Raw genomic sequence first — 54,931 nt, forward strand, 5'->3', positions numbered from 1 at the left:
CCTTGGCCTGATACCGGTAATGAAGGCTGCCGGGCAGCAAATTACACGCTTTTGCGATTTCTTTCACCGTGGTCCGGTCATAGCCCTGCTCACGAAACAGTCGAGCGGCGGATGTCAATACAAACTGACGATCAGACCGGGCCGGACCGGCCGGGCGCTTTTTTCTCATGGTTTTTCTCCTCCGGCCTCGGGGTACGGCGCGAATCCGAATTGCGAGAGTCCATTGCCTGCGTCAGACCGACGACTTCCCCGTAATGGCTCGTCACGCCGAAGATCCGCGCGGCCCGCTGATTTTCTCACAAGTCATCGGCTAAGCACCACCGGCCTTGGTCAGCTGGCCAGGGAGGAGGTCCGGGCCGTGTACGGTCTGCGTCGCACCGAATGCCGATGCTGCTTCGGTATCATGCCTTATACCAACGATTTCAATTCGGTGCTCGGATCTTTCAATGCTTCAACATCGACGTCCTTGCCTTGATATACAAGCTTCTTCCCGACCATGAAGGCCATGGGCAGATTTACCGCGTCAACGGCCACCAGCCGGCTTCCGCGTAAATAGAATACCACAAACGCTTCATCCGAGGGATCACCGCGAACCACCCGCTGATCGTGGTTTTGAGATAACCCCACCATTTGTAAGCGTACGTTAAACTGGTTCGACCAGAACCACGGCACGCTTGTGTAGGGCACGCGCTCACCCATAAGCGTCGCCGCCGCAGTACGAGCCTGATCGACGGCATTCGCCACGGACTCAAGTCGTTGCATCTTTTCAAATAACAGATTCCGGTGGCGGGTACAGTCGCCGATCGCCAGGACAGCGGGATCCGCGGTACGAGTAAACTCGTCAACGACAATACCGTCATCACAGGGCAAGCCCGCGGCCTCGGCTAGAGCGGTTTCCGGAAGAACACCGATGGAAACAAGCACGATATCGGCCGGCACGATACCGCCGTTCGCCAATCTCACGCCCGTCACACAACCTTGCTCTCCCGCTTCGAAGCCGGTAACCGCGGTGTTCAAACGTACGTCCACGCCGGCGTCAGTATGCTTGGCGTAAAAGAATGCGGACATTTCCGGCCCAGTAACCCGTTGCATAAGCCGATCAGCGGCTTCCAGTACGGTGACATCGACGCCGCTCTTGTTTGCGCTGGCGGCGACCTCGAGACCGATATAGCCGCCACCCACGATGACCAAACGTTTCCCTGCAACTAATTGTTGGCGCAAGTTATCCGCATCGGCTATATCATGCAAATAGTGAATGCCTTTCAAGTCCGCTCCCGGCGCATTCAAACGCCGAACACGCGATCCCGTGGCCAGGACAAGTTGATCGTATTTCAAGGTGCTCTGGTCCGACAACCGGATGATTTTGTTGTTTCGATCGATTTGCACGACTCGCACACCGAGCCGCAACTGATGACCCGCCTTTTCATATATTGAACTTGGCTTCAAATACAGTGAACCCTGATCAACTTCGCCTGTCAGGTAATTCTTGGACAGAGGCGGGCGCTGATAGGGTGGGTGGGGCTCTTCGCCCACCAGAATCACTTTATGCTGATATTTCTTTTGCAACAGTGTTGTCAAAAGCGCTCCCGCCGCGTGCCCGCCGCCAACGATGACCGTCGTTTGTTTCTGATTGTTCGTCATAGCCTATCTCTTTTCTACTGTGCCTTGGGGTCCGATTTCACGATTACAAACGCCATGGGGACGAGCACGCCGCACTCAATACCGCGATCGGCCGCGGGAAACCTTGAAATCCTCGAGAATCATCTCGGCCCCCTTCTCGCCAATCATGGTCGCCGGCTGATGAGTATTTCCGCCCACCAGGGTCGGCATAACGGAAGCATCAACCACCCGCAGGGACCGGAGGCCATGCACGCGCAGTCGGGGATCGACCACCGCCATTGGATCCAACCCCATCTTACAGGTACCTACAGGGTGGTAGGCCGACTCGCCGCTACGCCTCACCCATCTGGCGAGGTCTTCGTCACTGCGCAGCGTCGGTCCCGGCGATATCTCGACCTCGTGGTGAGACGCGAAAGCCGGCTGCTCCAGAATCCTGCGGACTAAACGCACCCCCCGAACGAGTCTCTCGACATCGGCGGGCTCAGCCATATAATTGGGGTCTATCAGCGGTGCCGCGAAGGGATCGGCACTGTGCAAACCGACGTGGCCGCGCGACAAAGGCCGGAGCCCATAAATCATCACGATGTAACCATAACCGCTCATCGCGGTCTTCATATCCCGCCCGTGATCAGCGTACAGCATCGGCCCGAAATGCAGTTGCAAGTCGGGGATCGGCTCTTCCGCACGGGAACGAATAAACCCACCGGCCTCGGCGCCGTTACTCGACAGTAAACCGCGACGACCGCTCAGATACTGCAGCAGGGCCCGAAGGCCCTTGAACCAGTAGCTCGGATGCATGGAAATGCTCTGGCGGTCGCGCGCTCTAACACGCACGAACACGTCGATGTGATCCTGCAGATTCCGTCCCACGCCCTCCAGCTCATGACGCAATTCAATCCCGTGCCGGGACAGTTCACCGCGCGGCCCGATTCCAGAAAGCATCAGCAGCTGCGGAGAATTAAACGCGCCGCCGCAGAGAACTACTTCGCGCCGGGCACGGACCTGAGCCAGCCCCTTCCCGCTCCGATATTCGACACCGGTGGCATGGCCGCCCTGGAGCAACACACGCGTGACGTGCGCTCCGCTGCGGACAGTCAGGTTGGACCGAAACGCCGCGGGTTCGAGATAGGCACGCGCATTGCTACAGCGCGCGCCGTCCTTCTGATAAACATAGTAGTAGCCCACGCCTTCCTGCTCACGTCCGTTGAAATCCGGGTTGCGCCGGTGGCCCGCCTGCATCGCCGCCTTGACGAACGCCGTGCTTAGCGGATTGGTATAGCGGCGCTCGGCAACATTAAGCGGGCCACCCCGACCATGAAACGCCGTTTCAAGAGCCGCCAACTCCGGCTCGAAATGTTCGGATCTTCGGAAGTAAGGCAACACATCGGCATACGACCACCCCTCGCAACCGAGCCGTGCCCACTCGTCGTAGTCCCGGGCATGTCCGCGAATGTAGACCTGCGCGTTCATGCCGCTGGACCCGCCGACCATCTTGCCTCGTGGCTGATATAAGGCACGGCCATACATGTGCCGTTGCGGCTCGGTATTGAACTGCCAGTTAACGCGACGACTGAAGATCAGCTGCAGAAAGCCCAGCGGCATATTCACGAACGGATTGCGGCGACTCTCCGGACCGGCCTCAAGCAACAGCACCGAATGGCGGCCGCATTCGGATAGACGGTTGGCGACGACGCATCCGGCCGAGCCCGCCCCAACCACGACATAATCGAACTGTTCGGATGACATCGGCTCCGGACGTGAATTCAATTTTTTGCGGTCAACTTGACCATTAGCTTGGAATAGCCCCGCACAAAGTTGGACTGCACACGCTCGGGCTCACCCACGACCTCTATGTTATCAAAGCGCTTGAGTAACTCTTCCCACAAAATCCGCAATTGCAACTCAGCCAGACGGTTGCCCATGCAACGGTGAATGCCGTAGCCAAAGGAAATATGATTCCGCGCGTCCTTTCGATCAATAATAAGCTGGTCGGGATTTTCGAACTTTCGTTCGTCTCTATTACCGGAGGCATACCACATCAACACGCGGTCCCCTTTCTTAATGGTCTGACCACGCAGCTCCACGTCCTGCGTGGCAACCCGGCGCATGTGCGCGAGTGGAGTTTGCCAGCGGATAATTTCCGAAACCATGTTCGGAATCAATTCCGGGTTTTTCTTCAGCTTGATGAATTCCTCGGGGAACTGATTCAGGGCCAGCACACCGCCGCTCATGGAGTTGCGGGTGGTGTCATTGCCGCCAACAATCAGCAGCGCCAGGTTGCCGATAAACTCCATCGGACGGTTAATCAAATCCCGGGTATCCTCGTTACTCTGTAGCATGCTGATCAAGTCGAAACCCGGAGGCTCGCCAGCCTTGCGTCGTGCCTCCTTGTCTCGCCAAAGCCTCGAGAATGACCAGGCCATGTCCGCGGCATCGTCAAACATGATGTCTTCGTCGGTAAACTCGCCACCAGTCGCCGAAGATGCTCCGGACAGTCGGTCCGACCAATCAACCAGCTTGTGACGCTGCTCGTAAGGGAAATCCAGCAACGTTGCCAACATACGCCCGGTCAACTCCTTGGACACTGCCGGCACCCAGTTGAAAGCCTTGTCCAGGGGCAGACTGTCGAGCACCTCGGCGGCGCGCTGCCGGATCAGCCCCTCCATTTCCTTGAGATTCTGGGGTGCCACCACACCTTGGACCGCCCGGCGTTGCACATCATGTTTTGGCGGATCCATGGCGATAAACATTTCCACCGACAACCCTTCCGGAGGATCACCCAGAATGATTTGTGGCTCGGAGGAAAAGAGCTCGTGATTCTTATCGACGAACAAAATGTCTTCATAGCGTGTCACCGACCAGAATGGCCCGAACTGGCTGCTTTTCTGGAAGTGCACCGGTGCCTCATCACGTAACCGCTTGAAATAGGCACCCCACTGATCTTGCCGATACAGAAAAGGGTTGCTGGTATCAATATCCTCAAGTGCCAGGGTATTAACGTCAGGAACGGGCTGTTCGAGAAACTTGACCTGTGGGCGTGTTGACCCCAGTGCCTTTTTCTTCGCTTTCATCAGAGATTTGAGTGCCTTGATCTGTAAGTGCATAGGCACCAATCTCGATGTGGCATTAATCATCTTTGTTTGCATGGCATCGTTCGTGCCTGACTTGGTTGACATGGGGACCTCCCGCTACATCTGAAATTCAGGCAACAGAACGGTCATACCGTCCATCGCCTCGGTGGTTCGGATCTGACAGCCCAGCCGAGAGGTTTCTGCCCGCTCCGGAGTCATGGACAACATCTGCTCTTCAGCATCATTTATTTCCCCGGTCTTGCCGAACCATTCATCGGTCACTATCACGTGGCAGGTGCCGCAGGCGCATTCCCCACCGCAATCTCCGTCGATGCCGGGCACAGCGTTATTAACAGCAACCTGCATCAGCGAGGAACCAGATTCAAACTCGGCAATGTGCTCGGTACTGTCATGCTCAATGAACGTAATCTTACCCAAGGCCTTTCTCCAGCAAGTAACTTAATGACTGCATCGTGGTTGTTGATTCGCTTGCCGGGGAGGTCATTTATTGACACACTGGGGTCATTTAAAGACAGGCATGCCTATCAACGGACCGTATCAATGACACAGCAGAAGGGTGAACCGAAAGCTTCGGAAGGCGGCATTCCGTCGAACTATTCACGACTTATTGCCCGCGAGCTGGACTTAACCGTCAGCCAGCTACCCTCGTTGCTGCAAGGTACCGGTCTCGGTATCGCGCAATTTCTGGGCGAGGACAGTCTGCTCACGCCAGCTCACCAGGTGCGGATTTTACGCAATGCACTGGCGTTGTCGGGCCAGTTTGAGTTCGGCTTACGGCTGGGTAAGCGTCTGACCCCGGCGACCCACGGCGCCATCGGTTTTGCCGCCTCGAGCAGTCCGGACCTGCTCACCGCGCTACAGGCGATTCAGACATTCCTACCTACTCGCGCAAGCATCGTCGAGCTACACCTGCAGGAAGCTGAAGAACACCTGGAATGCCGACTGGACTTCCAAGTGCCGCTGGACGCGGATATCGAGCGTTGCCTGGCGGATACCATGATCGTGGTGCTGCTTGAATTCGGCGAGTTCGTTGTCGGTCGCCCACTACATGAGGCTGAAATTTGTTTTACCCACCGGACACCTGAGTACCACGCGATGTACTCGGACTACTTGCCCGGTCGCATTCGTTTTGGCTCCGATAAGTTCACACTAAAACTGCCGATGGCACTGTGCCTGGAACCGAACGCCTCCGCCAATCATGAAAATTACCGCCTGGCTCTTGAGCAATGTGAATCAATGCTTGCCGAGCTTCAGAACCACAAGCCCAGCTACCAGACCCGGCTTAAGAAGATGATGCTATCGAGACCCCCCGGTTCGCTCAGCGAAGACGAAGCAGCGGCCTCCCTTTTCATGAGCAAACGCACTCTCGCTCGCAAGCTCAAGGAGGAAAACAGTAGTTTTAGGAAAATTCGTGACGAAATCCTATCCCGGCAAGCGATCAGCTACCTGTGTGACAGCAAGCTTTCGATCGAAGCCATCGCCGCGTTGATGAACTATCATGACGGAGCCAATTTCAGGCGTGCCTTCAAGCGCTGGTTCGGTCTTTCGCCCGATCAGTACCGGCAGCACGCCGGTTCCCGGCACACTCTACCCCCTGCCCCCTAGTGGTCCGGTACCACGCTCCGGCATTCCGTTTCCTTTCTTTTGTACCGTATCTCGACCGGCCTTTCCCGCCGGTCTGACGCGATCTGTTTCCCGGCGCGCGAAGATATCCACTGACTGCTTTTTTCGGGCCTTGACATTTGGTCAATCGCCCAAATAAAGTGACTCAACAGTCGAACTACTCAGGAGGTCGACATGGTGATCGCGAGCCGCAAGATTGGTTACGATGAAGTCGAACACAGGGATTTGAATTTCGGCATGAGCCCGGAGACGGTGCCGCGCCACTGGTTCAACAACGATCCGTGGATCACTCACTGGATGAACGCGATCCTGGCCGCGGTGCCGGACGGCGAGCGCTGGGTCATGCAGGCCACGAGTAAGCAACTCGAGAATCTTCACGATCCGTCAGTGCGCAAAGCCGCGATCAGCTTTATTCGACAGGAACGCTCCCATGCACGGGAGCATGACGCCATGAATGAAGCGATGGTCGCGCACGGCATTCCAATAGACCGGGCGGAGGCCGTGTTCAAGGCGATCAGAAAGCCCCTTCAACGCTACCTGGGCGGCGCCACCCAGTGCGCCATGGCCGCGAACTTCGAGCATTTCACGGCCGTGATTTCCCAGGTAATGCTCGATCATCCGGAACTGTGGGACGATACCAGGCAGGAAGTCGCCGCCATGCTGTTCTGGCACTTCGTGGAGGAGACGGAGCACAAGTCAGTCAGCTTCGACGTGTTCGGAGAGGTAAGCGGGGGCGGCGTCCGCGCTTACGCAATCCGCATGGCGACGCTCGCTCTGGGTACAGCCCTTTTCCTGCCTCTGGTGCACGGTAACTGGCTGTATTTCCTCTGGAAAGATCGGCAGCTCACGAACATCCCCTCGGCACTGCGCGCCATTAAGTGGTTGTACTTCGCACCTGGAATCTTCACCCGAGCTTTTGTGATCGATACGCTGCCTTTTCTCTCCCCCCGCTTCCATCCATGGGACGCCGATAACCGGGAAGTCATCCACGCCTGGAAGCGCGCCTACGAGGAAACCGGTGATGCCCAGCAGGCTTACCAAGCATTCCGGCAATGGCATGACGATAACAGGCGTGACACAACAGCGGAACGAGTGACGGCGGCGTGAGCGGTGCCAAGCGTAAAACACTGAAACCCTCCGAGGGGGCGGCGGCCCTGGTCACGGGGGCGGGCAGCGGCATCGGCCGCAGCTTCGCCTATGAGATCGTGCGCCGTGGCGGATCAGTGATCTGCGCGGATATAGACCGCCAGCGCGCCGAGCAAACCGCCAGCATACTCTCGGAATTGGGCGAAGGTCGGGCTGTCGCCTACCGCTGCGACGTAGGTAGTGAAAAGCAGATGGCCACGCTCGCCGACAAGGCCGAATCGCTGCTCGGACGGCCAATGACGTTGGTGGTCAATAACGCCGGGGTGGGCGTAGGCGGCCGCATCGGAGAAGTGCCGCTTGGCGATTGGCGCTGGTGCCTCAAAGTCAATCTTTGGGGCGTCATTCATGGTTGTCACTTCTTCGCACCCAAGCTGCGCGCACTGGGCTACGGCGGCATTGTCAACGTGGCTTCGGCCGCCGGTTTCGGCGCGGCGCCGGAGATGAGTGCGTATAACGTGACCAAGTCCGCGGTCCTTTCACTCTCCGAAACTCTGGCGGCCGAGCTGACCGGCACCGGCGTGCATGTTTCGGCCCTGTGTCCCACCGTGGTACCCACCAACATTCTGGACAAGGCGCGCCTGCCCGAGCACCGCGGCGATTTCGCCCATGCCGCCATGCGCAAGTGGACCTTCGCCACCAGCGACCAGGTGGCACGCCGGACCCTGGACGCCCTCGATCGAAAGCAACTTTATGTGGTGCCGCAGTTCGACGGGCGTTTCATGTGGCGGTTCAAGCGCTACGCGCCGCGGCTATACGCTCGCGCGCTGGGCGAGGCGTATCGCCTGGCCGGGGGCTGATATCCGGCAGGAGGCAAATCATGACATCATTCTCGGCAAGAGTTGCCGACCGTGGTTTTCGGCTACTGATGAAACGCGAGCCGGCTAGTCCCGACGAGTTGGTGATGCGGTTACGGCGCATCGCCGCGATGGCCCGCCTGCCGGGCGGGCTGCCGTCCGGAGTCACCGCGCGCAAGACCACCATTGGCAATGAACCGGCCGTACCACCCGGCGTGCCGGCGGTGCGTGTCAGTCCCAGTCAGCCCACGGCCACCGTGCTGTATCTCCACGGTGGCGCCTTTATCAGTGGCCGTTTCCCTACTTATGCTGAGCTTTGCGGGCAGCTGGCCAAGAGACTGAACGCACGCGTGTTCTGGATCGACTACCGCCTAGCGCCGGAGGCGGCCTACCCGGCCGCCCTCGACGATGCCCACCATGCCTACAGGGCGCTGGCCGAGGACTATCCTGACGAGCCGCTGGCCCTGATCGGAGATTCCGCGGGTGGCAACCTCACTCTGGCCACGCTGCTGAGGCTGCGCGATGCGCAGGCCGCCTCGCCCGATTCCTCCCCCCGCATGCCAGCCTGCGCCGTGTCGATCTCACCCGGCGCCGATGCGGTTGGCGATACACCGTCGCGCCAGGCCAACGCGGCCAGCGATGCCATGCTGACTCCACGCATGATCAAGATGGCCACCGATCTGTATCTGGCCGGCCATGATCCCCGGGATCCCTATGTCTCACCGATATACGGCGATTTCCGTGGCCTGCCGCCTCTTATGCTCACTGTGAGCGAATCCGAGGCCCTCCGTGATGATGCCTATCGGGTAGCGCACCGTGCGCGCCAGGCCGGCGTGGCCGTGACCCTGCGCGCCCGCTGGAATATGCCACATGTGTGGCCGGTGTTTCATTCCATGTTGCCGGAGGCGCGCCAGGACGTTACCGAAATAGTCGGCTTTATGCGCCGGCATTTGTCGGCGCCCGTAGCATGCACCCGGGCCGTGGCACGGACGAAACTGCGCCTCGCGCATAGCGGCTAAGCGGCCTGCTAAAAACTGGAAGGAGGACCACTATGAATGTCGCGGAGGACCGGATTCAACAAAGCCGTCGTGGCCAGCGGGCGCCGCGCCACGGGAGCGCTGAACCCGACCACGAGATTTTGATCATCGGCGCCGGCTTCGCCGGAATGGGCGCGGCCATCGAGCTTCTCAGCCGCGGCATGAAATCCTTATCGATCATCGAGCGTGCCGCCGATGTCGGCGGCACCTGGCGCGACAACCGCTACCCCGGCGTGGCGGTGGACATCACTTCTTTCGTCTACTCTTTTTCCTTCGAGCAGAATCCGAACTGGTCGCGGGTCTTCGCGCCGGGTGACGAGCTGCAGAACTACGCCCGCCGTGTGGCCAGCAAATACGGCCTCTATCCCTACATACGTTTCGGCGTCAGCGTGAAGCGTGCCGAGTTCGATGAAGGCGAGCACTTGTGGCGGGTGACAACCGACAAGGGATGTGTCACCGCACGCCACCTAGTGTCCGCCACCGGCGGGTTGATCTCGCCGAAGATGCCGGATATCGAAGGGGTCGAGGATTTTCAGGGCGAGCGCATGCACACCGCGCGCTGGGACCACGAAGTGGATCTCACCGGCAAGCGGGTGGCGGTGATCGGTACCGGCGCCACCGCGGTGCAGCTGATTCCCGAAATCGCCCCGCGGGTGGCGCATCTGGATGTCTATCAGCGCACGCCCATCTGGGTACTCAAGAAACCGGATGTCCGTATGCCCGGCTGGATGCGCACCGTCTTTCGTTGGTCGAGCCTGGCCCAGCAGGGAGTACGTACCACCACCGATGCGCTGACCGAATCGTTGATGATCATCGCGGCGGTTTACTATCGGCGCTTTCCTTGGCTGGTGCAATGGGCCCAGCGCGCCGGCGTCAACAACATGCGCGAGCAATTGCCCGATAACCCGGAGTTATGGGGCAAATTAACCCCGCGATATGGCTTCGGCTGTAAGCGGCCGACATTTTCCAACAACTACTTTTCCACCTTCAGCCGTAGCAACGTCGATCTGATCACCACCCCTATCCAACGCATCACTCCCAAGGGCATCGAGACCATCGACGGCATTGAGCACGAGATCGATGTGCTGATCCTGGCGACCGGCTACAAGGTTTTCGAAAAGGGCAATCTGCCCTCCTATGAAGTCGTGGGACGCGGCGGTGTGGATCTGGGCGAATTCTGGGAGCGGAACCGTTACCAGGCCTATGAGGGCCTGACAGTACCCGGCTACCCCAATCTCTACATCATGCTGGGTCCATACGCGCTGATTGGTTCATCCTATTTCAAAATGGTCGAGGGTAACGCCATTCACGTGGCGCGCTGCATCCAGGCCGCCCGAAAGCGGGACGCGACTTGCGTGGAGATTCGTCAAGACGTGCACGATCGCTACTTCCGGAATATCCAACGACGCCAACAAGGGACGGTGTTCCTTAACCACAATTGCGCGGCCTCTAACAGCTATTACTTCGATCATCATGGCGACGCGCCCATGCTTCGACCTTCTACCTCTTTCGAGATGCTTTGGCGAGCGAAACACCTGCCCATGGCTCATTACCATTTCAAAAAGGCCTATCCGGCAGGATGGCTATCAGATGACTCAAGGCTGACGTCCAACAGCAGGCCTTTTCCCGGAGATGATACCGTTGCGGAGGTTATTCGCCGATGACGACTCATGAGGAAACAACACCGGTGCTGGTCGGCGCCGGCCAGATCAGCGCGCGCGAACCGGATACCGAGCGCACCCCCATAGGCCTGGTCGCCGAGGCTGCCCGAGCCGCGGCGGCGGACTGCGGTGTGACCGGGGTTCTGGGTCAGATCCAGTCGTTAACGTGTCTCAACATATTGGCGCCGTCTTATTCCGATGCCCCGTCCACCCTGGCGCGGCATCTGGGCATCGACCCCGGCGAGCGCTTCTACACACCCATAGGCGGGAACATGGGTCAATGGCTGGTCGGTTACTATGCCGATCGCATCGCCGCCGGTGGTCTCGATTGTATCTTGATCGCGGGCGGCGAGGCGCTTGCCACACAGATGCGCGGCAAGGGCGCCGGCCTGTCCGGAGTGCTGGACACCGCCACCGGCGAGGGTCCGCGACTGCTCGGCGATGACCGCGAGCCGACCAATTCGGCGGAACAACGCCACGGGCTCAATCTGCCCATCCAGATCTATCCGTTGTTCGAGCAGGCGCTGCGGCGTCGCTACGGCCTTGACCCAGCCGAGCACCGACGAATGCTGGGCGAATTCTATGCCCGATTCAACGCCGTCGCGGTCGACAATCCGCGAGCCTGGCGCCGCGACCCTTTATCGGCGGCCGATATCGCCGAGCGCTCACCCAAAAATCGCATGGTCGGCGCGCCCTACACCAAGCACATGAACGCCCTCATCGCGGTGGATCAGGCCGCCGCGCTGGTAATGATGTCCGTGGCCAAGGCCCGGCGGCTGGGCATCGACCCTGAACGCTGGGTGTACCCCCTGGCCGCGGCAAACGGCCACGATCATTGGTTCGTCTCCCAGCGGGCGGATCTTTCCCGCTCGCCGGCGATCACCGCCTGCGGCGAGCGGCTGGCGGCGACCAGCGGACTCGGGATCGACGCGATCGATCACCTGGACCTGTACAGCTGTTTCCCCAGCGCTGTACAGATGGCGCGCGATGCGCTGGGTATCTCCGTGCATGATCCCCGGCCACTGACCGTCACGGGTGGCTTGGCTTACCATGGCGGGCCCGGCAACAACTATTGCACCCACGCCATCGCCGAGATCATGAACCGTATCCGCGCCGACCGAAGCACCACCGGATTGGTCAGCGGCGTGGGCTGGTACATGAGCAAGCATTCGCTGGGGCTCTACGGCGGAAGACCGCCCGTCGGCGGTTGGCGGCCGATCGATCCGGCCGGGCTGCAAGCCGAGATCGACGCCGGCCCCGTCGTGGAACTGGTGGAGCAGGCGCAGGGCAAGGCCCGCATCGAGACCTACACTGTCATGCACGACCGCGCCGACCGCCCGGTCCAGGGTATTGTGCTGGGCCGCCTGAGCGATGGCCGGCGGTTTGTTGCCAACACTCCCACCGACACGGACCTGCTCAATGCCATGACGAACGAGGAATTTCTCAATCGCACGGGCCGCGTGCACCACGATGGCAAACGCAACCTATTTACCCCGGAGGGGTGAGCGCAAGGGGGAGACGATAATGAGCATCGCGTCCGAAGCCCAGTTCGACCAAGCCCGCGTAGCCGAACGCATGCGTGACATTCGCGAGGCCACCCGCGTCGTGAGCGAAGGCTTTTCCCGGGAATACATGCGCGAATGCATCGATAATCACCGATTCCCTCAGGAGGCCTGGGAAGCGCTGGGCGAATATGGGCTGCTTGGCATCACCATTCCCGAGGACCTGGGGGGCTCGGGCGGCGGCCAGGTGGAACTGGTCGCGCTGATGGAAACGCTGGCCGAGGCCGGGCTGGTGCTGCCCATGCTGTTGCTCACTGGCTTTGCGCGAGTGCCGATCATCCGCAATGGCACACCCAGGCAAATAGAGCGGTTCGTCAAGCCGACAATCAGCGGGGCCGAGAAACTGTGCTTCGCCATCACCGAGCCGGATGCCGGGACCAACAGCTTCGCGATGTCCACGCTGGCGACACCGGATGGTGACGGCTATCGGCTGACCGGGCGCAAGGTTTTTATTTCCGGTGCGGCGGACGCCGATCGAATGCTGGTCGTGGCCCGCACCCAAAAGGCCGGCGAAGTCAAACGACGCACTGAGGGTATGTCCTTGTTCGTGGTGGATACCGACGCGCCCGGCGTGGAACTACAGCCCCTGAATATCGACGTCGGTTGGCCGGAGCGGCAATACCTGGTTTTTTTCGATGACGTCAAACTCGACGCGGGTCGCTTGATCGGCAACCCGGGACAGGGCCTGGCCGGAATGTTCGAGGCGCTGAATTCGGAGCGCCTGCTGGTCACCGCCATGTCCGTGGGCCTGGGCAATTACGCTCTCAAAAAGGCAGTGGCCTACGCCAACGAACGCAAACCTTTCGGCACCCCCATCGGGGGTTATCAGGCTATACAGCACCGGCTGGCCGAGGCCAAGGCCGAACTGGAGGCAGCACGGCTGATGATGATCCACGCGGCTGCGACGTTCGACGCCGGTAGCGATGCCGGTACTCATGCCAACATGGCGAAATTGCTGGGCTCTCGCGCGGCGGTCAAAGCCGTCGAGGCCGCCCTGCAGACCCACGGCGGCTACGGTTTCGACCGGGACTACGACATCATCACGCTATGGCCTTCGGCACGGTTAATGGAGGTTGCACCAATCAACAACGAAATGCTGCTCAACTACATCGGAGAACATGTCCTTGGCTTACCCAAATCCTACTGAGACGCGTGACGTGATCGAGCGTGACGGATTCACTGCCCCGGACGGGCGGCAAATCGCGCTGTGGCGCTGGCCCGGATCGCGCGAACGCCCCACCCTGCATTGGGCCCATGCGACGGGCTTCCATAGCCAGGTTTACCGCTCGCTGCTCGACGAATTGGCTGACGATTGCAACGTGCTGGCCTGGGATATGCGGGGCCACGGGGCCAGCGCCGAGGCGGCCGATATTAAAACATTCCGCGGTTGGGAAACGTACTACGAAGACCTTGTCGCTTGGCTGGAAAGTCTGGATGAGCCTGTCTGGCTTGCGGGTCATTCGATCGGTGCCACGACCAGTATCATGGCCGCGGCCCGACGACCGGACAAGGTGCGGGGCTTGATCCTGGCGGAACCGGTGATCATGGACCCCTGGCAGGGCTGGCGATTGTGGTCGGCCAAGCTGCTACGCCAGTCACAGCGGTTTTCACTGGCCGCCGGAGCCGCACGTCGCCGCAGGGTGTTTGACTCGCGCGCCGCCGCACTGGAGAACTTTCGTGGCCGTGGTGGCTTCAGAACCTGGCCGGAAGCATGGCTGGAAAACTATGTTGAGCACGGCCTCGTGGCCCATGATGATCGTTTTCGCTTGGCCTGTACGCCGGAATGGGAAAGCACCACCTTTGCCCATACCGAACACAACCCCTGGCCCGCCGTCCGACGATTGCGGTGTCCGATGGTCGTGCTGGCCGCGGAACGCGCCTCAACCTTCTCGCCAAGGGCGCGCCGGCGCCTACATGCCTTGCTACCCTCCGCCGAGTTGAACGTTCTGTCTGGAACAACCCATTTTTTGCCCATGGAGAGACCGGAAGTGGTGCGGGACGCAGTGCGACAAGCAATGCACGGTGATACTAGAGGGTAAGGAGAAAAGCATGAAACACACAGCGGTGATCAGCGGCGTCGGCATGGTGCCGTTCGCGAAACCCGGCGCCAGCGCGCCCTACTACCAGATGGGTGCCGAGGCGGCGCGTCAGGCCCTGGCCGATGCCGGGCTGGACTACGCCAAGGTGGAGCAAGCCTACGTGGGCTATGTCTACGGCGATTCCACCTGCGGCCAGCGAGCGCTCTACCCAATCGGCATGACCGGCATTCCCGTGGTCAACGTCAACAACAATTGTTCCACCGGCTCGACCGCCCTGTTCCTGGCACGCCAGGCGGTGGAGTCCGGCGCCGCCGACTGCGTGATCGCCCTGGGCTTCGAGCAAATGAAGCCGGGAGCGCTGGGCAGCTACTACAACGACCGGCCGACCCCCTTCGAACCCTTTGACCGGATCTGCGAGGAGCTGGTGGGACAGCCCGAGGTGCCGCTGGCGATCCGCTATTTTGGCGGCGCGGGCATGGCGCACATGGACAAGTACGGCACCAAGGCGGAGACCTTCGCCAAAATACGCGCCAAGGCGAGCCGGCATGCCGCGCGCAACCCGGTGGCGCTGTTCCGCAAGGAAGTGACAGTGGAGGAAGTGATGGACTCCCCGGTGTTGATCGGCCCAATGACCCGCCTGATGGCCTGCCCGCCGACCTGCGGCGCGGCGGCGGCCATCGTCTGCTCCGAAGCCTTCGCCAGGGCCAACGCTCTCGATCACCGAGTGCGCATCCTGGCGCAGGCGATGACCACCGACACACCGAGCACGTTCGAGGCGCGCAACATGATGCAACTGGTCGGCTATGACATGACGCGCGCCGCCGCCGATCAGGTTTACGAGGCCGCTGGCATCGGTCCGGAGGAGCTCGACGCCGTGGAACTGCACGACTGCTTCGCCACCAACGAGCTGCTGACTTATGAAGCACTGCGGCTGGCGCCGGAAGGTGGCGGCGAGCAGATGGTCGAGGACGGCGACAACACCCACGGTGGGCGCGTGGTTACCAACCCCTCGGGCGGGCTGCTTTCCAAGGGTCATCCATTGGGCGCCACCGGGTTGGCGCAATGCACCGAGCTGGTCCAACAGCTGCGAGGACAGGCCGCGGACCGCCAGGTCGAAGGCGCGCGCATTGCGCTCCAACACAATCTCGGCCTGGGCGGCGCCTGCGTGGTGTCGATGTACCAGGCCACCTGAAGAGGACGAACTATGATCGACACTAAACACATTGGGCTGCGCCTGCCGACCGTCAGCTTCGAGGTCGAGAAGGGGCGGTTACGTTTTTTCGCCAAAGCCACCGGCGAAACGCGGCCCGAGTACCTCGACGAGTCGGCGGCCCGGGCAGCCGGCTACCGCAGCCTGCCGGCACCACCAACCTTTCTGATGGGCGCCGACCTCGATGCCGGAACCATGACCACGTTGCTCGAAACGCTGAACGTGCCGATCGGACGCATCCTGCACGGCGAGCAAAGCTTCACCTATCACGCGCCGGTATGTGCCGGCGACGTGCTCAGCGTCGAGTCAAAGATTAGCGACATCTACGGCAAGAAGAGCGGTGCGCTCGAATTCATCGTCAAGGATTCGCTGATCAAGGACGCGACTGGCGAGACCGTGCTCGAGGCACGCAGCGTGATCGTCGTCCGCAACCCGCAGGAGAACGCAGCATGAACGCCCCCACTCGTGACCAGGTCAAGGTCGGCCAGGCGCTTCCGCCGCTCGAGCTTCCGCCCATCACGCGCGCAACGCTGGCACTGTTCGCCGGCGCCTCGGGTGACCACAACCCGATCCACATTGACATCGACTTTGCCAAGGCCTATGGCATGCCGGACGTGTTCGCGCACGGCATGCTGCCGATGGCCTATTTGGGCCGCTTTCTGACCCAGTGGGCACCGCAGACCCGGCTGCGCCGGTTCTCGGTCCGCTTCGCCGCCATCACGCCAGTCGGCGCACGGCTGAGTTGCACCGGCAAGATCGTTGAAATCACCGAGGACGGCCACGAAACACTGGCCCGGCTCGAGATCGGCGTGGTCGATAAACAGGGTGAAGTCAAGCTCGCCGGCGATGCCCTGGTGGCGCTGGCCTGAAACACGTCCTTTCCATCACCAACAAAGCAGGACTGCGTATGAAACTTCAAGATAAAGTGGCCATCGTCAGCGGCTCAGGGCGCGGGATAGGCCGGGAAATCGCCCTCAAACTCGCCGCCGAAGGCGCCAGCGTGGTAGTCAACGATCTTGATGCCGCCCCGGCGGAGGAAACGGTCGCGGCGATCAAGGACGCCGGCGGCAGGGCCGTGACCTGCATCGGCAGCGTGACACAGGAGGATTTTGCCGAACGCTTTGTGAACACGGCAATCGAACAGCTGGGCGGTCTGGACATCATCGTCAACAACGCCGGCTACACCTGGGACAACGTGATTCAGAAAATGAGCGATGAGCAGTGGCAGGCGATCATGGACGTGCACGCCACGGCGCCCTTTCGCATTCTGCGCGCGGCCTCCGAATACTTCCGCGTGCAGGCCAAGAAAGAAGCCGCCGAAGGGCGCGAGGTATTCCGAAAGGTGGTCAACATCGCCTCGATCGCCGGCACCGGCGGCAACGCTGGACAGGCCAACTATTCGGCCGCCAAGGCGGCGGTGATCGGCCTGACCAAGGCGATGTCCAAGGAATGGGGCAGGCTCAAGGTGAACGTCAACTGCGTGGCCTTCGGACTGATCAAAACGCGCCTCACAGAGGCGGAAGCAGGCTCTGATGCGAGCATCGATGTGGAGGGCCGCAAGATCAAGGTGGGCGTCAACCCCGATCTGCTCAAGACCATGGAGGCCATGGTGCCGCTCGGGCGCGCCGGCACGCCGGCCGAGGCCGCCGGGGCCGTCTATCTGTTTTGCACTCCGGAGTCGAACTACATCAGCGGTCAGACGCTGCTCTGTGGCGGCGGGTTCTCAATGTGAGGCCATGGACACCATGACGTTTAATCAATCACCCTGGATGGACGAAGAACTAACGCTGTTCCGCGACAACGTCCGGAAATTCATCGCCACCGAAATCACCCCCTTCGAAGAACATTGGGACGCCCAGCAGCACGTCGAGCGCACGCTGTGGACAAGGGCAGGCGCCGCCGGCCTCCTGTGCACCGACGTGCCGGAGAAATACGGCGGGGCGGGGGGAAGCTTCGCCCATGAGGCCGTGATCCTCCAGGAGCAGGCCCGTGCCGGCAATACCAGTTGGGCCAAGGGCGTTCATGAGATCGTCAGCCACTACATCGTCAGCTGCGGCACGCCGGAGCAGAAGCGTCGCTGGCTTCCCAAGCTCGCCTCCGGCGAGTGGGTGGGGGCCATTGCCATGACCGAGCCGGGCACCGGCTCGGATCTACAGGCCGTGCGCACGCGGGCCGAACGCCAAGGCGAGAACTATGTGGTCAACGGGTCGAAAACCTTCATCTCCAATGGCCATCACTGCGGCCTGCTGATCGTCGTCTGCAAGAGCAATCCGGCCGAGGCCGCCAGGGGCGTCTCGCTGCTGGTCGTCGAACAGCCGGGCGAGCAGCCCGGATTCCGCCGCGGCCGGCTTCTGCACAAGATCGGCCAGAAAGGCCAGGACACCGCTGAGTTGTTCTTCGATGATCTGCGGGTGCCGGCCGAGAACCTACTCGGCGGCGAAGAGGGCCAGGGTTTCTACCAACTTATGAACCAACTGCCACGAGAGCGCTTGATCATCGGTGTCGGCGCCATCGCTGCCGCCGAGGCGGCCCTGGAGCACACCTTGGCCTACGTGCGCGAGCGCAAGGCCTTCGGCAAGCGCCTACTCGACTTCCAGAACACGCGCTTCCGGCTCGCCGAGCGGCGCACCGAAGTGACTCTCGGCCAAGTGTTCATCGACCACTGCATCCAGCGCCTGATCGCCGGCGCACTCGACGCGGAGACGGCCTCAATGGCCAAATGGTGGTGCACACAAAAGCAGTGCGAGATCGTCGACGAGTGCCTTCAATTCTTCGGCGGCTACGGCTACATGCTCGAGTATCCCATCGCGCGCTTGTACGCCGACGCCCGGGTACAGAAGATCTACGGCGGCACCAACGAGATCATGAAGGAGCTGATTGCGCGGGGGCTCGATTGAATGCGATTCACGTCACCGGGCTTCCGTCAGCCGGATGGCGATATCGCCAGTCCCCGGGGCCGCCGCCGCTGGCGTTGACCCCACCTCGCGATAGATGCGCCCGTGGTTGACGTTCTCCATGATCAGCCGGTAACCGGCCGGATCCTATACAAGATTGACAGGTCGGTAACAGCCAGAGCGCGCAAGGCATTTCCAACAGCCCGCTAACCGTGCCGGGCGACACCTTTCCAGTATTTCTCCTCAAGCTGCTTTTTCGGCAGCTTGCCGGCCAAGTTGCGGGGCAGCTCGCCAAAGTCCACGATCTTCGGCAGCTTGAAACCGTACAACCCCTCCGTCTTGCAGTGCTCGATGATCTCCTTGCGAGTGGCCTGCTGGTGCTCTTTGAGCTCAATTACCGCCGCCGGCACCTCGCCCAGGTCCTTGTCCGGCGCCCGCACCACGGCAACGTCAAGAACCGCCGGATGCCGCTTGATAACCGTCTCGATCTCATTGGGGAAAAGATTCACCCCGCCGGAGATGATCATTTCCTTGATCCGTGAAGTCAGGTACAGAAAACCATCCTCGTCCACATAACCAATCAGACCATCGTCGTACCAGAGCTTGCCCTCGACCCCGATGTAATTCTCCTTCATCTTCTCTTCGCTGAGGCCGACATAGTTCAGCGCAAGGGCCATCGGGGAGCGCACGAGCACCTTCCCTTCCTTGCCGGGTGGGGTCCAGGTGCCGGTCTCCTCGTCATAGATCCGGCATTCCGCCGCCCGCAGCTTGCCAACGCTGTCGTAGCGCTTCGGGTTCTTCTGGTAGTCCTCGCTGGCGAGAACGCTGATCAGGCCGCTCTCCGAAGCGCCGTAGTATTCATGGAAGACATCATCCGACGCTCCCTGGCGGCGGAACAGTGCGTTGATCTCGCGCTTGACCTTGGGCGGACAAGGCGCCGCCGCGCAAATGATTACCCGCATGCTGGAAAGGTCGTATTGGGACTTCAGAGCCTCGGGCAGTGCCAGGATGCGCTCGAGCATGGTCGGGGCGACGAAGGTCCAGTTGATACGCTCGTCCTGAATAAGTTTAAGCATGAGCTCGGGATCGAACTTGCTCATGGGCACCGCAGTGCCGCCGAGAAAGAACGGCAACACCGCGATCTGTACCCCGGCATGATACAGCGGCCCCGGAATCAGCGTGCGGATGTTGTTGCTGATCGGATCCCGGATCTTGCCGATCTTGTAGAAATGAAAGGCCGATATCTGCATCAACCCCAACCGGGTCACCTCCTCCTTGGAGGCGCCCCGCCGCGCCTCGGCCGAATCCGATGTCAGCCGGTCCCGGTCGATGTTGATGTATTTCGGCGTCCCTGTGGTACCGCCGCTGTAGGTCTTTGGGGCCATGCCCAGCTTGCCGCTTGGGAGTATGGACCGGCTGTCCCGGATCAGTGACTCGTAGGCGATCATACCCTCGGGCAACTCGTCAGCATCAACCACGATGAAGTGTTCGACGGTGGTCAACTGATCACGAACCGACTGTACCGCTTCCACAAAGGCGCCCCCCAATACCAGAGCCTTTGGCGAGGCCTTGTTGATACATTCCGCCAACTCCTTGGGCTGGAGATGCCAATTGAGCATCGGCATGGGATTGTCCCTGAGCGTACAAGCCAGCATCAATTCGAACCATGGCGCGCCGTTGTGCATCACCTCGGCCACCGCCTCGCCTTCGCCGATACCCAGCCGGTGCAGGCCATTGGCCAGGCGGAGAACTCGATCCCTGAATTGACCGAAGGTGACCCGACGATCACCGTCGACAATCGCCTCACGATCTCCCCAATGCTCCCATAGAGCAAGCAAGAATTGCCGCGGAAGCTCCTGTCGCTTAAGCCGGCTACGCCACGCGGCCCGGACGCCACCAATCGCCAACGCGCCCCAACCAAACTGGCCTAAAATCTCCCTGAGGGCCGCACGGGCCTCGGGCATTGCTTTCAGCTGGGCTATAGCGGACATTTCGAAGATCTCCTGACTGGTGTTATGTTGTTATGGCAGGCGCGAGACGGGGTTGGTAACCCGCCCGTTTCCGTGGTTTCCACCGAACCGGACGCGCGCGAAGCTGGACCGCAACCCGTTCAAACTCGTCGACGATTCCGGTGTTGTCGAAACGCTTAAAAGTTCCTCCGACAGGATGCGCAGTTGCAATTAGGCCAGCCGGCTGTCTATGCAACGGTGGAAGTTTCAGCAGCACCATTTGTTCCCGACCATGGTTGTGTGACAGCAGCCTAGCGAGGTCATTTTTTGACAATACGGGGTCATTTGGAGACACCCAATGAGAGGCATGACGGCGAACCGGCTACAGGGCTCGCAATTCCTTCTTCAGAATCTTGCCCACCGGATTGCGGGGAATGGCGTTGATCAGTTTCATCTTTTCCGGCAGCTTGTAGACACTCATGCCCTGCTCCCTCAAGTAGTCGTTGATTTCCTCCAGGATCGGTGGGTTATCCTCGTCAACAGGCACCACGCAAATACAGATCCGCTCGCCCATGATCTCGTCCGGTTGGGGTATGACCGCGACGTCCCGTACCTTGCCGAAGCCCAGCACCGCGTTCTCCACCTCCACACTGGAGATATTGTAACCACCCCGAATCACGATGTCCTTCTTGCGGTCATAGAACCCTAGGTGCCTGTCATCCCGCACGATGAAAAGGTCGCCGGTGCGGAAAAAGCCGTCATAAGTGAACGAAGCCGCGGTAATATCCGGGCGCTGAAAGTAGCCCGCGAACACACCCGGGCTGCGATAGCAAAGCTCGCCGATGCCACCTGGTTCGGTTATCTCCTCATCCTCATCGCCGAGAATTTTCAGCTCGACCCCGCTGACGCCGGAAGGCCATTGGACTCCTGCCTTGCCCCACCAGGGCAGGTGATCCACCCGCATCTCCAGGTCCGGCACATCGGCCGGGCCGGCTACCAGACTGGTGCCCTCGTTCTGGCCCCAGATGTTGACGATCTCGATGCCCCAGCGGCGCTTGAACTCCTGCATCGACCAGGCCGAGGGGGGCGCCGAACCGGTGGTGATGGTCCGCACGCTGGAGAGATCCAGCTGGTCCACGTTGGGCAACTTGACAATCATGTTCAGCATTGCCGGTACCAGAATCGTGTACTCGATGTGCTCCTCGGTCAGCTGGCGCAACAGGATTTCCGGCGTAATCGGATGATGCAGCACCAGGGTGCCCCCCGCCGCCAGCCAGGGGAGGTAGTTCACCCCTACCGCCGTCATGTTCACCAGCGGTGCCACACACAGAATGCGGTCACCCTCGCGCAGGCCACAGGTGGTGAACACCAGGTTGGTCATGTACTCCCAGTTGTTGTGGCTCATGGGGCAGCCCTTGGGGTTTGACTCAGTGCCCGAAGTCCAGCACAGGGTGAAGATGTCATTGGCATCCACCGGCACCTCCGGGACCCGGCCCGGATTTCCATGGGCGATATCGGTCAGCGCCGCCAGACCAATGTAGTGCTCGAAGCCCAGCTCCTGCCCCAGGGCCCGGTAATCAAAGCCGTGGAAGCTTTCCACCGAGGCGTAGAATCTGGCGCCGGTGATCTCTTTCACATAGCCCACATCCTTGCTTCGCCATTGCAGGGGCAACGCGGAAAGCAGACCGCCGGCCTTGGCCGCCGCCAGATAGAGCATGGCCAGCTCCCAGATGTTCGGCAACTGCGCCACCAGTAGGTCGTCCTTGCCGAAGCCCCGGCGTGCCAGCTCGGCGGCGGTGGCGTCCACGGCCCGACCAAACTCGGCCCAGCTGAGCCGCTGGGGCGGTGTGCCGACCAGCTCGTCACGATTGGGGGGATCCACCACCGCTTCCCGGTCCGGGTAGGCGGCACGATTGGCGGCAAAGCGATCCAGCAGGGTTCTGTCACCCCAGTAGCCTTTATCGGAGTATTCCTCGATCAGTTCAGGTTCGTGTAAGATCATTTACCCTATTCCTCCAAGCTTATTGGCCCCAACCGAGTCCGCGCTCGCTCGCCTTGTGGTTCATGGACGGCATCCGCGAGCGGCGGGTCGGGTCTCGCCGGCGCTCACCGCCGACTCTACGGGCTTGCCGCCTCCTCCAGCGCCTGCACCGCGCGTTGCTCGGATGACGGGAGTTGTTCGGCATGGGCGACGAGCGCCCGCCAGTCAAGCTGATCGGCGGCGGCATATGTAGCAAGACGGCTCCAGGCGTTGGCGCAGTCGAGCAGGACGTCGGCGGCACGGGCAAAGGATCGATCGCCCGTGAGGCGGGCAACCTCGGCGCAGAATTCCGCTTCGAGGCGGCGGAACAAGCCACCGCCTGTGCCGGCTTTCTCGACGAAGACCGGTAAGACCCTTAGCGATGCGTTAAGCTGGTCATCAGTCAGGCTATCTCCCCAGGTGGCCAGATCGTCGACGAAGATATTGACGCCCTTCAGGCCGGAGGCGACCACACCATCGGCGGGCAGGTCCGCCGGATCGAACAGCGTCGCATCCGTGCCGCGCATATTGCGCGCCGCGCTTGCCGCTGCATCGCGCGCCACCGGCAGTAGCTCAGGCAGCCGATCAGGAAAGCGTATCGGGTAAGTCGCGTGGCGATTGGGATTGGGAAAGCCATGGGAGGCACGAGCTCGCGCCAGAGCTTTTAGGGGGACTTCCTGCACCTCCTCGCGATCGTTGTCCACCACCCGGGCGACGCCGCGCCTCTCGTCGTAGCCGATGACGACGATGTCATGACGGGTGTTGGATAAACGTACCCTGAGATACGGCAGCTCGGCGATGTCAGCCCAGATCATCACGGGACGGCCGGCGTCGATTTCGTCGGCGACCCAGCGCCAACCCTCGTCGGGATCGTCGGTTTGGCGACGCTCGGTTTCAATGCCGAGGCGGTGGCAGAAGTCGAGCTCCATGTCACCGTTGCGCCCTACCAGGTAGATGGGAGGCGTGAGCTCGGATACTCTCATATACATAAAGGACAGCCCGCCGCCGAGGCCGAACACGAGCCCCTCGCCCGGCGGCCCGTCCCAGCCAAGCCCGGCCCATTCCAACAGGTCGCGCAGTGCGCCCGAGCCGCAGTGCCCACCCATCCGGTGGGGATAGTTGGAGATTTGCACGCTTTTCATTCCACTACTCCAGCTGTGTTCAAAGACCTGAGCCAACGCCGGTTGGCGTACCGCGAGCTCACTCCGCCGACGAGGCGCGGATCGAGGCCTTTTTTAACCACCAACCTCTGGCAACGAATAGTCCTTGAACTGCTCGCGCAATTTGGCCTTCTGTAGCTTGCCGGTCGCCCCGTGCGGCAGTTCGTCGACGAATACCACGTCATCCGGCAGCCACCATTTCGCGACCCGCTGGCTCAGATAGTCGATCACGCCCTGCTTGCCGAGCTGGCTGTCCGGCTCGCGCACCACCACCAGAAGCGGCCGCTCGTCCCATTTCGGATGATGCACCGCTATGACCGCTGCCTCGGCGATCTCGGGATGCCCCACCGCTTCGTTCTCAAGATCGATGGAACTGATCCACTCGCCTCCGGACTTGATCACGTCCTTGGTGCGGTCGACGATCTCCATGTAGCCTTCGGGATCGATCTTGGAAACATCGCCGGTGCGGAACCAGCCCTCGCTGTCGAAGGCCTTGGCGCTGGCTTCAGGGTTTTCGTAGTAGCCGCTGATGATCGCCGGGCCGCGCACCAGCAGCTCACCGAAGGACTTGCCGTCCCGCGGCAGCGCTTGACCGTCGTCGTTGACGATCTTCATCTCCACCCCGAACACCGCACGCCCCTGCTTGGCCTTGATGTCGAACTGCCGATCAAGCGGCAAATCGGCGTCCTTGGGACGGATCATCGAAACCGTGCCGATCGGACTCATCTCGGTCATGCCCCAGCCCTGCAAGCCTTCGACGCCGTACTTCTCCTGGAATTCGCGCATCATCGCCCGTGGCGCGGCCGAGCCGCCGATAAGAACACGCTTGAGCGAGGTGAACTTCTGCTCGGTCTTACGCATATGACCAAGAAGCCCGAGCCACACGGTGGGCACACCCCAGGCCTCGGTGACGCCCTCGTTATTGATCAGCTCGGCCAGGCTCTCGCCATCGAGCTTCGGCCCCGGGAAGACGATCTTCGCGCCCACCATTGGCGCGAAGTAGGGGACGCCCCAGGCGTTAACGTGGAACATCGGCACCACCGGCAGCACGGCACCCTCCTCGCCCAGATTCATTCCGGGGATGGTCAACACCGAGAAGGCGTGCAGCAGCGTCGAGCGGTGCGAGTACAACACCCCCTTGGGATTGCCGGTGGTGCCGGAGGTATAGCAGAGCGACGAAGCGGTATGCTCGTCGAACTCCGGCCAGGCCATTTCATCGGACTGCTCGCCGACCAATTCCTCGTAGCACATCACGTTGGGCAGCGAGGTTTCGGGCATATGAGCGCGGTCGGTCATGACGACATAGCCCTTCACGCCTTCAAACAGACCTTGCAACTTCTCCAGCAATGGAACGAAGGTCAGATCAAGGAAAATGTACTGATCCTTGGCGTGATTGACGATGTAGCCGAACTGCTCGACCGGCAGACGCGGATTGATTGTGTGACAGATCGCCCCAATACCGGAGACCGCGTAATACAGCTCCAAGTGCCGATAGGTGTTCCAGGCCACCGTCGCGATGCGATCCCCGGCCTGGACGCCCAGCGACTTGAGCGCGTTGGCCAACTGGCGGCTACGCTTGGCCGCATCTTCGTAGTTGTAACGGTGCAGGCCGCCTTCCGGAGTCCGGGACACGATCTCCTGCTCTGGATAGCTGGCGGCCGCGTACTCGATGATCTGGGAAATCATCAAAGGCCGGTCCATCATTAATCCACGCATCTGTCTCTCCTCAATCAGTCGATTTTCTCTGGCGGTTTCTGTCGGATGGCGTATTCGAAACCGCAACAGTCGACAGAACAAAATAGTATTTTTGAGCGCACTGGAGGCCCCGCGATTGTAATCGGGCGTGGCCAAGGCCCCGAACGCACCGGAAAGACGGCGATCTTTGCTCGCCCACACCCTCCCGAGCGCACCAACGACGGCGCCCCCAAGGAAGAAACCCTATGTTGCTTCCTACCAAGCGCTTGCTCAAGACCCTATCCTGCTTTAGCTTCGATGGACAAGAACAAGAGCCGTCCCAGAACGGCCAAGGACCACTGTCCGCGCGATGTCCCGAGCCCGTGTGCTGCTCGCGAAACCGGAGCATCACGCCGCCAGTGGCCGGGCAGCTCCAAGGTGCCGAAAGTGGCCCAGATCCACGAGGACTTCCCCCGCACCGGGACCGGCAAGGCCAGAAGCGCATCATACGCACCGAACTGCGCGACTTTTCGCTGGGGCGGAAGAAGGCGGCTGGCGGCGACAACACCGTAAAACCTTAAATTTTCATTGACTGATAAGCAATTTTTCGTATTGCCTCAAAACCAAGCCCAGCGCATTGTTTGTTCGACCAAACAAAACATGTCAGATGCCACCCCGAATAACAAAAAGGATGATTCCCAATGACGATAATCAGGTCTCACCATCAGTCCCGCGAACACCTTTTCTTCTCCAATGCCGGTCTTCGGGTCCGTCGTGTCTTGGCCGTTCTGATAGTCGTGCTGCTCCCATGCGAGGTAATGGCCGGAGCGGGCGATGCAGCAAGCACCTACGGCCTGGGCCCCATTCACGCCGGTTCGGCCCAGGCGTTCAGCGCTTTCCACAGCGGTGCTTGGGCCACCTACTACAACCCGGCGGCACTTGCGCGCTCGCCGGAAGGTGAACTCACAGTGGTCTTTCAGCACGGTGACCAGGAGTTGCGTGCCGAATCACTTGGCGGAGCCGCACCATTCGATCGCGAAAACGATGTGCTCACGGACCAGAGTTCGGAGTTACTGCTTCTTGGTATCAAGACCCGTGTCGCCGGCGCGGCGGACTTGGACACACCGATCTATCTTGGTATTAACGTCGGCGTGGATGAGTATGCCTCCAACGCGCTGCCCTTCGCGGCCAATACCAGTCAGGAAGGCCAGTTCCTGCGTTTTGAGTCGCAACCCTTGTATCTCGCTTTTGGTGGGGCGGTTAGCAACCTCCTGCGCGGCGTTGATATCGGTGCCTCGGCAAGACTCACGCTGGCGGCCCAGGCCCGCCTTGAAGCGGTCTCCGATCTGTCCGGCAATACCGACTCCGAAGAGCTCTCTCTGGAAGCCGAACCGACATTGACGCCCTCGCTGGGCATTAACGTCAACCTGAGCGATACGCTGTGCGGTTCGAGCGCCTGCCTGCCTTTCGCGCTTAAACCGGAGCTGGCGTTGTTCTATCGAGGGGAGTCGGAGTACGACGTCAGCGTGGACGCCAACGTGGTGATTCCCGGTGTCATACCCGAGCCGGGCCTTGATCTTGCGCTGGCCACTCTCGACACGTTCCAGCCCCAGGTATACGGAATCGGATTGCTGATGCCTTTAGGTAAGTTCGAGCTGGTTGCGGCTGTAGAGCGCCAGTATTGGTCCGATCTTGAGAGTGAATTCGCCGGTGACACGGTCAGGGACCAGGCTGGGCTGCGCTTTAATGACACCACCGTTCCCCGCATCGGCGTCCGTTACACGTGGTCGGACGCTCTTAAACTTTATGGGGGTGTGGCCGTCGAGGATTCCCCACTTCAATCGACCCGGTCCCAGGATGTCAACTTTCTCGACAGCGACCGTATCGTGGTCGGTGTTGGCGCCGATTACCGCCTGAAACGCGCGCCTATAATCAATATGCCCCTTGTGATGTCCCTGGCTTATCAATACCAGCAGCTTGATGAAAGAGAGTTCAACCTCACATCCATCAACTCGCCAACCAATCCCAACCCCTACGAGACCGTTCGCGTGGATGGCGACATACACGTCATCTCGGGTTCCCTGTCACTCAAATTCTAGACCGCGATGGCGGAGCTGAATTCAGGAGAGTAGAGATGAATAAACAAATAAACATTCGGCCGCGGTACGTTTCGTTTGCCCTTTGGGTGTTCGGGCTGATGTTGATCAGTGCGTGCGGCGATGACGAAGGCAAAGTCGTCAATCCATGGCGCGCTTCGGACACACTGGTGTTCGCTTACCCCTACCCTGGCCAGCAGGAGGTGCCGACGAGCGGCAATGTCGTGCTGCGTTTCTCAACCACACTGAGTGACGAGGTGAGCGGCGATGTCGAGGACCGTCTGCGGCTCGCCGACGACGCCGGAAACGCCGTGCCCTTTACCCCCGAAGTGATCGATGGCGGCCGGGGGCTGGTACTGAAACCACGGACTTCACTGTCGCCCAATACGCATTATCGGCTGAGTGTCAGCGAGGCGGGCCTGGGGCGTATCGACGATACCGTGTTCAAAAATTTTCAATTTCACACGATGGGCGCCCATGCGGGGTTCGCCGACGCCGTCGGCAGTGACGGCTTTAAGATACTTGGCATCACACCTCTGGATCCCGATCCACTGCTGGCCGGCATCGAGGATGCCAGAATAAATGATATGAGCACGCTACGCATGGTCTTCAACCGGCCGCTCGACCCGGCCACCACCGTTTATGGCAAGCAGATCACGCTTGTCGACGACCAGGGCCAGCTGATCGACGCCTCCGTGCTACTGCAGGGGCGCTATTTGATACTGGATCCGCGCCAGGACCTGGACTCGGTGGAATACACGTTAGCATTATCGGGGCTCCGCAGTCGTGATGGTTCTCTACTTCCGGAAGTCGAACGCCAGTTCACACCCATGGGCACACAGCCGCGCGAAACCACGGTCATCAAGGTCGGTTCCCTAGGCGAGCAACAGCCGGACCTGCAATCCCAGCTGACGGGAAGACCGGTCAATCAGGTGCCATTGGACAGCTTTATCATCGGTGACAGCGCCGTTACCGAACTGACGGGCTCGCTGGCCGCGGACCTGGGCTTTGTCCCAGACTTTGCCGATGCCGTCCCCCTCCGGGTGCCGGCCGGCACGGTACTGCGAGGCGCGCCGGTCGATGTCAACATTCTGGGGGAAATCCCCGCCGGTATCGATACCGGCGACCTGCAAATTACCCTTCTCAGTGACGCCAACGGCTATCTGATTCCCAATCCCTTCAGTACCGAGGCGACGGCGCCTCGCTATGCACTGCTGAGAATGGATGCGGCCATGACCGCGGAGGGAACCATCGCCAATGCCGCCCTCAGTCAGAATCTGCTCAATATCCAGGTCGTCGGTCTCGCCATTGTCGAGGATGGCAAGCTGGTGCTGGATGCGATCTCCGTGGTCGACCCCGACATTCTCGGCCTTGAAAAGGCTGGTGCCCAATTATCTTTCCGCATGGAGTCCTTCGCCGGGCAGCGAAACCCGCCAATGCCTGAGCCGGATCTACGCCCTCTGGAATTACAATCCTGGTCGCCGGGTGAGGACTTCCAGGCCAACACACGCCCGGGGGATCCGGTCATTCTGAACTTTAACAAGGCGATTGATCCCGCGTCGGCGTTTCTTGATGGCGCTATCAACGTCCAGGTTAACGGCACTTCGCTACCACCTGAAAACGTCTCGATGCGTGTCGACGGCGCCACCGTCATCCTCGAAGGCACCGGAATCGTGGAGCACAACCAGGACGTCGAAATCATACTGACCAGCCAGCTACGGGACACGGCGGGCAACCCTCTGAGCAAGGATTACACCCTTGATATGCGCCTTGACGATCTGTTTTTGCCGAATGACAACCGCGACAGCCTTCGTGCGCCCTTGGTAGCCGCTGTTTTCCCCGGATACCCCTGTGCTCTGACCGACGCCCGGCTAATCGGTGAAAGATCACAATGGCGTAACGGACGCTGCCAGGGCGGCCAGGGAAGCGACCCCCTGTTCCCCGTGGTCGGGCTTTTTCGAGAGTACCCTATACGGGTCATCTTCAACCGCCGTATAGATCCGGCAACAGTCAACGGCGACACTTTTTTCGTCGAGCGTCGCGATGCCGGTGGGGATTGGCAACCGGTGCCGGGCCACCTCGACGTGCTGGCGCAACGGGTTGAGTTTTTCCCTGACAGCCCTTGGCGAGACGGTCAGCTATATCGCTATACGTTGCGCTCGGAGCCCACCAGTCCCGACTGCGGAAACAACGCCATCTGCACACTGGACGGTGCTGCCTTGCAAACACGCCAACTGTCACAGAGCAGCGACACGGCTCCAGCGCCGCGCGAGGGAGGTCCCGATATGGTAAACCACTTTGTCGTGACCGGTGACGATCAGCGTTATACCCTCGTATCCCTGCGTTCCCTACCGACGGTCGACGTAAATGCCAATCTACAGGTCGACAATTCAGAACAAGGTGCCACCGACGACAATGGTGTCATCAAGGCGCCCGCCAACCACCTGCGGTTGGAGCTGCGGGACACCGGGGGCGTGATTACCAACGCCAACCTGGGCTGCTCAATTGGCGAGGACTGTCCGGAGAAACGCTTCGCGTTCGTCAGTACCGGCGCGTTGCAGGCCGGCCCCCGGGAATACGACTCCGCCGTCTCCATCAACCGTAGACTGATTGACGATAACCCGGACACGGATGATCGGACCACGGGCGCTGTTCGTGTTTCCGTCTTTCCAACTACGCTGACCACCACGGAGGTCTTTCTCGAAGCCAGAGCGTTAGGCCTCATCACCATTGGTCTCGAGACAGGTCCCTTGGTTCTGCGTTTACTACCCGAGGGCGATTCACCGTTTATTGAAGGCTACATCACCGAGACAGAGGACGGTCCCTGGTTCAGCACCACCTTCGACCTGTTGATAGACGCGCCTGAACTGGAACCCAGGCTGATTATTGAACTTGGGCACGATATTCGCAGCAAACGGGTTAACAACGTCACTCTCGAAGGACCGCTTCGGTTCGTCGACGATGGCAGACTGATACTCAAGGTCTCCAATCCCGACCCGCTGACCATTCCCGCCAACATCGACCTGATCGGCATCGGTCTGGCGTCGGTTGAACTTGAAGCACCTCCCTTGGGAGTGGACCTGACCTTCACGTTCCTTCCGGTGAAGGATTTTTAACGTGTTATACCCCGGCCGTTACAAACTGATCTGAAAGGGGCTGGAGAAGCATTGCCGTTGATATATTCAATCTGTAATATTGGTTGGACGACCAAATGTATTGCCGGAAGAGTTGACTATGACTGACTCTCAGACGACGACATCGTCCGCGCATTGCGGCCTTCGACGCAGTGTTCGGGTGCGATTCACTGGCAGTGAGGGGTTGAATCTGTGGGCCAGCCGCCATGGTGAAGACACGGCGCCCCCCGTATTGCTCCTGCACGGCGGCGGGCAGACCCGCCATGCCTGGTCCGACACGGCGATCGCACTGGCCGATGCCGGCTACTGCGCGTTTAGCCTGGACGCACGAGGCCACGGCGAAAGCGACTGGTCTCGAGAAGGCGACTACAGTGCCCGAGCCCTTGCAGCGGACCTCAGCGCGGTGATTCGCTCGCTACCGGCCCGGCCGGTTATCGTCGGCGCGTCCATGGGTGGCCTGACCGCTTTGCTCACGCTTGGCGAAGACACCTCCCTGGATTGCGAGGCACTGGTACTGGTCGACGTGGCGCCAAGATTGGAACCTCGGGGCGTCCGCCGGATCATCGAATTCATGCGTCATCATCAGGACGGATTCGAGACGCTGGAGCAGGTACGCGATGCTATCACCGCCTACAACCCGCGCCGCCCGCCATCAAAAGACCTCTCCGGGCTACGCAAAAACCTGCGTCAACACGGTAATGGCCGGTTTTACTGGCACTGGGACCCAGCTTTTCTCAACCATGCGAACGCGCCAACCAAAGCCGGGAGCATGTTCGACCGAGCAAGGCTGGAGCTGGCGGCCCGCCAGTTGGACGTACCGGTGCTTTTGATACGTGGCTACTACAGCGATGTTCTTAGTGACCGGGGCGCAACAGAGCTGCTCACTCTAATACCAGAGGCACGTTATGTCGTTCTGAAACAGGCCGGCCATATGGTCGCGGGAGACCGTAACAGTGTTTTTACCGAGGCGGTACTGCAATTTCTGAAAGAACGGCCAGCCGCCACTGAGCCGGAATCGTGCCGCACTGCCACTACGGAGCAACACCATGAAACACCCTTATCTTGATGTTCTGATCGTCGGTGCGGGCCTGTCGGGAATTGGCGCGGCGTGTCACTTAAAGGAAAAATGCCCCAACGTCCGTTTTGGAATCGTTGAACGACGCAAACGGATCGGAGGCACCTGGGATTTATTCCGCTATCCCGGCATCCGCTCCGATTCCGACATGTTTACCCTGGGTTATAACTTTCGGCCCTGGACCGATACCAAGATGCTTGCCGACGGCCCTTCTATCCGTCGGTATATTGACGACACCGCACGCGAATACGATGTGAAACGCCGAATCCAGTTCGGTCTGAAAGTGATCTCGCAATCCTGGCATAGCGAAAAAAAACACTGGATCGTCAAAGCCATCGACGAAGCAACCGATGAAGAGCACCAGTTCAGCACCGGCTTTGTATTCCATTGCACCGGATACTACAAATACGACTCCGGCTACACACCGGAGATTCCGGGGATCAACCAATTCCGCGGTGACGTAATCCATCCGCAACACTGGCCGGAAAACTACGATTACACTGGCAAACGGGTGGTGGTTATTGGCAGTGGCGCCACTGCCGTGACGCTGGTTCCGGCTATGGCCGACAAGGCGGATCATGTAGTGATGCTGCAGCGCTCGCCCACCTATGTAGCCACCGTGCCGGAGCAGGATCTGATATCCAGGAACCTGCGCCGCATTCTGCCGGAGATGGCCGTTTACCGGCTGGCCCGGACCCGCAATATTCTGTTGCAAAGAGCGGTATATCGACTTTCTCTGAGTAAGCCCAAGGCGATGCGACGCCTGCTTTTGGCGACAGCGCGCCGGCAGCTCGGCCCGGAGGTCGATATGCGGCATTTCCAACCCCATTACAATCCCTGGGAAGAACGCATGTGCGCCGTTCCCAAGGGTGATCTCTTCAAGGTTATCCGCGAAGGCCAGGCCTCCGTGGTCACCGACCACATCGAAGCGGTCACCGAAACCGGGATCCAATTGAAGTCCGGCGCTCATATCGACGCTGATGTTCTGATCACAGCCACTGGCCTTGATTTGCAGCTATTCGGTGGCGCGAGGTTGGAAGTCAACGGCCGTGAGGTTCATGTGGCGGACGCCCTGATGTACAAGGGACTGATGCTCGAAGGGGTACCAAATATGGCCCTGGTGTTCGGTTACACCAACGCTTCTTGGACGCTGAAGGCCGACATCGCCTCTGAATTCGTCTGCCGCCTCCTGAATCACATGCGCGATATTGGCGCCCGGGTGGTCACACCCGTCGATGGACAAGGGAGCAAGACCCAGATGAACTTTCTTAATTTACGTTCCGGATATGTTCTTCGCGCCAACGACCGCCTCCCTCGTCAGGGCAGCAGGACCCCCTGGCAGAATCTTGATGACTATTTGCGTGACCTGCCCGCATTACGCTATGGCAATCTCGAGGATGGCCACCTTCGTTTTGAGGGAAGTAGCATCAAGCGCGGAAGGAACAGCGTATTTCGCAAGTTACTGAGTGCCTGATCCGCCTACCTGTTGGAGCATATTATGAAACGTTTTTACGGGAAAGTCGCTGCGATTACTGGTGCCGGTTCAGGCATAGGTCGAGCGACCGCCATGCTGCTGGCTAAAAAAGGCTGCCATTTGGCTCTGTCGGATATTGACGAAAACAGTCTAAAAGACATCGCCATCGACCTGCGCGACTACCCGGTCAGAGTCACCACCCATGTTGTTAATGTAAGCCGAAGGAATGAGGTCTATCGGTATGCGGATCAATGTGTCAAGGAGCACGGACAGGTTAACTTGATAATGAACAATGCCGGCGTTGGACTCGGAGAAACCGTCGATGCCATGAGCTATGACAACTTCGAATGGCTTATGAACATTAACTTCTGGGGGGTGGTATACGGAACCAAGGCCTTTCTGCCTTACCTCAAGCAATCCGGCGACGGCCACGTGATAAACATCTCGAGTATCTTTGGCATCATTGGAGTCCCCACCCAATCAGCCTATAACGCCGCGAAATTCGCTGTTCGAGGGTTCACCGAGTCGCTGCGCGAAGAACTGGACATTGAGCGAAGCTGTGTCAGTGCAACCTGCGTGCACCCGGGCGGCGTCAAGACCAACATTGCGCGTAATAGCCGAATGGGTGATATGGGGAACATAGCCCCGGGCAGCAAGGAGGAAATTACGGAACTTTTCGATCGCATCGCCCGGTCCACGCCGGAACAGGCAGCCAACGCTATCCTCCACGCGGTTCGCAAGAACCGGCGTCGCGTGTTGATAGGTAATGACGCAACGATACTGGACGCCGGCCAACGCCTGATGCCGGCGGGCTATCAGCGGCCCCTCGAAGCGCTCTTTCGAATGCGACAGGGGCGGCAAAAAATGTCTAGTCAATCATCGCAATAAGCAGGATCAAACTTCAAAAAGAGGGCCGAGTCATGGGTTTAAAGAAGAGAACTAGTGCAAAGACGTCCAATGTCCTGAACGGTGCGTCAGTGGGCATCCCTCCCCGTCACATAGACTTCCAGTTTCCGGACACAACACCAAAGTACTTCTATGCGGACAACGCTACGGCAACCACATTCTTTGCCATGCTGTCGGGGTTCTTTCCACCCGGCGAGCGCTACTTCATGGATTCGGTGCGTTATTTTCGAAGCCATGTCACCGACACGCAGCAGCGAGCGGCCATTTCCGGATTCATGGGGCAAGAAGCCATTCATGGTCGCGAGCATGACCGCCTTAACGAATTGCTTGCCGAGAGGGGCTTCGACATGGACACTCCGGACCGCTTCGTAAAATTCGGCCTCCGCATTCTGAAAATGTTACCGAAGAGAACCCAGCTTGCCGCCACTACTTTCATGGAACATTTTACCGCCTTGCTTGCGGAGCAGCTATTGGAAGACGAGACGTTTCAAAGTCTGGCCGACCCGGAGATGATAAAGATATGGCAATGGCATGCTCTTGAGGAGCTTGAACACAAATCTGTTGCTTATAACGTTTACGAAATCATCGGCAATAGTCACGGTGAGCGGATCGCAGCGACGGCGGCATCCCTGGTTGTGCTCTTGCCGATGTTGGGGATCACTTGGGCATGGATGCTCGCCAAGGACGGGAAGCTGGGCAGCGTCAAGGACAATGCCATTGGATTGAACGTACTGTTCGGTCCAAAGGGATTTGTCTCCGGGATTATGCGCCGCCTTCCGGAGTTCGTTGATCGACGTTACCATCCTGACAATCACGACACGCGGGCACTGGAAGATACGTGGCGACAACGCCTGTTCGCTGAAAATGGATCACTATACCGAGCTTACAGAAACCGTCCCGACAGCGACCAAGTCAAGATGGCCTAATATCCGAATTCCGCCGCCCCAAAAGACCTGGGGACGACATTAGCACTACCGTTTGGTGGCGCTAATGTCGTCTCATCGTTGATCCTGAATGATATAACCAGCCGCTTTCTCGCCGATCATCATGCTTGCCGCGTTAGTGTTGCCACTGATCAAAGAAGGCATGACGGACGCATCAGCAACGCGCAATCCTAACACGCCCCTGACTCTTAACCGATCATCCACTACGGCCAGATCATCCACCCCCATACGGCAAGTGCCCACCGGATGATAAATAGTTTCAGCGCGCTGCCTGATATCGTCCTCAATTTGGGTATCGGTTACCACATCGCTCGCCGGTAGATCTTCTCCTCCAAAAACCTCGGCGAAAGCTTTTGTCTGGAACACCCGCCGAGCCAGTTTGACGCCCTCTCTCAGGACGCCAAGATCGTCAGCATCGGAAAGATAACAGGGATCGATGAGCGGGGCGCTGAGAGGGTTGCTATCGGCGAGACGAATCCAACCGCGGCTTTTAGGCCGCAACTGGCATACATGAATGGTGCAGCCAAAGCCTGACGTGAATTCCCTGCCATGATCGCGCAAAAATGCGGGCAGAAAATGCATCTGCACATCCGGGCGCGTCCCTTCGCCGACATTAATAAACGCCCCCGCCTCAGCCGCATTGCTGGCTAGAAAGCCGCGCCGATGGCGGAAGTACTGATAGAACGCTCGCATCAAACGCGGTAGAAAGTAAGGGGAGAAGCCAATTGACTGTTTGCTACGATCGTGAATCGAAATAGTCATATCCAGATGGTCTTGAAGATTACACCCCACCTCTGGACAGTCCACCAGACAATCAACGCCAACACTTTGTAAATGGTCACGGTCACCAATGCCTGAAAGCATCAGCAAATGGGGCGAGTTGATTGCCCCACCCGAAAGTACGACTTCCCGATTTGCCCGAACGGTGTGAGATGAGCCGGCCGTATCGCTATACTCGACGGCTACCGCACGTCCATTTTCGATCACTACCCGGGAAACCATTGCATTAGTCAGAATGGTCAAATTACCGCGGCTCCTCGCCGGATCGAGAAACGCCCTCGCGGCGCTCCAGCGTCGCCCATCTTTTTGCGTCACTTGGAATTGGCCGAAGCCGCGCTGCGATTCACCGTTGAAATCATCGTTACGCTTTTCGCCTAGTTCTTCCCCGGCGCGAATGAACAACTCAGTCAGCGGATTAGGATCCCTGACCCGAGTGACGTTCAGCGGTCCTCCGTTACCGTGCCAGGCGTCCGGCGGATACTCCTCATTGTGCTCATGCGCGTTGAAGATGGGCCGGACATCATCCCACCCCCAACCCTTCAGCCCGCTGTCCCGCCAGGCATCGTAATCCTCAGGTTGTCCACGAATATAAACCATGGCGTTGATTGAGCTACTGCCACCGAGAGTTTTTCCACGGGGCCAATAGAGCTGCCTACTGTCAAGCGCTCGTTGAGCCACTGTTTGATAACCCCAGTTACGCTTGCCCTCCCTGATCAAACCGATCACCCCGAACGGCACGTTCACAAACCCGCTGTTGTCGTGCGGACCCGCCTCCAGCAAGCAAACAGAGAATCGGCCGGACTCGCTTAGTCGGTTGGCCAGGACACAACCGGCGGATCCCGCTCCGACTACGATGAAATCATATTCATCCACGATCGCACTCCTCTCCGAGGGCGGCGATACGATCAAGATGGTAGTCACCATGGCCGTGTGTTAGGGAGCAGTACGTCATGAGACGAAAGTAATGGCCTATATCAAGCTCTTCGGTGACCCCGATACCGCCGTGAATCTGGATCGCCTGTTGCGCGATCTTTACCCCCTTGTCGGCGTAGTACGCCTTGGTGGCCGAACAAGCGTGTTCCCGCTCGAGCGTATCGTCTAGATCCGCTTTGACGGAAACCATGAACAGCATCGACTCCAACTGTTGAAGATCCGTGAACATATCCACAAGGTAATGTTGGATTACCTGGAAGCTGCCGATCGGCGCACCGAACTGCTTCCGCGTCTTTGCGTAATCAAGAGTGCGCTGATAAAGCGCGCTGGCGGCGCCATACATGCGCGCGCAATCGAGCGCCTGCAGCCAGGCGACCGTCTTGCTGACGGCGCGCTCCACCTTCACGCCACGAGAAAGAATCATCTCCTCGTCAATCACCACGTCATCGAACAGTACATCGGCAAGCCGGCTACCGTCCAAGCCCCGATAGCGGGTCACCTCGCAGCCTTCAAGCGGCACAAGGACCAAGGTCAGCTCATCTCCAAGCATCGCCGTCGTCAGCACCCTATTCGCGCAGCCACCATCAGGAACGAAATTCTTCCGTCCAGACAATTTGCTACCGTTAATCGACAGGGATGGCTTCAAAATATTGTATCCGGCGTGATAGTCATAGAGCGCGCATGCCACTCTCTCATCATCATCGACAATGGATTGCAATACCTTCAATGCCCGCTCAGTACCCAGATACTCGAGAAGTTTTCCAGGACCGATCACCAGATCGACATAGGGATCCAGACACAAGACGGCGCCGGCTTCCCTAACAATCATCGCCACGTCGATCAGATCGCCGCCATAGCCTCCGACCGACTCAGGAAACGGCAGACCAAACCAGCCTAGCTCGCGCATCAACTCCCATCGTGATGGATCACAATGATTGAGTTGGTTGAGTTGTTGCATGTAGGTATCAAAACCATAGTGATCCTTGAGATACCGCCGCGCCGTATCGGCAACCATGGTCGTGTTATCGGAAAGATTGAATTCCATTATGACCTCTCATAAACCTAACAGCATCTTGGCAAGCACGTTCTTCTGAATCTCGTTCGATCCGCCATAAATCGTGCAGGCACGAAGAAAATTGTACCGACGAGGGGAATGATTAAAGCTTTCATTACCCACCGCTGATGAACTATCCCAGACAAGCGACATCAACCCGCCCATCTCGACCATCGCTTGGGACATTTTCTGCTGTAGCTCGGTACCCTTGATCTTGAGACCGGAAGACTCCGGTCCAAAAGGTCGGCCCTCGTCTGTCGCGGCAACGGTCCTAAAGTTGGTGTACTCCAACGCCATCAGTTCGACTTCCAGCTCGGCCACACGTCGTCGCGCCTGTTGCTTATCGATGTAATACGGAGCTTCGTCAATAGCCATCTTCATGCGCGCCAATGCATAGTGACTGTCGGCAACGCCGGCGATCGTTGTGCGCTCATGCGTTAACAAAAACTTGGCGATCGTCCACCCCATACCCTCCTTCCCCACCAGATTGTCCAGCGGCACCTTGACATCGGTGAAATACACTTCGTTGAGGTGATGGTGCCCATCAATGGTATAAATGGGACGAACCTCGATACCCGGCGTGTTCATATCTATTAGCAGGAAAGAGATGCCCTGTTGCTTCTTGGCATCGGGGTCGGTTCTGACAAGACAGAACATCATGTCCGCCCAATGCGCTTGGGTGGTCCAAATCTTCTGGCCATTGACCAGGTAATGGTCCCGTTTGCGCTCGGCGCGGGTTTTAAGGGATGCGAGGTCCGATCCGGCATTGGGCTCGGAATAACCCTGGCACCAAAGCGTCTCGCCGCTGGCTATCCCGGGCAGCCATCGCTCTTTTTGTTCCGCGGATCCGAACGTGTAGATCACAGGGCCTACCATGGCGACACCGAAGGGACTTACCGGAGGCGCCCCAGCCATGGCCCTCTCAAGATCAAAAAGATAACGCTGTGTCGCGGTCCATCCCGGACCTCCGTATTGTTCAGGCCAAGTTACCGCCAGCCAACCCTGTTTACCGAGCCGTTTCTCCCATTGCTGTTGCTGCGATTTTTCCGGCATTTCGCCAAGCGCGGAAATACGACTAATCTCTTCAGGAATATTTTCCCGCATCCATGCGCGTATCGTCTTTTGAAACTCCTGCTCTTCCTGCGTAAATTGCAAGTTCATAATTTTCCTCATCCAAGCAAGTGGTTTTGACAAGAATGATAAATCAGGTAACCGATCGGCCCATCCGCTCCCAGTAGGGTGCACGCAGCTCATTCTTGAGAATCTTGCCGGCGCCACTTATCGGCAATGGTTCACTACGGAACTCGATACTACGTGGAAGTTTGTAACCGGCAATCAACTCCCGGCAATGACTCAACAGCTCGTCTTCCGTGAGCACATGGCCTTGGCGAGGCACGACGATTGCATGCACCGTTTCAACCCATTCATCGTGGGGAATCCCCACCACCGCGCATTCCTGTACCGCGGGATGACTATAGATAGCACTCTCAACTTCGACCGAGAATATATTCTCCCCACCACTGATGATCATGTCCTTGACGCGATCGACGATGAAGACAAACCCGTCTTCATCCATATAACCGAGATCGCCGGTATGCAACCAGCCGTTACGCAGGGCCTCAGCGGAGGCTTCCTCCATTCCCCAATAACCCAGCATGACGTTCGGACCTCTGGCGCAGATCTCGCCAACTTCGCATCTCGGCCGCTCGGTATCATCCTTGTCAAAAATGGCAACCTCGACTCCCAGCGCGGCTCTGCCCGCGCTTCGAAGTTTGTCGCCTCCAGGGACATGGAAATCGGGTGGCAAGGCGGTGATGATGGGTGACGCCTCCGTCTGTCCATACCCTTGAGCGAACAGAGCGTCCGGCATCTGCTTCATGGCGCTGATCAATACTGACTCAGGCATGGCCGACGCTCCGTAGAGCATGCGCTTGACGCTACTTACGTCGAATTCCTTTATTCTTCCGGAGGACACCAGCAGATTGATCATCGTTGGCACGAGTAAGGCATGTGTAACTCTTTCACGCTCAATAAAAGAGAGCACATCGTCTATGTCGAAACGAGGTACGATGCCGTGCGTGCCACCAGCTAGCGTCACGGCAAAAGTGCTTGCCATATCGGCCAAATGAAACATCGGAGCCGCATGCATGTAGATCGTGCCGGACCCATAATCCATTTCCGGCACCACATTAAGCGCATTGAAGACAAGGTTGTCATGGCTCAGCATCACGCCTTTCGACCGCCCGGTGGTCCCCCCGGTATAGAACAGTCCGGCAAGCTCGCTCCCTCCTTCGCTGATATCCCGCATCGGATCGGATTCAGCGATAAGCGACTCATAGTCGACACAACCGTCCGGTAAACTACCGTCGCCCATGAAAACCACATGTTGAACGGTCTCAAGCAGCGGCCGCAGTTTTGACAGCATGTCGCTGAATGCATCATCGACAAACAGGATGGACGATGCGGAATCGTTCAGACTGTACGCGATCTCCGGCGGTGCCAGGCGGATATTGACGGGATTAAGAGCCCCGCCGGCCCATGGCACGGCGTAAAAATATTCTAGGTAGCGGTCGCTATTGAGTGACAAGATCGCGACGCGATTCCCTCTTTCCGCTCCCAAGGCGCGAAGGCCCGCGGCCAGGCGCGCAACACGATTCTCAAAAGCGCGCCATGACCGCTTTCTATCTTTGTAAATCGTGGCGATGCCGTCAGGATTTTGCTGGACCGCACGACGTAATGTTTGCGATATGATCATGGTATTTTCCCAGGTGGTTCAAAAAGCATCAGCCCCCAGTTGAAAATACTTAGCGGCTATAGATAAAGCGCCCGATTGACACAAGCGTTTTATCCAGATAAACGTCGACGGAAACGACTACGAAACGTCTTCCTGCACGGACAATACAAGGCTCGGCACGAATTGTGCCCGCAAACGCGGGCCGTAAATAATCAAAGGTCATACTACTGCATAACGGCTCTTCGACTAGATTAAGCGATTCCATCAAATAGAGAGCTGCCGTTATTTCGGCAAAACTGGCGAGGATTCCGCCATGAAAGGTACGCAACAGAGGGTTACCGATATGCTGTTCTCGAAAGCACAACCGGCAAGAGAACCCCTCATCAGAGGTCAGCGCCTCAAGACCTAGAAACTCCACAAATGGAGTATTTTCAAGCATTTCTTTTTGCGCTTTATTCAGAGCCATGTCGGCCAACCCGTCATCTGGCGATTCAAAAGCGATCGCTCTTTCATACTTTCCCCTCCCCTTTCATGGCTGAATCGAATGCAGGCCCGAGAGTACCGACGGCAAACGAACCGAATACCGTTGCCAGCAAGTTATGATCGGAATAAGCGCAACCTTGTCCGCGCACATAGGCGATATCACCTCGTACCGCGTAACACTCCACCTCGCTGTAGATTCCCTCCCCCGCGGGTACGGGGCGAATGAAATCCACACGCAGATCGATGGTCGCAATCGGACGCATGTCACCAAGTCGGGAAAATATTGCCAACCCGCAATTGGTATCCAATAGCGTGACAACAACTCCTCGGTGAAGCCCCCCGTGTCGATCGCAAAGCGCTGGACGGCAGGAGAGGCTCATGGCGGCACGCCCTTTGCCAACTTCCTCCACTTCCACGCCGAAGGCGTTGAACAAGGGATGGGATGTGCCAAAGAAGGTCTTGGCCATGGTTAAATAACGATCTGACATCGAATCGCTTCCCCCTTTCCATTGGCCTGGCTCACCCAAGAGCCAGTGTATCGCTCCGGGTCCGGTCGCTTTTATCTAATCAGCCCAGAGCATCTAGTACACACTTCACATAACGCGACTCGTGTGATTTAACCCGATTAATAGCCAACTCGATATCGCCGGAAGGAAATGTCGTTGCCTCGGAAGCCATTTTCAAAACAGCCGCCAAGCCGGACCAAGCCGCTGCCGCGCCTCGCATGAGCTCCACTAACTTCGCATCTCTCACCACGGTAAGCCGTGCACTGGCCTCTTCCAAAAAATCGGCGTACAGGGTACGAAATCCGGCTCCCCCAGTACCGCGCTTTTCGATCACCTGGTAAGCAAAACGCAACGACCAGCGCCAGTTTTCGTCAGCCGCCCAATGTGACAGCCGGTCAATCCAAGTATCCAGCGCCGCGAGACCGCTAAAACGATCGCCGTTCGCCAGAGCATAGGCATTGTCAAAGATAGCCCTCCGAATACGTTCCGGAGTTACGCTGGCTTTGATAGCTTCGGGGGCAAACAGGTTTCCGTTATGAATGAAAGGGGGCGCAGTGGAGAAGCGTGCGTCGGCCAAATCAGCCGTAGATACCGCGATCAATCCCGGGCGTTCGGTATCACTGACCAACACCTCGTCCCGCTCCTCGTCATATAACCATGCCACGATGGCGTGCCCTGCAAAATGTGTGCTGCTTTGGAAGTAGGGCAAATGGAAAATGTCAGTTAACAACAGTGCGGGTCGATTTTCATTCAGCACCCGTTTGAGATCCGTATTGGCGGACCGTTGATCGCGATAGCTGCGCCAGGAAAAGGGAACATCCAAAGTATTGAATACCTTTTCCTCGAATTCCATTGAACGCACATGCACGATGAAAGGGGTATTGGAGGCTGCAGTCTCCACATAGGTAATGCCGAGTCCGGCCCCAAGACCAAAACAGCAAGCCTCGCTCATCACCAAGCCGTGGAACTCAAGCAAGTCCCGGATGGCCGAACTGCCACAGTGCCTGCCCGGCCTGTGGCAGTGACGCGCCCCGATCTTTGGCCTTACAGCCGTTTCAGACACTTCTCCGCCGACCATTCAGGCGGCCTCGCTCACCGGCTCGGTTTCATATACGGCGGCCGATGCCCGCATCGGATCACCATGCTCTCCGTACTCCTTCAACCATGCCGCGACTTTCTCCGGCATGCCCGTTTCCCAGGGGTGGAATCCCGGACGGAACCACGCAACAAACTCGGGCAACATGCGGGTCAGAATACCGCGACGACCGTAGAGCCGGTTTAGACCACGCAGCACTACCGTCGGCCGTCGCATCGCACCGTCAAGACGCAACATATTCACGAACACCGGTCCGACGACCAGGTGCACCATCAGCATGGCAACCACCAGGGCCGAAGCGCGAGTCAAATAACCTCCGCCTGCCGCGGTTCGGTATACATCGTACGCCACTGCCTTGTGCTCAACCTCTTCCACACCATGCCAGAGAAACATCGCCCGCATTACCGGATCCGCATCTCGGAACATATCCGTTTCATCCTTGAGCATCGCCTCGCCCAGAGTGGCGGTAAAATGCTCGAAAGCCGCGGTCATCGCCAGTTGATACTTTTCCGGCATGTATTTCTGTGTCGTACGAATAAAACGACGCAGGTTGCGGGTAATCTGATCGACATCGATTCCCTGCGCCTCCATCACGTCATTGAAACGATCATGGACGATACCGTGCTGGCCCTCCTGACGAATGAAATGGCGGATATCTTCACGCAAGCGCTGGTCCGTCACCTGATCCTGGAAATGGCGCACCGACTGGATAAAAAACCGCTCACCCTCGGGAAAATGCACCGACAAGGCGTCAAAAAAACGGGTTACCACAGGATCACCGCCATTCCAGTGGCGCGGCACAGAGGACACATCAAAATCTACTTTACGGGGCTGAATTGAGATTGCACTCATCAGAACCTCCTCTAGAGAACTACAGCATGAAGTATACGTTTACAAAGATGCTATTGGTTAACCAACCAAAACTCAATAAGAACTTTTTCTTAAAGCTAATTTATCTTTTGCCGTGACAGGACACTGCCGTTTGAAGCAGCAGCGCACACGGTGGGGCGCCGAAACCTCCGCGGAATCAGATTCTTCGTTTGACAAGGTAGTCGTGCGGTTCAAGGGAAGAGAGAGGGCAACCACCGATTAGGGCTGCCCGGCTTGCAACCAGATGAAGAGGGGGATGTTTGCAGCAGCCCCAACTGGCTAGTCGAAGGAGCAAGTTGAACGGGCGTCCTAACGAATCCAGAAAGGGAAATCCCAGTGACGACGCTGCGTCGGAAGTCCATTCCCGACATAATGTTTGGTACCAGAGGCCGGACTTGAACCGGCACGCCCTCGCGGGCAACGGATTTTGAATCCGTCGTGTCTACCAATTCCACCACTCTGGCTTTGGCGGAGACCCGCCCGCGCGGGTTCTCCAGGGGCGCGAGTATACCAAGCTGCGGCCACAATGCCAGCCGATCCGGCTGCTCAGCGGACCCGGGCCAACAACCAGATACCGACAATCACGCACAGCGCCGGCGGCAGCGCCGCGGCGATCAGCGGATCGGTGTGGAACACCAGCGACAAATGGCCGAAGAACTGCTGCCCGTAATGGAAGGTGAGACCGGCGACGATGCCCGCCGCCATGCGCAACCCCATGGTCACTTCCCGCAACGGGCCGAACACGAAGGAAATGGCGATCAGCACCATGCCGATGGTGGCCGCCGGCATCAGCAGCTTCTGCCAGAAGGCCAGCATATAGTCGGCGGTCTCCAGGCCCTGCTTCTTGAGGTAGGCGGAGTAACTCCACAGTTTGCTCATCGCCAGCCGGCCCGGCTCCAGCACCACCACGCTGAGCAGTTGCGGGGTCAGGCTGGTGCGCCATTCGCCGCCCCGTTCGGTGTAGGTGTCGGTGCCACCGTCGGTGAAGCGGGTGCCCTGGATATGCTCCAGCGACCAATGGTCGTCCTGATAGATGGCGCGCTCCACGAACTGGCTTTCCGCCAGGGTGTGGTTGTCGGTGAAGCGGTATCGGGTCAGGCCGTAAAGCACGCCGTTGGGCTGCACCGTATTGATGTGGATGAACTCATCGCCTTCCCGATGCCAGAAGCCGTAGTCCGAGCGTAGCGCCTCGCCGCCGCCTTCCTGCAGGGAGCGGTTGCTCTGCGCCACCTGCTCCGAGTAAGGCGCCAGGTATTCACCGATCAGCAGCGAGATCACCATCAGGAAGATCACCGGGCGCAGCACCATGACACTGACCCGCAGGGTGGAGATGCCGGCGGCGCGGATCACCGACAACTCGCCATTGTTGGCCATCAGCCCGAGGCCGATCAGGGTGCCGAGCAGAATCGCCATGGGCAGGTATTCGTGCACCCGCCGGGGCACCGTGGTGAGGATGAACTGCAGGGCCTGCAGAATCTGGTAGTCGCCGCGCAGAAACTCCAGCTCATAAATAAAGCCAAACAGACAGTCCAGCGCCACGATGATGGCGACGATGGCCACCGACGGAATCAGCACCGCGCGCCAGAAATACCGGTTGAGCAATTTCATGAGCGCGCCCTCCGCGAGAACAGTCGTCCGCCGAAATACAGCATGAACACCGCCATCAGCGCGATCAGGTGAATCCACAGCATGGAATAGAACCAGGGCCGGTCACTGCCGGGCACATCCGCGATCCAGCTGCGCATGGTCAGCAGCATGCCCACGTACAGCATGTAGCCAAGCACCGCGGGAATCATGCGCAGGAAACGGCCCTGGCGGGGGTTGACCCGGGCCAGGGGAATCGCCGCCAGACACATGATCGGCACGGTCAGCACCAGGGAAAGACGCCATTGCAACTCGGCCCAGGCCTGGTTGGTGCCTTCGTCCAGCAATTCCGCGGTGGTGCGCCCGCGCACCTTGGGCGGGCGGCTGCTGGAGCGCTCCTCGCCGATGCGCACCCGCGCCTCCTGGAAAGCCACCTCCCGGTAGTCCGCCTCGCCGGGCTTACCCTGATATTGGTAGCCGTCCTTGAGCAGCAGATAGCTGACGCCGTCCTGCTGTTCCAGGCGGCCACTGCTCGCCCAGACCGTGAGCAGGCGGCCGGCCTCCTGATCGTCGAAGCTGGCGTCGGCGACGAACACATTCTCCAGGTAGCCCTCCTCGCGGTTCAGGCTCTCGGCGTAGGTGGCCCGCTGGGCATCGCCGTCGCCCTTCACGTGGAAACGCCCGGGGGTCAGCAACTCCAGTGCCGAGCGGTCCTTCTGCTCCTCGAAGATGCGGTTCACCTCGGCGTCGCCGTTGGGCGTAACATACAGAGAGAACAGCGCGATCACCCCCATGGCCACCAGCACCGGCATGATGATTGAGCGCGCCACCCGCCCGTCGCCCTGGCCGCCGGCGCGCAGCACCACCATTTCGTTGTCCATGTGCATGCGCCCGAGCACCAGCAGAATGGCGATGTACAGGCTCAACGGCAGAATCATCTGCAGGAACTCGGGCAGCCGGAATGCCATCACCATGAACAGAGCATCGGCGGCGATCTGGCCCGCGGCGGCCTCCGCCAGGTACTTGATAAAGCGGCCACTGACCAGCACCATCACCAAAATGAAGGTGACCATCACCGTGGTCATGAAAATCTGACGATTGATATAGCGGTGTAATATCAACGTTGGCCCCGCCTATCCTGCACTGAATTGAGTGCGGCATTGTAACTCAGGAGAGAGCATGGAGTACGCCATCAGTCATTCGGCCCTGCCGAATTTGAAAGTGGATTGCCTGATTTTACCCTTAGGCGGCAAAACGGCCCTGCCGGAAAGCCTGCCCGATGAGACCCGCAAAGCGGTCCAGGCGTTCATGAAAGCCGGTGATTTTTCCGGCGACAAGGGGCAGATGGCATGGCTGCACCAACCCGCCGGCCTGGGCGCCGCCCGCCTGCTGCTGGTGGGGGCCGGCGACAAGGCCCTGGATGGCCGGGGCTTTCTCAAACTGATTCAGCAAGCCAGCCGCGCCCTGCGGAGCGGCCCGGTGAAACATGCCGCCTGGATGCTGGGCGGCCTGGACGTGGACAAGGATAACGACTGGCAGGTCCGTGAAGGAACCCGGGTGGCCGAAGAAGCCGCCTATCGCTTCGACCTGTACCGCAGCAAGCCGCCCAAGGCCTCCAAGCTGCAAAAATGGACGTTCTGGCTGGCCGAGCGCGACAACGGCTTGAAAAAGGCCGCCGCCACCGGCAAGGCGGTGGCCGAGGGCACCGCCCTGGCCCGGGACCTGGGCAATATGGCGCCCAACGACTGCCACCCGGACTACCTGGCCCAGCGCGCCCGCGAGCTGGGCAAGCAATACGACAAGCTGTCGGTGAAGGTGATCAGCTACGCCCAGGCGGAAAAAATGGGCATGGGCGCGTTCTGCGCGGTGGCCCGGGGCAGCGCCCGCAAGGGCTGCCTGATCGTCATGGACTACAAGGGCGCCACCGGCAAGCCGGTGTCCCTGGTGGGCAAGGGCATCACCTTTGATACCGGCGGCATCTCGCTGAAGCCCGGCGCCACCATGGACGAAATGAAGTACGACATGGGCGGCGCCGCCAGCGTGTTCGGCAGCGTCAAAACGGTGTGCGAGCTGGGCCTGCCGATTCACCTGGTGGCGGTGGTGGCCGCCGCAGAGAACATGCCCGACGGCGAGGCCACCCGGCCCGGCGACATCGTCAAAACCCTGTCCGGCCAGACCGTGGAGATCCTCAACACCGACGCCGAAGGCCGCCTGGTACTGTGCGATGCCCTCACCTATGTGCAGCAGAAGCACAAGCCGCACACGGTGATCGACATCGCCACCCTGACCGGCGCCTGCGTGGTGGCCCTGGGCGCCCATGCCCAGGCGGTGTACAGCAACGACGACGATCTCAGCCAGGCGCTGCTGGCCGCCGGCCAGGACACCGGCGACCGGGGCTGGCCGATGCCTCTGTGGGAGGATTACCAAAGCCAGCTGGACAGCCCCTTCGCGGACATGCAGAACATCGGCGGCCCCAAGGCCGGCTCGATCACCGCCGCCTGCTTCCTGCACCGTTTCGCCCGGGATGTGAAATGGGCCCATCTGGACATCGCCGGCACCGCCTGGGTAAGTGGCGGCAAGCAGAAAGGCGGCACCGGCCGGCCGGTGCCCATGCTGACCCGCTACCTGATGAACCTGGCGGGCAAGGGTTGAGGCGTTGACCGAGATCCTGTTCTACATCACCGACAAGGCCGGCGACGGCGTGCAGACCGCGCTGGCCTGGCGCATCGCCGAAAAGGCCTGGCGCCAGGGCCGGCGCATCTATGTGCATTGCGGTGATGCCGCCCAGGCCCGGGGGGTGGACGAGGCCTTCTGGCGGCACCCCGCTACCGGCTTCCTGCCCCACGAACCGGCCGGGCCGGAAGCGGCGTCGCCGGTGCTGGTGGGCCATGGCGACGACCCGGAGGGCCATCACGACGTGATGATCAATCTGGCCGCCACGGTGCCGGATTTCGCTACTCGCTTCGAGCGGGTGGCGGAAATGATCACCGGCGACCCGGATCTGCGCGAGGCCGGCCGAGCGCGCTTCCGCTTCTACCGCGAACGCGGCTTCGATATTCAGAGCCACCGGCTCTGACACCGGAAACCGGCCGCCGCCGCCCTCGCCACGGTGGGCGACGGGGGCCGCCCTGTCCGCTATAATTCGCCCTTCGTTTTTTGACGGTGAAGACAGCGGATATCATGGATAAAACCTACCAACCCGAGCGCATTGAGCAGGCCTGGTACGAGACCTGGGAAGAGGCTGGGCATTTCCGCCCGTCCGGCGAGGGCGACCCGTTCACCATCGTGATTCCGCCGCCCAACGTGACCGGCAGCCTGCATATGGGCCACGCCTTCCAGGACACCATCATGGACACCCTGGTGCGCTACCGGCGCATGCAGGGCCGCAATACCCTGTGGCAGGTGGGCACCGACCACGCTGGCATCGCCACCCAGATGGTGGTGGAGCGCCGCCTGGCCGCCCAAGGCACCACCCGCCACGAGCTGGGCCGCGAGCAATTCCTGGAGAAAGTCTGGGAATGGAAGGCCGAGTCCGGCGGCACCATCACCCGCCAGCTGCGCCGCATGGGCGCCAGCGTGGACTGGAGCCGCGAGCGCTTCACCATGGACGAGAACCTGTCCCGGGCGGTGCGCGAGGTGTTCGTGCGCCTGCACCAGGAAGGTCTGATCTATCGCGGCAAGCGTCTGGTCAACTGGGACCCGGCGCTGCACACGGCGATCTCCGATCTGGAGGTGGAAAACCGGGAGGAGCAGGGCCACCTGTGGCACTTCCGCTACCCTCTGGCGGACGGCTCCGGCCATCTGGTGGTGGCCACCACCCGCCCGGAAACCATGCTCGGCGATACCGCCGTGGCGGTGCACCCGGAAGATCCGCGCTACAAGGACATGGTGGGCAAACATATCCGCCTGCCCCTGGCTGACCGCGAGATCCCCATCATCGCCGACGACTACGTGGACCCGGACTTCGGCTCCGGCTGCGTGAAGATCACCCCGGCCCATGACTTCAACGACTACGAGATGGGCAAGCGGCACGACCTGCCAATGATCAACATCCTCACCGACGACGCCCGGCTCAACGACGAAGTGCCGGAGGCCTATCGCGGCCTGGACCGCTTCGACGCCCGCAAGAAGGTGGTCGATGACCTGGACGCCCTGGGCCTGCTGGAGAAGGTGGCCGATCACACTCTGCAGGTGCCCCGTGGCGACCGTTCCGGCGAGGTCATCGAGCCCTACCTGACCGACCAGTGGTTCGTGGCCGTGGAGAGCCTGGCCAAGCCCGCCATGGAGGCGGTGGAGAACGGCTCCATCCAGTTCGTGCCGAAGAGCTACGAGAACATGTACTTCTCCTGGATGCGCGATCTGGAAGACTGGTGCATCTCCCGGCAACTGTGGTGGGGGCACCGTATCCCCGCCTGGTACGACGAGGACGGCAACATCTACGTGGGCCGGGACGAGGCGGAAGTACGCGCCGAGCATAACCTTGGCGACCGCCCGCTGAGTCAGGACGAGGATGTGCTGGACACCTGGTTCAGCTCCGCGCTGTGGACCTTCTCCACCCTGGGCTGGCCGGACCAGACCGAGGAACTGAAGACCTTCCACCCCACCAATGTGCTGGTCACCGGCTTCGACATCATTTTCTTCTGGGTCGCGCGCATGATCATGATGACCCTGAAGTTCATGGATGAGGTGCCGTTCAAGACCGTCTATGTGCACGGCCTGGTGCGCGACGCGGAAGGCCAGAAGATGTCCAAGTCCAAGGGCAACGTGCTCGACCCGCTGGATCTGATCGACGGCATCGAGCTGGACAGCCTGGTGGACAAGCGTACCCGCGGGCTGATGCAGCCGCAGAAGGAAAAGCAGATCGCCAAACGCACGCGCAAGGAATTCCCGGAGGGCATCAACGCCTACGGCACCGACGCGCTGCGCTTCACTTTCCTGTCGCTGGCGTCCACCGGCCGCGACATCAAGTGGGACATGGGCCGCATCGAGGGCTACCGCAACTTCTGCAACAAGATCTGGAACGCCGCCCGCTATGTGCTGATGAACACCGAGGGTCAGGACTGCGGTCTCAACCCGGACGGTGGCGAGGTCACCCTGTCGCTGGCGGATCGCTGGATCATCAGCGCGCTGCAGCGCGCCGAGCGGGAAGTGAGCGAGGCGCTGGATCAGTTCCGCTTTGACGTGGCCTCCCAGGCCGCCTACGAATTTATCTGGAACGAGTACTGCGACTGGTACCTGGAACTCTCCAAACCGGTGCTCTACGGCGACGACTACAGCGAAGCGGAAAAACGGGGCACCCGACGTACCCTGGTGCGCGTGCTGGAAGCGATCCTGCGCCTGGCGCACCCGTTCATGCCGTATATCACCGAGGAAATCTGGCAGAAAGTGGCTCCGCTGGCCGGCACCGGCCCGGTGGAGGGAGACGCCGCCAGCGCCACCATCATGCGCCAGCCCTACCCGGCCGCCGATGACGCCCGCCTGGATCAACAGGCCGAGCAGGACATCGAGTGGATCAAGGCGGTGATCACGGCGATCCGCAATATTCGCGGCGAAATGCGTATTCCCCCGGGCAAGGCCCTGGAAGTGTTCCTGCACAATGGCAAGGACAGCGACCGGGCGCGCCTGGATGCCAATCACAACTTCTTGTGCCGGCTGGCCCGGCTGGAGTCGATCACCTGGCTGAGCCCGGAAGACTCGGCGCCGGCATCGGCCACCGGCCTGGTGGGCGATATGGAAATCCTGGTGCCGATGGCCGGGCTGATCGACAAGAACGCCGAGATCGAACGCCTCGGCAAGGAAATCGATAAGCTGCGCAAGGAAGTGGCCCGCGGTGACGCCAAGCTGCGTAACCCCAACTTCGTGGACAAGGCCCCGGACGCGGTGGTCGCCAAGGAACGGGAGAAGCTCGACGATTACCGCTCCCAGCAGGCGCGCCTGGAAGAGCAACTGGAGAAGATCAAGTATCTCTGAACCGATGGACGCCGACGACCCGCGCCGCGCGCGCATTCTGATCGCCGCCCGGAACCGCTTCGCCCGGGAAGGGTTCCGCCAGGCGGAGGTGAAGGCCATCGCCGGCGACGCCGGCGTGGGCAAGGCGACCATCTACCAGTTCTTTCCCTCCAAGGACGCGCTGCTGCTGACGGTGGTGGAGGAAAATCTCACCGCGATCCGCGATCTGGTCCTGCGTGAACTGCTCTCCGGGGCGCCGCCGTTGCAGCGCCTGGAAAACCTGTGCCGCGCGGTGGCCCGTTTTCTTGAGCGGGAACGGGATTTCTCGCGGCTGCTGATCCAGGAGGCCGGCGAGTTCCTCGGCCCCATCCAGCAACGCTATCTGCAACTGATGGACGATAATCTGCCGGTGGCGGAGGCGTTCTTCGAGGAGTTGCGCCGGGACGGTTACTTCACCGCGTTGCCGACCCGCGACACCCTGCTGATGATGGTCAATCTGCTGGTGGGCACCACCTACACCTGGGTGCTCACCGGGGAAGGCGAGCCGGAGCGCCAGGCGGTCACCTACATGCGCGTGCTGATTCGGGGCCTGCGCGACAGCCCCTGATCCTCAGCCCTTCTTCAACTCCAGCAACTCCGGCGATGCCTCGCCGCCCAACACCACCGCTTCGGCGATGCCGATCATCACCCGCTGGCATTCCTCCAACCGCTGGGCGGAAAACTCCCCGTTCTCGAAGATATACAGTGAATAATTCTCGAGAATCCACAGCATGGTGCGCAGCACCAGCGGGTCCAGCTCGCGGCCGGTAAGCCGGCCGACCTCGGCGGTGACCACCTGGGCGGCGATGCGCTGGGCGCGCTCCCGGTGGGGGGCCAGGGCCGAACCGGATGAGCGGGCCTCTTCCATCATCAGGTTGATGACCGGCCCCATGCTCAGGTGATAGTCGAAATACACCTTGGTGGTGTTGTGGATGATGGCGCGCACGGAGCGAGCCTGGCGCATCTCCTGGTGGAAATGCAGCAGCATGTTGTCGATGAAGATGCGGTAGATGTGCTCCAGCACATCCATCTTGTTGCGGAAATACTTATAGAAGGTACGACGTGACACCTTGGCGGCGTCCAGCAGATGCTGAACCGTGGTCCGGTCCAGCCCCCGCTGGGCGAACACGTGCATCGAATGAATCAGGATCTCCGCGCGGGCCTGGGAGCGCTGGCCACCCTCTTGCTCGGCATGGGCTTCCAGAACCTGGTTCACCACCTGGCGTATGGCGTCGAGATCGTCGGGTCCGCGTTGCACGTGACTTATCCCCTGTTTTTGTTTACCCGGCCGCTAGCTTAACCAAGCCCGCCCAAGCCGTAAACAAGGAGTTTATTAAGCCGCCACGGCACCGCCGTCGGAGCCGCCCGGCCCTGCTTTGCGGCTTCTCAGGCGCTTCCAGACCTTCTCGTGGAAGTGGTAGCCCACGGTATTCACGCACGGTTCCACCAACGCGGTGGCGCCGCCGATGCGCCAGTCGCCGGTCATCGCCCAGACCACCAGAAAGGCCACACTGATGTGCATTACGCCGAAACTCATTGTCTTGATCACCGGGCACCTCCTTCGCTGCGCCACCGATACAAGCAAATGATATCCATTCTCACCGATAGTGAATAGCCGGCCATTACTATTTTCTTAATAGCACTGCTCTATCGAAGGCCGTTAATTGTTGTAAAGCTCCGGGGCCGGAGGTGCGCGGCGTCTCCCATCGGCTTACTCTGAGCCGGTACCGGCGGGCGCCCCGCCATGAATGGATAAGGACCCCCCTATGGACGACCGGAAAGCCCTTCTTATTCTGCACGGCAAACAGGCCGCCAACGGAGACGTGCGCGAGGCGGTGATGGCCCGCCGGGACGACGGCTGGGACCTGGCCGTGCGCGTCACCTGGGAAGGCGGCGACGCTGAACGCTATGTCCGCGAGGCCCTGGATCTGGGCTACCGCACCGTGATCGCCGCCGGCGGCGACGGCTCCGTGCGTGATATCACCCAGGCGCTGATGGCCTCCGGCGAGGATGACCTGACCCTGGCGGTGATTCCCCTGGGCACCGCCAACGACCTGGCCACCGCCGCCGGCGTCCCCCAGCAACCGGCGGACGCCCTGGCCTTGCTGGACCACCCCGCCGCGCCGGTGGACGTGATCCGGGTGAACGACAGCTATTTCCTGAACATGGCCACCGGCGGGTTTGGCACCGAGGTGACCACCGAAACCTCCGAGGATCTGAAGGAAATGCTGGGCGGCGCCGCCTACCTGCTCACCGGGCTGACCCGGTTCGCCGAGGTGCGCGCCGCGGAAGGGCAATTCGAAGGGCCGGACTTCCACTGGAAAGGCGAGTTTCTCGCCCTCGGCATCGGCAACAGCCGCCAGGCCGGCGGCGGCCAGCGGCTGTGCCCGGAAGCCCTGATTGATGACGGCCTGATGGACGTGGCCATCCTGCCCTCCAACATGGACCTGCTGGCCGGCGTGCGCGGCCTGTTCAGCAGCGGCGAAAACGGCGGCAAGGAAGGCCTGTTCGAACGGGCCCGCCTGAAGCGCCTCACCATCACCACGCCGGAACCCATGCACCTCAACCTGGACGGCGAACCCCTGGAAGCCACCCGCTTCGAGCTGGAGGTCTTGCCGCAGGCCCTCAAACTGGCACTGCCCGAGGACAGCGCCCTGCTGTCCTGAACGCCTCAGTCGCCCGGCGCATCCCCGCGCCGGGCGCTCTCCCCCGCCACCGGATTCTTCCGCGTCCCCGGATTCTTCTCCGCCAACGCCGCCACCTGCACGTTCAGCGCATTGGTGGAAATCAGCACCTCCCACAGGGAGAAAATCAGCGACAGGGACAGGCTGATCAGGCTGGCGCCAAACAACACCACACCGGTCAACTCCAGGTGCAGGTACAACCCGAACATGGACAGCGTGCACAACAGGAAGCTCAGCACCCCGGCCACCTGCATGTACTTGGTCAACACCACCCGCCGATGCAACAGCCCGATCTGACGGGACGCCACCTCGTGATGATGCGTCTTCTCCTCATCCGCCAACTTACGAATGATCTGGGACAGCACCAGGAAACGGTTGGTGTAGGCCAGCAAAAGCAGGGAAATGGCGGGAAACAACAGCGCCGGAGTGGTCAGGGTCATGGATGGCTCTAGCTTGGGATTAGTCGATGGTTTGAAGGACTCTAGCCCATGTCGCTCTGTTTGTCGCTTAGCACGCCGGTGAACACCGCTGGGGTCGGGCCACCGGAAGTGCTTGATTCCGGGCGGTTTTCTAGCCCAGACGCGTTCTCTGGAGGCGTTAAGTGGTGCTTTGGGGGCTTTATAGAGGGCCGCTAAGCCGCTTTTGAGGGGGTGTTTTTGGGGGGAATTGTTTTGGAAACAGGGGGTTATCGGGGTCCGACCCCGAGGGGGGAGGGTTCGGGTAGAGGGGTTTCTGGGATTGGGTTGAGGGGCACGCTGTAGGAACGGTTCTGGTATTGGGTTTCGGCCGGGGATTGGGCGAACGCGCTTAAAGAAAGCGGTAGGAGCGACTGGGCGGCATCCCGCTTTAGTCGCGATGGGTTGGCACGGTATGCCTGACGGGGTGGAGGGCTGACCTACTTTAGGTGGCGAGCGGTGCTCGCCATCGCTTCGCGACGCCTTCGGCGCCTCCGCCTGGCACCTTCGGTGCATCGGCGGTCACATGGGCCTTTGTAGGGGGAGACGGCATCAAATCCTAAATACAAAACACCCCCGACACTGGCGTGGCGCGGGTCTCTTTTTCACAATTCCCAGCCCACCAGACGGGCTCCCTCCTCGGATGCCCTCCTT

46 protein-coding genes and 1 tRNA gene (1 of these 47 running past the window's edge) are annotated in these 54,931 nt (G+C 59.9%); 24 read left to right on the forward strand and 23 right to left on the reverse strand.

Annotation, left to right across the window (positions count from 1 at the left end; all coding sequences use genetic code 11):
• From FGS76_RS19125 to FGS76_RS19145, 5 genes are all read right to left on the reverse strand, one after another.
• Window positions 1-169 carry the 5' end (the start) of a TetR/AcrR family transcriptional regulator gene (locus FGS76_RS19125; RefSeq protein WP_138774250.1) on the reverse strand. It extends 461 nt beyond the left edge of the window, so the window shows 169 of its 630 coding nt (coding positions 1-169); the start codon lies at window positions 167-169; its stop codon lies off the left edge, out of view.
• 239 nt (window positions 170-408) lie between these two features.
• Window positions 409-1,641 carry an NAD(P)/FAD-dependent oxidoreductase gene (locus FGS76_RS19130; RefSeq protein WP_138774251.1) on the reverse strand — a complete coding sequence of 411 codons (1,233 nt, stop codon included), beginning with the start codon at window positions 1,639-1,641 and terminating at the stop codon, window positions 409-411.
• Between the two features lie 75 nt (window positions 1,642-1,716).
• Window positions 1,717-3,366: a GMC family oxidoreductase gene (locus tag FGS76_RS19135; protein WP_138774252.1), complete on the reverse strand. Its 1,650-nt coding sequence runs from the start codon at window positions 3,364-3,366 to the stop codon at window positions 1,717-1,719.
• 17 nt (window positions 3,367-3,383) lie between these two features.
• Window positions 3,384-4,796, reverse strand: coding sequence for a cytochrome P450 (locus FGS76_RS19140; RefSeq protein ID WP_116028211.1), 1,413 nt, complete (start codon window positions 4,794-4,796; stop codon window positions 3,384-3,386).
• Between the two features lie 12 nt (window positions 4,797-4,808).
• Window positions 4,809-5,129: a 2Fe-2S iron-sulfur cluster-binding protein gene (locus FGS76_RS19145; protein WP_014994420.1), complete on the reverse strand. Its 321-nt coding sequence runs from the start codon at window positions 5,127-5,129 to the stop codon at window positions 4,809-4,811.
• A 123-nt stretch (window positions 5,130-5,252) separates the two neighbouring features.
• On the opposite strand from FGS76_RS19145, the gene FGS76_RS19150 reads away from it, so the two are divergent.
• The 13 genes from FGS76_RS19150 (at window position 5,253) to FGS76_RS19210 (ending at window position 18,681) form a co-directional block, all read left to right on the forward strand.
• Window positions 5,253-6,317, forward strand: coding sequence for a transcriptional regulator CypR (locus tag FGS76_RS19150; protein ID WP_116028212.1), 1,065 nt, complete (start codon window positions 5,253-5,255; stop codon window positions 6,315-6,317).
• A gap of 192 nt (window positions 6,318-6,509) precedes the next feature.
• Window positions 6,510-7,442: a metal-dependent hydrolase gene (locus tag FGS76_RS19155; RefSeq protein ID WP_014994418.1), complete on the forward strand. Its 933-nt coding sequence runs from the start codon at window positions 6,510-6,512 to the stop codon at window positions 7,440-7,442.
• On the forward strand, window positions 7,439-8,278 hold the full coding sequence (locus FGS76_RS19160; RefSeq protein WP_116028213.1) for an SDR family NAD(P)-dependent oxidoreductase: 840 nt from the start codon (window positions 7,439-7,441) through the stop codon (window positions 8,276-8,278). Before FGS76_RS19155 ends, FGS76_RS19160 begins: the two co-directional genes overlap by 4 nt.
• A gap of 20 nt (window positions 8,279-8,298) precedes the next feature.
• Window positions 8,299-9,294 carry an alpha/beta hydrolase gene (locus FGS76_RS19165; protein ID WP_228234744.1) on the forward strand — a complete coding sequence of 332 codons (996 nt, stop codon included), beginning with the start codon at window positions 8,299-8,301 and terminating at the stop codon, window positions 9,292-9,294.
• A 32-nt stretch (window positions 9,295-9,326) separates the two neighbouring features.
• The gene (locus FGS76_RS19170) at window positions 9,327-10,976 is read left to right on the forward strand and encodes a flavin-containing monooxygenase (protein ID WP_116028214.1); all 1,650 of its coding nucleotides are present in this window, start codon (window positions 9,327-9,329) and stop codon (window positions 10,974-10,976) included.
• The gene (locus FGS76_RS19175; protein WP_089033101.1) at window positions 10,973-12,478 is read left to right on the forward strand and encodes an acetyl-CoA acetyltransferase; all 1,506 of its coding nucleotides are present in this window, start codon (window positions 10,973-10,975) and stop codon (window positions 12,476-12,478) included. Before FGS76_RS19170 ends, FGS76_RS19175 begins: the two co-directional genes overlap by 4 nt.
• 19 nt (window positions 12,479-12,497) lie before the next feature.
• Window positions 12,498-13,682, forward strand: coding sequence for an acyl-CoA dehydrogenase family protein (locus tag FGS76_RS19180; protein WP_014994413.1), 1,185 nt, complete (start codon window positions 12,498-12,500; stop codon window positions 13,680-13,682).
• 10 nt (window positions 13,683-13,692) lie between these two features.
• Window positions 13,693-14,574, forward strand: a complete 882-nt coding sequence (locus tag FGS76_RS19185; RefSeq protein WP_205717294.1) for an alpha/beta fold hydrolase — start codon at window positions 13,693-13,695, stop codon at window positions 14,572-14,574.
• Window positions 14,575-14,584: 10 nt separating this feature from the next.
• Window positions 14,585-15,766, forward strand: coding sequence for a lipid-transfer protein (locus FGS76_RS19190; protein ID WP_138774253.1), 1,182 nt, complete (start codon window positions 14,585-14,587; stop codon window positions 15,764-15,766).
• Window positions 15,767-15,778: 12 nt separating this feature from the next.
• Window positions 15,779-16,237, forward strand: coding sequence for a MaoC family dehydratase N-terminal domain-containing protein (locus tag FGS76_RS19195; RefSeq protein WP_014994410.1), 459 nt, complete (start codon window positions 15,779-15,781; stop codon window positions 16,235-16,237).
• The gene (locus tag FGS76_RS19200; RefSeq protein WP_014994409.1) at window positions 16,234-16,653 is read left to right on the forward strand and encodes a MaoC family dehydratase; all 420 of its coding nucleotides are present in this window, start codon (window positions 16,234-16,236) and stop codon (window positions 16,651-16,653) included. Before FGS76_RS19195 ends, FGS76_RS19200 begins: the two co-directional genes overlap by 4 nt.
• 38 nt (window positions 16,654-16,691) lie before the next feature.
• A complete protein-coding gene (locus FGS76_RS19205; RefSeq protein ID WP_067610061.1) occupies window positions 16,692-17,516 on the forward strand; it encodes an SDR family NAD(P)-dependent oxidoreductase in 825 nt (274 codons plus the stop codon).
• A 4-nt stretch (window positions 17,517-17,520) separates the two neighbouring features.
• On the forward strand, window positions 17,521-18,681 hold the full coding sequence (locus FGS76_RS19210; protein ID WP_014994407.1) for an acyl-CoA dehydrogenase family protein: 1,161 nt from the start codon (window positions 17,521-17,523) through the stop codon (window positions 18,679-18,681).
• 203 nt (window positions 18,682-18,884) lie between these two features.
• Here FGS76_RS19210 and FGS76_RS19215 read toward each other — a convergent pair whose 3' ends face one another.
• From FGS76_RS19215 to FGS76_RS19230, 4 genes are all read right to left on the reverse strand, one after another.
• The gene (locus tag FGS76_RS19215; protein ID WP_026949627.1) at window positions 18,885-20,669 is read right to left on the reverse strand and encodes an AMP-binding protein; all 1,785 of its coding nucleotides are present in this window, start codon (window positions 20,667-20,669) and stop codon (window positions 18,885-18,887) included.
• 340 nt (window positions 20,670-21,009) lie between these two features.
• Window positions 21,010-22,629, reverse strand: coding sequence for a class I adenylate-forming enzyme family protein (locus FGS76_RS19220; RefSeq protein ID WP_116028220.1), 1,620 nt, complete (start codon window positions 22,627-22,629; stop codon window positions 21,010-21,012).
• 116 nt (window positions 22,630-22,745) lie between these two features.
• Window positions 22,746-23,789, reverse strand: coding sequence for a BtrH N-terminal domain-containing protein (locus FGS76_RS19225; RefSeq protein WP_014994404.1), 1,044 nt, complete (start codon window positions 23,787-23,789; stop codon window positions 22,746-22,748).
• Between the two features lie 93 nt (window positions 23,790-23,882).
• Window positions 23,883-25,523 (reverse strand): 3-(methylthio)propionyl-CoA ligase, encoded by a 1,641-nt coding sequence (locus tag FGS76_RS19230; RefSeq protein ID WP_138774254.1) that lies wholly within the window; start codon window positions 25,521-25,523, stop codon window positions 23,883-23,885.
• A 659-nt stretch (window positions 25,524-26,182) separates the two neighbouring features.
• On the opposite strand from FGS76_RS19230, the gene FGS76_RS19235 reads away from it, so the two are divergent.
• The 6 genes from FGS76_RS19235 to FGS76_RS19260 all read left to right on the forward strand — a co-directional run bounded on the left by FGS76_RS19235 (window position 26,183) and on the right by FGS76_RS19260 (window position 35,092).
• Entirely contained in the window at window positions 26,183-27,580 is a 1,398-nt protein-coding gene (locus FGS76_RS19235) for an OmpP1/FadL family transporter (RefSeq protein WP_228234745.1), read from the forward strand.
• Window positions 27,581-27,615: 35 nt separating this feature from the next.
• Window positions 27,616-30,693: an Ig-like domain-containing domain gene (locus tag FGS76_RS19240; protein ID WP_138774255.1), complete on the forward strand. Its 3,078-nt coding sequence runs from the start codon at window positions 27,616-27,618 to the stop codon at window positions 30,691-30,693.
• 118 nt (window positions 30,694-30,811) lie between these two features.
• Window positions 30,812-31,777 (forward strand): alpha/beta fold hydrolase, encoded by a 966-nt coding sequence (locus FGS76_RS19245; protein WP_202552920.1) that lies wholly within the window; start codon window positions 30,812-30,814, stop codon window positions 31,775-31,777.
• Complete coding sequence (locus tag FGS76_RS19250; RefSeq protein ID WP_138774256.1) at window positions 31,758-33,260, forward strand: flavin-containing monooxygenase; 1,503 nt, start codon at window positions 31,758-31,760, stop codon at window positions 33,258-33,260. The genes FGS76_RS19245 and FGS76_RS19250 overlap by 20 nt, the downstream gene beginning before the upstream one ends.
• Before the next feature lie 24 nt (window positions 33,261-33,284).
• Window positions 33,285-34,148, forward strand: a complete 864-nt coding sequence (locus tag FGS76_RS19255; protein ID WP_080530901.1) for an SDR family NAD(P)-dependent oxidoreductase — start codon at window positions 33,285-33,287, stop codon at window positions 34,146-34,148.
• A gap of 32 nt (window positions 34,149-34,180) precedes the next feature.
• Window positions 34,181-35,092 carry a metal-dependent hydrolase gene (locus tag FGS76_RS19260; RefSeq protein WP_138774257.1) on the forward strand — a complete coding sequence of 304 codons (912 nt, stop codon included), beginning with the start codon at window positions 34,181-34,183 and terminating at the stop codon, window positions 35,090-35,092.
• A gap of 72 nt (window positions 35,093-35,164) precedes the next feature.
• On the opposite strand, the gene FGS76_RS19265 is transcribed toward FGS76_RS19260, so the two are convergent.
• The 11 genes from FGS76_RS19265 to lptF all read right to left on the reverse strand — a co-directional run bounded on the left by FGS76_RS19265 (window position 35,165) and on the right by lptF (window position 46,271).
• A complete protein-coding gene (locus FGS76_RS19265; RefSeq protein WP_138774258.1) occupies window positions 35,165-36,763 on the reverse strand; it encodes a GMC family oxidoreductase in 1,599 nt (532 codons plus the stop codon).
• On the reverse strand, window positions 36,756-37,868 hold the full coding sequence (locus FGS76_RS19270; RefSeq protein WP_138774259.1) for an acyl-CoA dehydrogenase family protein: 1,113 nt from the start codon (window positions 37,866-37,868) through the stop codon (window positions 36,756-36,758). Before FGS76_RS19270 ends, FGS76_RS19265 begins: the two co-directional genes overlap by 8 nt.
• 9 nt (window positions 37,869-37,877) lie before the next feature.
• Window positions 37,878-39,038, reverse strand: coding sequence for an acyl-CoA dehydrogenase family protein (locus FGS76_RS19275; RefSeq protein WP_089033112.1), 1,161 nt, complete (start codon window positions 39,036-39,038; stop codon window positions 37,878-37,880).
• 43 nt (window positions 39,039-39,081) lie between these two features.
• Entirely contained in the window at window positions 39,082-40,632 is a 1,551-nt protein-coding gene (locus FGS76_RS19280) for a long-chain-fatty-acid--CoA ligase (RefSeq protein ID WP_138774260.1), read from the reverse strand.
• A gap of 49 nt (window positions 40,633-40,681) precedes the next feature.
• Window positions 40,682-41,077 carry a PaaI family thioesterase gene (locus FGS76_RS19285; RefSeq protein ID WP_067604878.1) on the reverse strand — a complete coding sequence of 132 codons (396 nt, stop codon included), beginning with the start codon at window positions 41,075-41,077 and terminating at the stop codon, window positions 40,682-40,684.
• A gap of 43 nt (window positions 41,078-41,120) precedes the next feature.
• Complete coding sequence (locus FGS76_RS19290) at window positions 41,121-41,582, reverse strand: PaaI family thioesterase (RefSeq protein ID WP_035451349.1); 462 nt, start codon at window positions 41,580-41,582, stop codon at window positions 41,121-41,123.
• Between the two features lie 79 nt (window positions 41,583-41,661).
• Window positions 41,662-42,678 carry a BtrH N-terminal domain-containing protein gene (locus FGS76_RS19295; protein ID WP_204427021.1) on the reverse strand — a complete coding sequence of 339 codons (1,017 nt, stop codon included), beginning with the start codon at window positions 42,676-42,678 and terminating at the stop codon, window positions 41,662-41,664.
• The gene (locus FGS76_RS19300; protein WP_185956922.1) at window positions 42,679-43,548 is read right to left on the reverse strand and encodes a metal-dependent hydrolase; all 870 of its coding nucleotides are present in this window, start codon (window positions 43,546-43,548) and stop codon (window positions 42,679-42,681) included.
• 395 nt (window positions 43,549-43,943) lie between these two features.
• Window positions 43,944-44,030: transfer RNA gene (locus tag FGS76_RS19305), tRNA-Leu, on the reverse strand.
• Between the two features lie 82 nt (window positions 44,031-44,112).
• On the reverse strand, window positions 44,113-45,174 hold the full coding sequence (lptG, locus tag FGS76_RS19310; protein ID WP_138774262.1) for an LPS export ABC transporter permease LptG: 1,062 nt from the start codon (window positions 45,172-45,174) through the stop codon (window positions 44,113-44,115).
• A complete protein-coding gene (lptF, locus tag FGS76_RS19315; RefSeq protein WP_138774263.1) occupies window positions 45,171-46,271 on the reverse strand; it encodes an LPS export ABC transporter permease LptF in 1,101 nt (366 codons plus the stop codon). Before lptF ends, lptG begins: the two co-directional genes overlap by 4 nt.
• A gap of 58 nt (window positions 46,272-46,329) precedes the next feature.
• Between lptF and FGS76_RS19320 the strand changes: the two genes are divergently transcribed.
• From FGS76_RS19320 to FGS76_RS19335, 4 genes are all read left to right on the forward strand, one after another.
• The gene (locus tag FGS76_RS19320) at window positions 46,330-47,802 is read left to right on the forward strand and encodes a leucyl aminopeptidase (protein WP_138774264.1); all 1,473 of its coding nucleotides are present in this window, start codon (window positions 46,330-46,332) and stop codon (window positions 47,800-47,802) included.
• A gap of 4 nt (window positions 47,803-47,806) precedes the next feature.
• Entirely contained in the window at window positions 47,807-48,226 is a 420-nt protein-coding gene (locus tag FGS76_RS19325; RefSeq protein ID WP_138774265.1) for a DNA polymerase III subunit chi, read from the forward strand.
• Window positions 48,227-48,330: 104 nt separating this feature from the next.
• A complete protein-coding gene (locus FGS76_RS19330) occupies window positions 48,331-51,120 on the forward strand; it encodes a valine--tRNA ligase (RefSeq protein WP_138774266.1) in 2,790 nt (929 codons plus the stop codon).
• 4 nt (window positions 51,121-51,124) lie between these two features.
• On the forward strand, window positions 51,125-51,706 hold the full coding sequence (locus FGS76_RS19335; RefSeq protein ID WP_138774267.1) for a TetR/AcrR family transcriptional regulator: 582 nt from the start codon (window positions 51,125-51,127) through the stop codon (window positions 51,704-51,706).
• A 3-nt stretch (window positions 51,707-51,709) separates the two neighbouring features.
• Here FGS76_RS19335 and FGS76_RS19340 read toward each other — a convergent pair whose 3' ends face one another.
• Both FGS76_RS19340 and FGS76_RS19345 read right to left on the reverse strand, forming a co-directional pair.
• Window positions 51,710-52,396, reverse strand: a complete 687-nt coding sequence (locus FGS76_RS19340; RefSeq protein ID WP_138774268.1) for a TetR/AcrR family transcriptional regulator — start codon at window positions 52,394-52,396, stop codon at window positions 51,710-51,712.
• A 75-nt stretch (window positions 52,397-52,471) separates the two neighbouring features.
• Window positions 52,472-52,687: a DUF2061 domain-containing protein gene (locus tag FGS76_RS19345; protein WP_138774269.1), complete on the reverse strand. Its 216-nt coding sequence runs from the start codon at window positions 52,685-52,687 to the stop codon at window positions 52,472-52,474.
• 217 nt (window positions 52,688-52,904) lie between these two features.
• Here FGS76_RS19345 and yegS point away from each other — a divergent pair, with 217 nt between their 5' ends.
• Window positions 52,905-53,804 carry a lipid kinase YegS gene (gene yegS, locus FGS76_RS19350; RefSeq protein WP_138774270.1) on the forward strand — a complete coding sequence of 300 codons (900 nt, stop codon included), beginning with the start codon at window positions 52,905-52,907 and terminating at the stop codon, window positions 53,802-53,804.
• Window positions 53,805-53,809: 5 nt separating this feature from the next.
• On the opposite strand, the gene FGS76_RS19355 is transcribed toward yegS, so the two are convergent.
• A complete protein-coding gene (locus FGS76_RS19355) occupies window positions 53,810-54,262 on the reverse strand; it encodes a DUF2721 domain-containing protein (protein ID WP_138774271.1) in 453 nt (150 codons plus the stop codon).
• Window positions 54,263-54,931 lie beyond the last annotated feature (669 nt).

Origin of the sequence: Alloalcanivorax gelatiniphagus (assembly GCF_005938655.1) — a bacterium.
GTDB classification, from domain to species: Bacteria; Pseudomonadota; Gammaproteobacteria; order Pseudomonadales; family Alcanivoracaceae; genus Alloalcanivorax; species Alloalcanivorax gelatiniphagus.

What these genes read in the sequence shown, in the direction of transcription:
- FGS76_RS19130 (WP_138774251.1), bottom strand. Translation starts at nt 1,641, where the DNA reads ATGACGAACAATCAGAAACAAACGACGGTCATCGTTGGCGGCGGGCAC.
- FGS76_RS19135 (WP_138774252.1), bottom strand. Translation starts at nt 3,366, where the DNA reads ATGTCATCCGAACAGTTCGATTATGTCGTGGTTGGGGCGGGCTCGGCC.
- FGS76_RS19140 (WP_116028211.1), bottom strand. Translation starts at nt 4,796, where the DNA reads ATGTCAACCAAGTCAGGCACGAACGATGCCATGCAAACAAAGATGATT.
- FGS76_RS19150 (WP_116028212.1), top strand. Translation starts at nt 5,253, where the DNA reads ATGACACAGCAGAAGGGTGAACCGAAAGCTTCGGAAGGCGGCATTCCG.
- FGS76_RS19155 (WP_014994418.1), top strand. Translation starts at nt 6,510, where the DNA reads ATGGTGATCGCGAGCCGCAAGATTGGTTACGATGAAGTCGAACACAGG.
- FGS76_RS19165 (WP_228234744.1), top strand. Translation starts at nt 8,299, where the DNA reads ATGACATCATTCTCGGCAAGAGTTGCCGACCGTGGTTTTCGGCTACTG.
- FGS76_RS19170 (WP_116028214.1), top strand. Translation starts at nt 9,327, where the DNA reads ATGAATGTCGCGGAGGACCGGATTCAACAAAGCCGTCGTGGCCAGCGG.
- FGS76_RS19175 (WP_089033101.1), top strand. Translation starts at nt 10,973, where the DNA reads ATGACGACTCATGAGGAAACAACACCGGTGCTGGTCGGCGCCGGCCAG.
- FGS76_RS19180 (WP_014994413.1), top strand. Translation starts at nt 12,498, where the DNA reads ATGAGCATCGCGTCCGAAGCCCAGTTCGACCAAGCCCGCGTAGCCGAA.
- FGS76_RS19190 (WP_138774253.1), top strand. Translation starts at nt 14,585, where the DNA reads ATGAAACACACAGCGGTGATCAGCGGCGTCGGCATGGTGCCGTTCGCG.
- FGS76_RS19195 (WP_014994410.1), top strand. Translation starts at nt 15,779, where the DNA reads ATGATCGACACTAAACACATTGGGCTGCGCCTGCCGACCGTCAGCTTC.
- FGS76_RS19200 (WP_014994409.1), top strand. Translation starts at nt 16,234, where the DNA reads ATGAACGCCCCCACTCGTGACCAGGTCAAGGTCGGCCAGGCGCTTCCG.
- FGS76_RS19205 (WP_067610061.1), top strand. Translation starts at nt 16,692, where the DNA reads ATGAAACTTCAAGATAAAGTGGCCATCGTCAGCGGCTCAGGGCGCGGG.
- FGS76_RS19210 (WP_014994407.1), top strand. Translation starts at nt 17,521, where the DNA reads ATGGACACCATGACGTTTAATCAATCACCCTGGATGGACGAAGAACTA.
- FGS76_RS19215 (WP_026949627.1), bottom strand. Translation starts at nt 20,669, where the DNA reads ATGTCCGCTATAGCCCAGCTGAAAGCAATGCCCGAGGCCCGTGCGGCC.
- FGS76_RS19220 (WP_116028220.1), bottom strand. Translation starts at nt 22,629, where the DNA reads ATGATCTTACACGAACCTGAACTGATCGAGGAATACTCCGATAAAGGC.
- FGS76_RS19225 (WP_014994404.1), bottom strand. Translation starts at nt 23,789, where the DNA reads ATGAAAAGCGTGCAAATCTCCAACTATCCCCACCGGATGGGTGGGCAC.
- FGS76_RS19230 (WP_138774254.1), bottom strand. Translation starts at nt 25,523, where the DNA reads ATGCGTGGATTAATGATGGACCGGCCTTTGATGATTTCCCAGATCATC.
- FGS76_RS19235 (WP_228234745.1), top strand. Translation starts at nt 26,183, where the DNA reads ATGACGATAATCAGGTCTCACCATCAGTCCCGCGAACACCTTTTCTTC.
- FGS76_RS19240 (WP_138774255.1), top strand. Translation starts at nt 27,616, where the DNA reads ATGAATAAACAAATAAACATTCGGCCGCGGTACGTTTCGTTTGCCCTT.
- FGS76_RS19245 (WP_202552920.1), top strand. Translation starts at nt 30,812, where the DNA reads ATGACTGACTCTCAGACGACGACATCGTCCGCGCATTGCGGCCTTCGA.
- FGS76_RS19250 (WP_138774256.1), top strand. Translation starts at nt 31,758, where the DNA reads ATGAAACACCCTTATCTTGATGTTCTGATCGTCGGTGCGGGCCTGTCG.
- FGS76_RS19255 (WP_080530901.1), top strand. Translation starts at nt 33,285, where the DNA reads ATGAAACGTTTTTACGGGAAAGTCGCTGCGATTACTGGTGCCGGTTCA.
- FGS76_RS19260 (WP_138774257.1), top strand. Translation starts at nt 34,181, where the DNA reads ATGGGTTTAAAGAAGAGAACTAGTGCAAAGACGTCCAATGTCCTGAAC.
- FGS76_RS19270 (WP_138774259.1), bottom strand. Translation starts at nt 37,868, where the DNA reads ATGGAATTCAATCTTTCCGATAACACGACCATGGTTGCCGATACGGCG.
- FGS76_RS19275 (WP_089033112.1), bottom strand. Translation starts at nt 39,038, where the DNA reads ATGAACTTGCAATTTACGCAGGAAGAGCAGGAGTTTCAAAAGACGATA.
- FGS76_RS19280 (WP_138774260.1), bottom strand. Translation starts at nt 40,632, where the DNA reads ATGATCATATCGCAAACATTACGTCGTGCGGTCCAGCAAAATCCTGAC.
- FGS76_RS19285 (WP_067604878.1), bottom strand. Translation starts at nt 41,077, where the DNA reads ATGGCTCTGAATAAAGCGCAAAAAGAAATGCTTGAAAATACTCCATTT.
- FGS76_RS19290 (WP_035451349.1), bottom strand. Translation starts at nt 41,582, where the DNA reads ATGTCAGATCGTTATTTAACCATGGCCAAGACCTTCTTTGGCACATCC.
- FGS76_RS19295 (WP_204427021.1), bottom strand. Translation starts at nt 42,678, where the DNA reads ATGGTCGGCGGAGAAGTGTCTGAAACGGCTGTAAGGCCAAAGATCGGG.
- FGS76_RS19300 (WP_185956922.1), bottom strand. Translation starts at nt 43,548, where the DNA reads ATGAGTGCAATCTCAATTCAGCCCCGTAAAGTAGATTTTGATGTGTCC.
- lptG (WP_138774262.1), bottom strand. Translation starts at nt 45,174, where the DNA reads ATGAAATTGCTCAACCGGTATTTCTGGCGCGCGGTGCTGATTCCGTCG.
- FGS76_RS19320 (WP_138774264.1), top strand. Translation starts at nt 46,330, where the DNA reads ATGGAGTACGCCATCAGTCATTCGGCCCTGCCGAATTTGAAAGTGGAT.
- FGS76_RS19330 (WP_138774266.1), top strand. Translation starts at nt 48,331, where the DNA reads ATGGATAAAACCTACCAACCCGAGCGCATTGAGCAGGCCTGGTACGAG.
- FGS76_RS19335 (WP_138774267.1), top strand. Translation starts at nt 51,125, where the DNA reads ATGGACGCCGACGACCCGCGCCGCGCGCGCATTCTGATCGCCGCCCGG.
- yegS (WP_138774270.1), top strand. Translation starts at nt 52,905, where the DNA reads ATGGACGACCGGAAAGCCCTTCTTATTCTGCACGGCAAACAGGCCGCC.
- FGS76_RS19355 (WP_138774271.1), bottom strand. Translation starts at nt 54,262, where the DNA reads ATGACCCTGACCACTCCGGCGCTGTTGTTTCCCGCCATTTCCCTGCTT.